Annotated in this window: 39 protein-coding genes and 1 pseudogene (1 of these 40 running past the window's edge); 10 read left to right on the plus strand and 30 right to left on the minus strand. The window is 60.5% G+C overall.

All coding sequences use genetic code 11. The features are described 5' to 3' along the window. Positions 1–245 precede the first annotated feature (245 nt). Positions 246–395, plus strand: a pseudogene (locus tag AO240_RS15030) (LysR family transcriptional regulator); the annotation flags it as partial. 895 nt (positions 396–1,290) lie between these two features. Here the strand turns inward: AO240_RS15030 and AO240_RS15040 are convergent. From AO240_RS15040 to AO240_RS15050, 3 genes are all read right to left on the minus strand, one after another. Beyond that, positions 1,291–1,800 carry a GNAT family N-acetyltransferase gene (locus AO240_RS15040; protein WP_099237133.1) on the minus strand — a complete coding sequence of 170 codons (510 nt, stop codon included), beginning with the start codon at positions 1,798–1,800 and terminating at the stop codon, positions 1,291–1,293. A gap of 19 nt (positions 1,801–1,819) precedes the next feature. Beyond that, the gene (locus AO240_RS15045; protein WP_099237134.1) at positions 1,820–2,233 is read right to left on the minus strand and encodes an NUDIX domain-containing protein; all 414 of its coding nucleotides are present in this window, start codon (positions 2,231–2,233) and stop codon (positions 1,820–1,822) included. A 156-nt stretch (positions 2,234–2,389) separates the two neighbouring features. Further along, positions 2,390–3,715 carry an HD domain-containing phosphohydrolase gene (locus tag AO240_RS15050; RefSeq protein ID WP_099237135.1) on the minus strand — a complete coding sequence of 442 codons (1,326 nt, stop codon included), beginning with the start codon at positions 3,713–3,715 and terminating at the stop codon, positions 2,390–2,392. Positions 3,716–4,127: 412 nt separating this feature from the next. On the opposite strand from AO240_RS15050, the gene AO240_RS15055 reads away from it, so the two are divergent. Then, positions 4,128–5,750: an FMN-binding glutamate synthase family protein gene (locus AO240_RS15055; RefSeq protein WP_099237136.1), complete on the plus strand. Its 1,623-nt coding sequence runs from the start codon at positions 4,128–4,130 to the stop codon at positions 5,748–5,750. 16 nt (positions 5,751–5,766) lie between these two features. Here AO240_RS15055 and AO240_RS15060 read toward each other — a convergent pair whose 3' ends face one another. From AO240_RS15060 to AO240_RS15070, 3 genes are read right to left on the minus strand one after another with little or no spacing between them, the layout of a single operon-like run. Next, a complete protein-coding gene (locus tag AO240_RS15060; RefSeq protein WP_143505383.1) occupies positions 5,767–7,332 on the minus strand; it encodes a glycosyltransferase family 39 protein in 1,566 nt (521 codons plus the stop codon). After that, complete coding sequence (locus tag AO240_RS15065; protein ID WP_099237138.1) at positions 7,313–8,290, minus strand: glycosyltransferase family 2 protein; 978 nt, start codon at positions 8,288–8,290, stop codon at positions 7,313–7,315. The genes AO240_RS15060 and AO240_RS15065 overlap by 20 nt, the downstream gene beginning before the upstream one ends. Further along, positions 8,287–8,661 (minus strand): GtrA family protein, encoded by a 375-nt coding sequence (locus AO240_RS15070; RefSeq protein ID WP_099237139.1) that lies wholly within the window; start codon positions 8,659–8,661, stop codon positions 8,287–8,289. The genes AO240_RS15065 and AO240_RS15070 overlap by 4 nt, the downstream gene beginning before the upstream one ends. Positions 8,662–8,883: 222 nt before the next feature. Between AO240_RS15070 and AO240_RS15075 the strand changes: the two genes are divergently transcribed. Then, entirely contained in the window at positions 8,884–10,008 is a 1,125-nt protein-coding gene (locus AO240_RS15075) for an OpgC family protein (RefSeq protein ID WP_099237140.1), read from the plus strand. 47 nt (positions 10,009–10,055) lie between these two features. On the opposite strand, the gene AO240_RS15080 is transcribed toward AO240_RS15075, so the two are convergent. Further along, entirely contained in the window at positions 10,056–11,468 is a 1,413-nt protein-coding gene (locus AO240_RS15080) for an amino acid permease (RefSeq protein WP_099237141.1), read from the minus strand. Positions 11,469–11,783: 315 nt separating this feature from the next. Between AO240_RS15080 and AO240_RS15085 the strand changes: the two genes are divergently transcribed. Further along, entirely contained in the window at positions 11,784–16,868 is a 5,085-nt protein-coding gene (locus AO240_RS15085; RefSeq protein WP_099237142.1) for a dermonecrotic toxin domain-containing protein, read from the plus strand. Between the two features lie 124 nt (positions 16,869–16,992). Continuing rightward, positions 16,993–21,885 carry a hypothetical protein gene (locus tag AO240_RS15090; protein WP_099237143.1) on the plus strand — a complete coding sequence of 1,631 codons (4,893 nt, stop codon included), beginning with the start codon at positions 16,993–16,995 and terminating at the stop codon, positions 21,883–21,885. A gap of 75 nt (positions 21,886–21,960) precedes the next feature. Here the strand turns inward: AO240_RS15090 and AO240_RS15095 are convergent, their stop codons facing one another. The 15 genes from AO240_RS15095 to AO240_RS15165 form a co-directional block, all read right to left on the minus strand. Beyond that, complete coding sequence (locus AO240_RS15095) at positions 21,961–23,037, minus strand: hypothetical protein (RefSeq protein WP_099237144.1); 1,077 nt, start codon at positions 23,035–23,037, stop codon at positions 21,961–21,963. 229 nt (positions 23,038–23,266) lie between these two features. Next, positions 23,267–23,764, minus strand: coding sequence for a CS1 type fimbrial major subunit (locus tag AO240_RS15100; RefSeq protein WP_256585960.1), 498 nt, complete (start codon positions 23,762–23,764; stop codon positions 23,267–23,269). Then, positions 23,761–24,501, minus strand: coding sequence for a pilus assembly protein (locus tag AO240_RS15105; protein ID WP_099237146.1), 741 nt, complete (start codon positions 24,499–24,501; stop codon positions 23,761–23,763). Before AO240_RS15105 ends, AO240_RS15100 begins: the two co-directional genes overlap by 4 nt. Before the next feature lie 40 nt (positions 24,502–24,541). Next, positions 24,542–25,210, minus strand: a complete 669-nt coding sequence (locus tag AO240_RS29340; protein ID WP_371918633.1) for a hypothetical protein — start codon at positions 25,208–25,210, stop codon at positions 24,542–24,544. 581 nt (positions 25,211–25,791) lie between these two features. Next, positions 25,792–28,311: a CS1-pili formation C-terminal domain-containing protein gene (locus AO240_RS15115; RefSeq protein ID WP_099237148.1), complete on the minus strand. Its 2,520-nt coding sequence runs from the start codon at positions 28,309–28,311 to the stop codon at positions 25,792–25,794. 83 nt (positions 28,312–28,394) lie between these two features. Beyond that, the gene (locus AO240_RS15120; RefSeq protein ID WP_371918634.1) at positions 28,395–28,895 is read right to left on the minus strand and encodes a CS1 type fimbrial major subunit; all 501 of its coding nucleotides are present in this window, start codon (positions 28,893–28,895) and stop codon (positions 28,395–28,397) included. A 276-nt stretch (positions 28,896–29,171) separates the two neighbouring features. Then, positions 29,172–30,128 (minus strand): fimbrial protein, encoded by a 957-nt coding sequence (locus tag AO240_RS15125; RefSeq protein WP_099237149.1) that lies wholly within the window; start codon positions 30,126–30,128, stop codon positions 29,172–29,174. 116 nt (positions 30,129–30,244) lie between these two features. Further along, a complete protein-coding gene (locus tag AO240_RS15130; protein ID WP_099237150.1) occupies positions 30,245–30,793 on the minus strand; it encodes a fimbrial protein in 549 nt (182 codons plus the stop codon). A gap of 11 nt (positions 30,794–30,804) precedes the next feature. Next, a complete protein-coding gene (locus tag AO240_RS15135; protein WP_099237151.1) occupies positions 30,805–31,275 on the minus strand; it encodes a fimbrial protein in 471 nt (156 codons plus the stop codon). Positions 31,276–31,304: 29 nt separating this feature from the next. Continuing rightward, positions 31,305–31,799 carry a fimbrial protein gene (locus tag AO240_RS15140; RefSeq protein WP_099237238.1) on the minus strand — a complete coding sequence of 165 codons (495 nt, stop codon included), beginning with the start codon at positions 31,797–31,799 and terminating at the stop codon, positions 31,305–31,307. A 10-nt stretch (positions 31,800–31,809) separates the two neighbouring features. Then, the gene (locus AO240_RS15145; RefSeq protein WP_099237152.1) at positions 31,810–32,391 is read right to left on the minus strand and encodes a fimbrial protein; all 582 of its coding nucleotides are present in this window, start codon (positions 32,389–32,391) and stop codon (positions 31,810–31,812) included. A 21-nt stretch (positions 32,392–32,412) separates the two neighbouring features. Then, on the minus strand, positions 32,413–33,174 hold the full coding sequence (locus AO240_RS15150; protein ID WP_099237153.1) for a fimbria/pilus periplasmic chaperone: 762 nt from the start codon (positions 33,172–33,174) through the stop codon (positions 32,413–32,415). Beyond that, positions 33,171–35,786, minus strand: a complete 2,616-nt coding sequence (locus AO240_RS15155; protein WP_158231394.1) for an outer membrane usher protein — start codon at positions 35,784–35,786, stop codon at positions 33,171–33,173. Before AO240_RS15155 ends, AO240_RS15150 begins: the two co-directional genes overlap by 4 nt. A gap of 19 nt (positions 35,787–35,805) precedes the next feature. Next, the gene (locus AO240_RS15160) at positions 35,806–36,366 is read right to left on the minus strand and encodes a fimbrial protein (RefSeq protein WP_099237154.1); all 561 of its coding nucleotides are present in this window, start codon (positions 36,364–36,366) and stop codon (positions 35,806–35,808) included. Between the two features lie 53 nt (positions 36,367–36,419). Beyond that, complete coding sequence (locus AO240_RS15165; RefSeq protein ID WP_099237155.1) at positions 36,420–36,935, minus strand: fimbrial protein; 516 nt, start codon at positions 36,933–36,935, stop codon at positions 36,420–36,422. A gap of 494 nt (positions 36,936–37,429) precedes the next feature. Between AO240_RS15165 and AO240_RS15170 the strand changes: the two genes are divergently transcribed. The 3 genes from AO240_RS15170 to AO240_RS15180 all read left to right on the plus strand — a co-directional run bounded on the left by AO240_RS15170 (position 37,430) and on the right by AO240_RS15180 (position 44,524). After that, positions 37,430–37,951 carry a PadR family transcriptional regulator gene (locus AO240_RS15170; protein WP_099237156.1) on the plus strand — a complete coding sequence of 174 codons (522 nt, stop codon included), beginning with the start codon at positions 37,430–37,432 and terminating at the stop codon, positions 37,949–37,951. Beyond that, positions 37,948–38,715, plus strand: coding sequence for a siderophore-interacting protein (locus AO240_RS15175; protein ID WP_099237157.1), 768 nt, complete (start codon positions 37,948–37,950; stop codon positions 38,713–38,715). Before AO240_RS15170 ends, AO240_RS15175 begins: the two co-directional genes overlap by 4 nt. 694 nt (positions 38,716–39,409) lie before the next feature. Continuing rightward, complete coding sequence (locus AO240_RS15180) at positions 39,410–44,524, plus strand: dermonecrotic toxin domain-containing protein (protein ID WP_099237158.1); 5,115 nt, start codon at positions 39,410–39,412, stop codon at positions 44,522–44,524. Positions 44,525–44,578: 54 nt separating this feature from the next. Here AO240_RS15180 and AO240_RS15185 read toward each other — a convergent pair whose 3' ends face one another. Both AO240_RS15185 and AO240_RS15190 read right to left on the minus strand, forming a co-directional pair. Continuing rightward, on the minus strand, positions 44,579–45,202 hold the full coding sequence (locus tag AO240_RS15185; RefSeq protein WP_099237159.1) for a Pr6Pr family membrane protein: 624 nt from the start codon (positions 45,200–45,202) through the stop codon (positions 44,579–44,581). A gap of 4 nt (positions 45,203–45,206) precedes the next feature. Beyond that, complete coding sequence (locus AO240_RS15190) at positions 45,207–45,440, minus strand: VF530 family DNA-binding protein (protein ID WP_048720273.1); 234 nt, start codon at positions 45,438–45,440, stop codon at positions 45,207–45,209. Between the two features lie 214 nt (positions 45,441–45,654). Between AO240_RS15190 and AO240_RS15195 the strand changes: the two genes are divergently transcribed. Further along, on the plus strand, positions 45,655–47,673 hold the full coding sequence (locus tag AO240_RS15195) for a TonB-dependent receptor (RefSeq protein WP_099237160.1): 2,019 nt from the start codon (positions 45,655–45,657) through the stop codon (positions 47,671–47,673). Between the two features lie 560 nt (positions 47,674–48,233). Further along, entirely contained in the window at positions 48,234–50,651 is a 2,418-nt protein-coding gene (locus AO240_RS15200; RefSeq protein ID WP_099237161.1) for a glucose/quinate/shikimate family membrane-bound PQQ-dependent dehydrogenase, read from the plus strand. A 787-nt stretch (positions 50,652–51,438) separates the two neighbouring features. Here AO240_RS15200 and AO240_RS15210 read toward each other — a convergent pair. From AO240_RS15210 to AO240_RS15235, 6 genes are all read right to left on the minus strand, one after another. Then, positions 51,439–51,858 (minus strand): group 1 truncated hemoglobin, encoded by a 420-nt coding sequence (locus AO240_RS15210; RefSeq protein ID WP_099237163.1) that lies wholly within the window; start codon positions 51,856–51,858, stop codon positions 51,439–51,441. Continuing rightward, entirely contained in the window at positions 51,858–52,721 is an 864-nt protein-coding gene (locus AO240_RS15215; protein WP_099237164.1) for a DUF3034 family protein, read from the minus strand. Before AO240_RS15215 ends, AO240_RS15210 begins: the two co-directional genes overlap by 1 nt. Before the next feature lie 5 nt (positions 52,722–52,726). Beyond that, on the minus strand, positions 52,727–55,075 hold the full coding sequence (locus AO240_RS15220; protein WP_099237165.1) for a bifunctional diguanylate cyclase/phosphodiesterase: 2,349 nt from the start codon (positions 55,073–55,075) through the stop codon (positions 52,727–52,729). Further along, positions 55,059–55,742, minus strand: coding sequence for a methylamine utilization protein (locus AO240_RS15225; protein WP_099237166.1), 684 nt, complete (start codon positions 55,740–55,742; stop codon positions 55,059–55,061). Before AO240_RS15225 ends, AO240_RS15220 begins: the two co-directional genes overlap by 17 nt. Before the next feature lie 458 nt (positions 55,743–56,200). Continuing rightward, on the minus strand, positions 56,201–57,379 hold the full coding sequence (locus AO240_RS15230; protein WP_099237167.1) for a PotD/PotF family extracellular solute-binding protein: 1,179 nt from the start codon (positions 57,377–57,379) through the stop codon (positions 56,201–56,203). Then, on the minus strand, positions 57,376–57,671 hold the final stretch of the coding sequence (locus tag AO240_RS15235) for a GTP-binding protein (protein WP_099237168.1). The gene runs 679 nt beyond the window's last position; 296 of the gene's 975 nt are visible here — the last part of the coding sequence; the start codon falls outside the window, past its right edge — the gene reads right to left on this strand; it ends in the stop codon at positions 57,376–57,378. Before AO240_RS15235 ends, AO240_RS15230 begins: the two co-directional genes overlap by 4 nt.

The raw sequence follows: 57,671 nt of genomic DNA on the forward strand, positions 1-57,671 counted from the left end.
GTAGGTCTTTCGTTCTTGCATGGAACCTCCTGATTGGGCGAATCATATCGCCCTTAAGAGGTGTCCGGGATCATTAGGCCAGTTCAGCTTGCTCGCGATTACGGTGTGTCAGATAAATATCTTTCAACTGACACACCGCAATCGGGAGCAAGCCCCCTCCCACAGAAAGCAAAAAAAAGCAGATCTCCTGTGTATGCAAAACCCGCTTTTGATCTGCTTCAACCACTCAGGTCGGCTTTCAGGCCGCCGTGCTCTTGGGTGAGAAAGGCTTGTTTGCGACGCTGTACGCGGGAATTCGTGCCGACATGCTGGACGCGCCGTACATGCGTGATTTTTTGCTGACGGCGATAGACACCTCATTTTCGACACTGGACGGCGTGAGCGCGGTGCGCTGAGGAAGAACCCCAAACCAAACGGGATCAACCTGTGGGAGCGGGCTTGCTCGCGATATTTTCGACACTGGACGGCGTGAGCGCGGTGCGCTGAGGAAGAACCCCAAACCAAACGGGATCAACCTGTGGGAGCGGGCTTGCTCGCGATGGCGGTGTGTCAGTCAATTCATGTATCAACTGTAAAACTGCTATCGGGAGCAAGCCCCCTCCCACAAAAAGCAAAAAAAACAGATCTACNCTGCTATCGGGAGCAAGCCCCCTCCCACAAAAAGCAAAAAAAACAGATCTACTGTGTATGCAAAACCCGCCCTTGATCTGCTTCAGCCACTCAGGTCGGCTTTCAGGCCGCCGTGCTCTTGCTTTTGATCTTGATCTGAGAAGCGCCCCGTTAAACCACGATGGCCGCACGCAGGCTTGAATCCGTGGGTAACCCGGCAGGACGCCGGGTTAGCCGCGCTGGGCCAAGGATGGCCCATCNCCACTCAGGTCGGCTTTCAGGCCGCCGTGCTCTTGCTTTTGATCTTGATCTGAGAAGCGCCCCGTTAAACCACGATGGCCGCACGCAGGCTTGAATCCGTGGGTAACCCGGCAGGACGCCGGGTTAGCCGCGCTGGGCCAAGGATGGCCCATCGCGGCGGCCCACGGATTCAAGCCTGTGGGCGGGCATGCCGAGCCTAAGCGAGGCACCGAGTGGTGGGGCGAGAGCGTTTTGGTTACTTTTGGGCTCTATCAAAAGTGACTCGATGTAAGAGCGAAACCGATACAAGCCATCACCAAAAGAACGGATATGTACGAAAATCCAAAGAACACATCGAACCCGCTTGCTGCGCGACAGCGCCACATCAAAGATGCAGTGGGCCCTCCCACAAAAGCGCTCTTGATCCAACCACTCAAACGCTCAGTCACACCCCCTGAGTTCGCGCCACATATGAACCTTGTCGAAATACTCAACCCCCACCCGCACCGCCAACGGCTCCAGGCCGTACTGGATAAACCCGCAGCGCTGATACAACGCAAAGGCCGCGGCATTGCCCGCAGTAACAGTCAACTGAATCACTTTGAGCCGCGGTTGCTTGCGCGCTTGCGCGACGGCCGCTTCGACCAACTGTCGACCTAAACCGCGCTGCTGATAAACCTCGTTCACGTACATGCCAAACAACGTCACCTTGTGCCGCGCCTTCTCGCGCGACTCATAGGCCAGGCCGACAATGCCGGCCAATACGTGCCCGTCGAAGGCGCCGAGCAGCCGATCAAGCGGGCTGTCCAGGCGCTTTTCCCACCAGCTCAACGGCATCGCCGCACGCTCTGCCACGCTGGAGGTAAACGCTTGCGGGTAAGCGCCGTACGCCTCAAGCATCAAGGCGCGATATGCCTCGGCATCCTGCGGGCCAAGCGCGCGGATTATCATAGGTTGCAGCCCTAGCGAATCAAGCGGAGGTGGTCAGCGATGCGCGATAAAACGGCAGGATCAGGTCGCGTGTCAAGGGTGCCAATTGCAAGCCGCCATCGCCTGCCGGGTCGATCCAGCGCACTTCTTCGATTTCCGCTGCGGGGGTTACGGGCACGTCGATGTGCACCTGGAACAGCTCGGCGTGCACGGTGAAACCCGGCTCGTTGGCGGCTGGGGCCGAGAAGTGGCCCAGGTACACGGCGTCATCAGGGTTGATGCGCAGGTTCAGCTCTTCGTGCAGCTCGCGGGCCAGTGCCTCGGCGGGTTGTTCACCGGCGTCGATCTTGCCGCCCGGTTGCATGAACGCCTGAGTACCGCGCTTGCGCACGAGCAGGGTTTGGCCGTCGCTGCCAATCAGCAGGGCGGCGGCGATGCGGAGAGTAGAAGTCATGAAACGATCACCTGAAACGCAAAGCCGCAAGGATCACACGGCGATGGGCGTACGGCAATCCAGCGGTGGGTCAGCCGCTATGTTCATCCACTGAGACACCGCCATCGCGAGCAAGCCCGGCTCCGACAGTGAGCGCGTTGTGCCAGGTGTATTGATTTAGCAGTTCTTGATGAACACGCTGTAGCGCGCGCCTTCCATGGTTTCAAAAGCAATCAATTTATCCACCAAGGGCAGGTTCAACACTTTGCCGGCATTGAGCAGCAACATGCCATTGTCGGCGTTCAAGTTGCGCGCCAGCACCATGCCCTCCTCCAGCTCGCGGGTGCCGAGGACCTTGACGTTGGGGTCGCCGAGGGTCACGTCGTTAACGTAGGTGGCGCAGACCTGCACAAAGTCTTCGACCATCTGTGGGTCGTAGAGGCGCCCGGCGTATTTGCGGATGTACAGCAGCGCTTCGTCGCTGTTCATCTGGCGTTCCAGGATCAAGCCTTTTTGCAGCTCGATAAAATCCACCGCCAGTTTCAACAGCCGCGAACCCGCCGGGATCGCCTCGCCCTTGAGGTGGTCGGGGAAACCGCTGCCGTCCCAGCGTTCCTGGTGGTGGCGGATCAAACGCGCAGCGTCTTTCATCGGCTCCAGCGTCATCAACAACGATTCGCTTTGCGTGGCATAAGCGCGATAACGCTCACGGTCGCCGCTGTGCAGCATGTCCGAGGGCGAGACCATCATGCTGTCGCTCCAACTCAGCTTGCCGATGTTGTAAAGCGCCGCAGCCATGGTCAGGTCGCGGTTGCTGGCCGAATCCACGCCATGCGCCACGCACCAGGTGCGCACCAGTTCGATGATCTGCCGGTTGGTCTGCTTGGCGCGCGGCAGGCGCAGGTTGGCCAACAGCGAGAACACCTCGGTGCCGGTGGCGTAACTGTGTTTGAGTTCTTCATAAGCCAGGTCGAGCATGTCGGCGGTTTGCTGCAACTCACTGGTGCGCGACGCCACGCGTTTTTCGAGGGTGGCGTTAAGTTGCCTGAGTTCCTCGTTGTGCTGCAGGATCAGTTGCTCCAGCCGCCTGCGTTCGCGCTCGGAATGCTGATGAGCGAGGGATTGGCGCAACGCCAGGAGCAATTCTTCGTCGTTCCAGGGTTTGCTGAGGTAACGGTAGATTTCGCCTTCATTGATGGCTTTGACGATCAGGGTCAGGTCGGTCTCGCCGGTCAGCAGGATGCGCACCGTGTGCGGGAAGTGTTGATGGATATGCGCCAGCAACGAAGCGCCGTCCATGTCCGGCAGGCGCGCGGCACTCATCACCAGGTCGATGGGTTGCCGGGCGAGAATCACCAGGGCATCAGCGGCGCAGGTGGCGCTGTGCAGTTCAAACGGCTCATGCTGCAGCAGTTGCGTGAGGCTGTGCAGCACCTGCGGGTGGGCATCGATCAACAGCACCACGGCACGTTCGGCATCGGTGTAAGTGACTGGCTCGCCCATGGAACGCCTCGCATTGTCAGTGTGCGTTCCCTACGGTGTGGGTTTGCCTTCCTGGCGATTACTCAACAGTTTAGTTGGTTTTGCCTAACGTAATGCCCCGCACTGTCAGTGCATCAAAAAGCCGCCCCAACCTCTGGCGCGGCCTCCAAGGTGACACATAAATCGCTCACGCCTCGGCTTTTTTCGGGCTGGAGCCAAACGGTTGCCGTCACTGTGTTGATGCGCAAAGGTTGCCCCCGCAAGGACATCGCTCGTAAGCTGGAAATCGCCGCTGAAACCGTGAAGCCCATAAGAAAAACCTGCACAGCACGCCAGGGATCAACTCCCGGCTGGCGCTGTTGTTGACCTCTGATCAGGCGCACACCCGCTGATCGAGCCGCGTACCTGATGAGTCCGAACCAAGGAAATCTGCATGAGCCTGTCGTTGCTAAGCCGTTACGCCTTCTTTGCCGTGTGCGTCATTTTCACCCTCGCCAGCCTGCCGTTTATCCACCATGAATGGCTGTGGCCTTTCACCGTGGTCACCGGCCTCCTCAGCCTGATTGGCCTGTTCGACCTGCTGCAAAGCCCGCATGCGGTGCGCCGCAATTACCCGATTCTGGGCAATATCCGTTACTTGGTAGAGGCCATCCGCCCGGAGATCCGCCAGTATTTGCTGGAGTCAGACAGCGACGCCCTGCCCTTCTCGCGCGCGCAACGTTCGCTGGTCTACTCGCGCGCCAAAAACGAAACCGCCGACAAGCCCTTCGGCACCTTGATCGATGTGTACCAATCGGGTTTCGAATTTATCAGCCACTCCATGCGCCCCGCACCGCTCAGCGACCCCAATGCGTTTCGCGTGATCGTCGGCGGCCCACAGTGCACGCAACCGTACTCGGCGTCGGTGTTCAACATCTCGGCCATGAGCTTCGGCTCGCTGAGTGCCAACGCGATTCGCGCGCTCAACCAGGGCGCCAAGCTCGGCAACTTTGCGCATGACACCGGCGAAGGCAGCATCAGCCCGTACCACCGCGAAAACGGCGGCGACCTGACGTGGGAGCTGGGCAGCGGTTACTTCGGCTGCCGCACCAGCGATGGCCGATTCGACCCGGAACGCTTCGCCGTGCAGGCGCAAACCCCGCAAGTGCGGATGATCGAAATCAAGATGAGCCAAGGCGCCAAACCCGGCCATGGCGGCATCCTGCCCAAGCACAAAGTGACCCAGGAAATCGCTGAAACGCGCGGCATTTTGATGGGCGAAGACTGCATCTCGCCGTCACGCCACAGCGCGTTCTCCACGCCCATCGAAATGATGCAGTTCATCGCCCAATTGCGCGAACTGTCCGGCGGCAAACCGGTGGGTTTCAAGTTCTGCCTGGGCCACCCGTGGGAATTCATGGGCATCGCCAAGGCCATGCTCGAAACCGGCATCTTGCCGGACTTTATCGTGGTGGACGGCAAGGAAGGCGGCACCGGCGCCGCGCCTGTGGAGTTCACCGACCACATGGGCGTGCCGCTGCGTGAAGGTTTGTTGTTTGTGCACAACACCCTGGTGGGCCTGAACCTGCGCGACAAGATCAAGCTGGGTGCCAGCGGCAAAATTGTCAGCGCGTTCGACATCGCCAGCGTGCTGGCCATCGGCGCCGACTGGGCCAACTCGGCGCGCGGCTTTATGTTTGCGATTGGCTGCATTCAGTCGCAGAGTTGCCACACCAACAAATGCCCCACCGGCGTCGCCACACAAGACCCGTTGCGCCAGCGCGCGCTGGTAGTGCCGGACAAAGCCCAGCGCGTGTTCAACTTCCACCGCAACACGCTGAAGGCGCTGGCCGAAATGCTCGCCGCAGCGGGCCTCGACCATCCGTCGCAACTGTCGGCCAAGCACTTGGTGCGGCGCATGTCGGCGACCGAGATCAAGCTGTTTTCGCAGTCGCACGTGTTCCTTAAACCGGGCGAATTGCTCACCGGCGAAGTGAGCGGCGAGTTTTATTCGCGCATGTGGCAGATGGCACGCGCGGACAGTTTTGAGCCGCTTGACGTGGATGTGATCAATTGACCGCAACGTGCGTGTGCTAATGATGACTGATGGTTGGCGGCTCCGCAGGCGTTTGCGGCGGCGCGCCCGCTGGTCGGATGGCAATCAGTTCGGCTTTGGAATCGCCCACCGTGATTGTTTGCAACCGCTGCCAGTTATCAGGGTACTTGTGGGTCAAGCTCCCGCCCCCAACCCCGTCGAACAGCCAAAGTCTACCGGAGGCGGTTGCAAGCAGCTCCAGCGTCTCCACGTAGATCTGGTCGGCTTTATCACTGCTGAGCGTCGACATCTGATACCCATCCGAGCGGGTGGATGTTCCATCACTATTGATCGGCACGTAAAACATTGGTGGCGTGTCGTTTCTGAAGTAGTACTTCATGGGTAGATATAGATAAAAGTCCAGTACCAGCACGCCGTCTCCGGCGCGAGAAACTGCAGTCACTTGCCTCGCCAACACATCAAAGGTGTTGAAATCCTGCATGTTTTGAGGCTGCTTACCGTAGACGGTATGCAGCCCGTCCAGTTCTAAAAAAACCATCAAACCCAACACCGTTAAAAAAGCGATCCGGTGTCGCGCCACAAGCATATCAAGCGTGACGGCAATAATCATTGGATAGGCCAGCGTCGCGAACACGAAGTAACGTTCAATAAACATCGGCTTGAATAAAGACACGATAATAATCAACACAATCGGCGACCACGCATACGTCACCAACAACAAAAACTTATCCCTCTGCCCTTCCCCCTTGACGACGATGAAAATAGACATAACAAGCAACGTCAGCGGCAACGCATATAAAACACTCAGAGAGTGCTCTGAACCATCGCTAAAATTCAAGAACTTCCAAACGACTCCGACTATATACTCCCACTTCAACGGTGGTATCCAGTTAAACCCAGAGTACCGTAGTTGCTGTATAAAGCTCGGCAGCCAAGGGATGAACATGATCGCGATGATCAGGTTGGTTACCCACCACGCGGGCCTGAGCAAGTACCGCTTTTCTTCGCCGTGTGTACGCGTCAACAACGTCAAGTACAGCCAGTGCGCGAACGCACACACCACAGTGAAGTAGTGTGTATAAAGCCCGGCGACCATCAGCAAGCAATAAAAAACCAACGGCCATCGGCTACGCGAATTTTTAAGCCAGTAGACCAAAGCGATCGTTGCGCCGAGCATTAACGTCGCATGTAACGCGTACATGCGAACTTCCTGGCTGTAGCGCACCGCGATAGGCAACAGTGCGACCAGCAGGCCGCCCAGCAGCATCGCTCGCCGGCTGCTCAGCAGACGCATCAGCCACATGGCCAACGCCACACTCACAACACCCAACACCGCACTCAGGAAACGCGCAGCGTGAACGCTGTCACCGAACAGCTGTATCCAACCATGCAATATCAAATAGTAGAGGGGCGGGTGAACATCACGTGCTGTGTGGAAGAGTATCTCGGCCGGCGATTTGGCACTGAGTAACAGACTGAACGCTTCGTCCGTCCACGCGCCCGACTTGTCGATAGCGTGAAACCGCACCACGGTGCCGACAATCAATATAAACGCGACGAGAACGCTGGTCATGCGTGCGTTGTTAAACAGAGTGCTCTTCACGCTCCACCCGCCTGAGGCTGTTTTCCCGGTCCAGGTTCATCTCGACTTTGCTGGCGATCACATACCTTGGCCGGTGCTTCGTCTCCATATAAATACGCCCCACATACTCCCCCAGTATGCCAACCCCGATCAGTTGCACGCCGCCCAGAAACAATATCGCAGTCATCAATGACGGGTACCCCGGCACTGCATTGCCGAACAGCACCTTGTCCACCATCAGGTACGCGGCATACACCAACGCGAACAGCGAAATGCACCCGCCGATGTAGCTCCACAAGCGCAGCGGCAAGGTGCTGAACGAGGTGATGCCGTCCAGCGCCAGGTTCCACAGTTTCCAGGCGTTGAACTTGCTTTGGCCGGCTGTGCGCGGGGCACGGTCGTATTCGACAATCGCCACGGTAAACCCGGCCCACGACAACACCCCTTTCATAAATAACTGCTGCTCGGGCAGGGCCTTGATGACGTTCACCACCTTGCGGTCCATCAGCCGGAAGTCGCCGACGTTTTCTTCAATGTGGGTGTAGGCGATGCGGTTGAGCAGTTGATAAAACATCGACGCGCTGTGGCGCTTGAGGTAGCTGTCGCTTGCGCGGTCACGGCGCTTGGCCAGCACCACGTCTGCACCTTTTTGCCATTCGGCGAGTAAGTGCGGGATGACCTCAACCGGGTCTTGCAGGTCGACGTCGATGGGGATCACTGCATCGCCCTGGGCATACTCCAGCCCGGCGAACAGCGCCGCTTCCTTACCAAAGTTACGCGAGAAGTTGATCAGCACCACGTGACGGTCAGCCAAGGCAATCGCGTGGGCGAACTCGGCGGTGCGGTCGGTGCTGCCATCGTTGATAAACACAATATCGACCGTGTGAGCACGCAGCGCAGGCTCTTGCCGAATGGCGTGATAGAACACACCCAGCGTGTTTTCCTCGTTGAACAGCGGCACCACCAGCGAGATCTTCATTGCGCTCGCTCCCGAAAAACCACCCACTTCGATACGAGAAACCCGCACACCAGGCTGATCAGTGAAAACACCACTAACGTGACGATCCCCGGCAGTTGCCAGCGGTCCGCTAACGCACCGACACCGAGGCTCACGCCGCCCATGCAGAGCATGAACAACGCATAGCTCGGCAACGAAGCCGGCGAGGCAAAGGTGTAGAGCGCATTCGCATAGAAGGAAAAGGACGCCGCCGTGCAGAAGGACACAAGATTGCTGGTGGCCTGGCTGACGTCAAACGCGGCGAACAAAACGAAAAACAACTGCCAATGGATCAGCGTATTGGCAACGCCGATCACCGTATAACTGGAAAATCCCTTCCATACTCTGCTCATCGCGGCGTCCTGTTGAGGCTGCGCCCAGCAAGCCACGGCAGCTGAGCGGCGTCTACTGTCAGAATTAACAGGGTCACCGCTGCGCGGTTGAGACATTCAGCAATACCCAGCTTTTGCAATTGCTTACAAATATCGCCAACCTGCCACCGTCAGACGTGTGCACTGCAACACGCCTGACGTTCGTTTGCCATTCCTCAACTACTTGTTCAAGAGCCCGCCGCCATGCTGAACGGACGCGACCCGCGCATCGATTTTTTTCGGGGCCTGGCGTTGATCTTCATTTTCTGGGATCACGTCCCGCACAATCCCCTCGGCCAAATTACCCTGCGCAACATCGGCTTCAGCGATGCGGCCGAAGTGTTTGTGTTTCTTGCCGGCTATGCCTCCGTGCTGGCCTACAGCAAGGTCTTGCAGCGCGAAGGGTATTGGATGGCCTGTTTGAAGATCCTGCGACGCACGTGGGTGTTGTACGTGGTGCACATCTTTCTACTGGCGATGTTGATGGGCATTGTGTTCTTCGCCAACAGCCATGTAGAGACCCGCGATCTGGTCGAAGAGATGGGCCTGACGCATTTCGTCACGAACCCGCAGCAAGCCCTCGTCGATGAATTGCTGCTGCGCTTCAAGCCGAACCTGATGGACCCGCTGCCGCTGTATATCGTGCTGCTGGCCGGTTTGCCGTTAGTGCTGCCGCTGCTGTTGCGCAAGCCGTGGGTGGTGGTCGCGGTGTCGATGGCGGTTTACCTGCTGGCACCGCTGCTGGGTTGGAACCTGGCCGCGATTGCCGACGGTGTGTGGTACTTCAACCCGGTCACCTGGCAGTTCCTGTTTGTACTCGGTGGCGCCGCCGCGATTCACGCGCAACGACCCCGCGTGCAGGCTCAGCGGCCACTGCTGCGCCAGCCGTTGTTTGGCATGGCGGCGGCCTACGTCGTGGCCGCCGGGGTGATCACGATTGCCTGGCGTTGGCCAGAAGTGCATGACGCGTTGCTGCCCTCTGCCGTGAGCGAACGGCTCTACCCGATCAGCAAGACTGACTTGTCGCCGGTGCGCCTGCTGCACTTTCTGGCCCTGGCCTACGTGACCGCCAAACTGTTGCCGGGGCGTGCCTGGACGCAACACTGGCTGGCGCAGCAGACCTGCCGAATGGGGCGTTATTCGTTGGAAGTATTCTGCCTCGGCGTGTTGCTGGCGCCGTTGGCGGATATGGTCAACGCGATGGCCGGCGATGCCTTCGCCATGCAGATTTTTACCGCCTTGATCGGCGCCGCGCTGATGGCCGCGCTGGGGGCCTGGCTGCAGTTCAACCAACGCCTGAGCCAGCCGCCTCGCGCGGCCACCGTCTGAATAACAAAAAGCCCCGTGACCGGGGCTTTTTATCGAGCGCCTGAACCTCAGGCTTGCGCACGCGCCGCAGCATAGGTGGGCTGCAACTTGAACACATAGAACAACACAGTCAGCAGTACCAGGAACACCGGGCCGACGTACAGCGCCACACGCGTGTCGGGGAAGTACGCCATCAAGCCCACCACCAGCACCAGAAACGCCAGCGCCAGGTAGGAACTGACCGGGTACAGCCACATGCGGTACTGCAGGCCATCTTGCTCGGCAGGGCTCAGGCTTTTACGGAATTTGAGCTGGGCCAGCAGGATCATCAGCCAGGTCCAGATCGCACCGAAGGTGGCGATGGAGGTCACCCAGACGAAGACTTTCTCCGGCACCATGTAGTTGAGCAGCACGCCCAGCAACAGCACGAAAATCGACAGCAGCAACGCCTTGCGCGGTACACCATTGCTTGAGGTGGTGCCGAAGGCGGCCGGCGCCTGGCCGTTCTGCGCCAGGCTGTAGAGCATGCGCCCGGTGCTGAAAATGCCGCCGTTGCACGACGACAGCGCGGCGGTGATGACCACGAAGTTGATGATGCCCGCAGCGGTCTTGATGCCGAGGCGTTCAAAGGTCATCACGAACGGGCTGCCCTGGGTGCCGATTTCATTCCAGGGGTAGATCGACAGAATCACGAACAACGCGCCTACGTAGAACAGCAGGATGCGCCAGAACACCGAGCCGATAGCGCTGGGGATGGTCTTTTGCGGGTTCTTCGCTTCGCCGGCGGTGAGGCCGATCATTTCCACACCCAGATAGGCGAACATCACCATTTGCAGGGACATCAACACGCCGCTCACGCCATTCGGCATAAAGCCGCCGTGCGCCCACAGGTTGGACACCCCCAGCGCCACGCCGTCATTGCCGAAGCCGAAGGCGATGATGCCAACGCCGCCGATGACCATGGCAATGATCGTGACGATCTTGATCAGCGCGAACCAGAATTCGAACTCACCGAACGCCTTGACCGCGATCAAGTTGATGCTGCCCATGCTGACCAACGCCGCCAAGGCCCAGATCCAGCGTGGCACATCGGGAAACCAGACGCCCATGTAGACGGCCACTGCGGTTATTTCCGCGACGCAGGTGACCAGCCACAGGAACCAGTAATTCCAGCCGGTAAGAAAGCCGGCCAACGGGCCGAGGTAGTCTTGTGCGTAGCGGCTGAACGAGCCGGCGACCGGGTTGTGCACGGCCATTTCGCCGAGGGCGCGCATGATCACCAGAATCGCCAGGCCACCGATGATGTACGCCAGCATGATCGCCGGGCCGGCCATTTCGATGGCCTTGGCCGAACCCAGGAACAGGCCGACACCAATACAGGCGCCGAGCGCCATCAGGCGAATGTGGCGTTCACCAAGTTCGCGTTTGAGCGGGCCGCGTTGAGCGGTCTCGCCATGGGGCAGTGGGTTGCCAACGGGCATAAGGGTACAACCTCATCTTGTTATTGGAGGGTCCGTTGAGTGCCCAGGCTGCGGGCCGGTGCCTGATGGCCGGCCCGTCTGCCGGGCAAGCTCAGCGGGGCGTGCAGTATAAAAAGCCTGCGGTAGGGTCTTTCACTGTAAAAGTGCTGCAATTTAGGGGAAGACAGGGCCTGAATGCAATTTAACAGGTGTATTTTACCTGCACGGGCATGGCCCAAGTGAGCGGAGTACATGCAGCGTCGATAAACAGTTACTGCCAGAAGAGCCCCTGTGCGGGCCTAGTCTGAGTGCCCACTCAGCACAGAAAACCACACCATGACCACCCTGCCCGCCCCCGCACCAGAAGATAAAGGCCAGCACTACGCACTCATCCGCGATGCTCTGCCCGACTGGGTTAAAACGCTGCCCATGTCACGCGTCAGCGCGTTGAAGGCCAGCCCGAAAAACATTCCGGCCTGGTATAAAAGCGCCTCGTTCGATCAGCACCAACGGCTGAAAACCGCGATCACCGAACACTGGAAAACCCAAAGCCTGATCGACCAGAAACTCGCCCCGGTAACCGACCTCAAGGCGTACGCCGAGCCCTTGTTAAAAGCCGCACTGAAACAGCACTACAACCTCGACGTGGATGTACGCAGCACCTGCTTGCGCCTCTATGCACCGGCCGAGCAGCCGTGGTGGGTGATAGACCTGAGTGGCGGCGTGCGCAGCCGCACGGTCTCGCTGCTGGACGCGGCGTTGCATAACTTTGCGCACACCGAGTCATTCAGCGCCGACTCGCAGTTCATCACGCAGCCCGACGCGTTGGGGCATTTCGACGTGCTGCCGCTGAAAAGCACACTGTCGATCGAGCAGTTCATGACGCTGGTGCGCACCCTCGACATCGGCGCCCAGTACTACAAGCACCTTGAGCTTTACCTGGGCCTCAACCAGCCTGTGGTGCAAGGCGTGCTGCGTGCGCGGGTCAATGCCAACCAGCAAGCGGCCCTCAAAGTCGCAGCGCACATGGCGCTGATGAAGGGTGATATACAGCCTGCGGACCTGCGCCTGATCACTGACCTGATCGCCGGGCGGCAACTGCTGACACTCGACGCCAACCCCGTGCATTGCCATGACCTCAGCCTGATGGACGCGACCTTGACCGGGGTGCTGTTGATCGGCGCCAACCTGGAGCAAAGCCGCCAGGCCGTACCCGTTATCGTCTACCTGCCGGACGACCCGCAGCACCCGCTCAAGCGCTACGCCTCAACCGTCGAGTTCATGCTGGAGCTGACCGGTAAACTGCGCGAGCCTGACTACCAACGGTTCTTCAGCCGGTTTATCGAGCATCAATACCTCGGGCATTTTTTTGGCCAGTTAGGCGCACGCCTCAGCCAGGTGAAGTGGCATCAACACGTGCCCGGCGAGGCGCAACCGAGCTGGCGCGACACAGCGCTCGACACCCCCAACCTGCAGTTCAGCGTGCAGCGCGTGCCGACACCTGTGTGGCAACACCTGTACCAGCGAAAAGTCGACAAAATTCTCAACGATGCGCGCGAGCTGGCCATCGCCACCGCCTACGCCGACCGCATGGCGCGCTGGGCCTGGTGGGACAACCTGCAAAAAGTCTTCGCCGACCTGCTTAACGCAGCACTGCTGGTGGTGACGCCGTTCGTGCCTTTTTTGGGCGAACTGATGCTGGCCTACACCGCTTATCAAATTGCCGACGAGGTGTTCGAAGGCCTGCTCGACTGGGCGCAAGGCCAGGGCATAGAGGCCATTGAACACGTGGTGGCAGTCACCGAGAACCTGCTGCAATTGATCGCGTTCGGCGCCGCCGCGCAACTTGCGCAGGTCAAGCTGTCGCCCTTCGTCGAGGGTTTGCAGCCGGTCACCCGAAGCGACGGCGCCCTGCGTTTATGGCAGGCGGATTTGAGCCCCTACGAACAAAAAACCGTGGTGTTGGCCGCCGAGTCGCAACCCGACACCCACGGTTTTCATCAGCACGCCGGCAAAAAAATCCTGCGCCTGGCGCAAAAGCACTATGAAGTCAGCCAGGACCCCGACACCGGCGCGCACCGCATCGTCCACCCACTGCGCGCCCACGCCTATCGCCCCGAAGTGCTGCTTAACGGGCGTGGTGCGGTGGTGCTGCAGGGCGAGGAACCGAGGGCCTGGGACGACACGCAACTGTTCCAGCGCCTGAGCCCCGCAACGGCGACCTGGCCAGCCGAGCGCCTGCAGCAGTTGCGCGCCATCAGTGGCACCGAACCCGGCGCGCTGCGGCACATGTACAGCGAAAACCAGGCGACGCCACCGCTGCTGGCCGACACCCTCGACCGGTTTGAACTGAGGCAGCACATTGACACGCTCAGCGAGCCGTTCGCCGACACCGAAGAAGCGGTGTATTGGTCGGCCGACATGGTCACGCGGATGCCCGGCTGGCCCAGCGCCAAGGCCATCGAGGTGTTTGAAGCTGCCGACCTCAGCGGCGCGTCGATCCGGCATGGCGCGCTGGAGGCGCCATCGGATCAAACCCTGGCCATTTGCAGTGACGACTTGATGGCCGGCCAACTGGCCCAGCGGCTTGTGGGCTTTCTGGATGAGACCGAACTCGCCGACCTGCTCGGCAAACCCTTGCCGGCCGAGCATGGCGCGCGCACCCAAGCACTGCGTGAGCAACTCAGCGCGTACATCGCCTCACGCAAGGACGAGATCTTCGAGCACCTGTACCGGTTCAAACGTCAATCAAACAGCGCCCATGGGTTGCTGCTGCAACAGCGATTCCCCGACCTGCCCGACAGCCTGGGCCGAGCGATCCTGGCCCAGGCGCGCCCCGCCGAAGTGCACATCATGAACGAGGAGCAACGCGTGCCACTGCGCCTGAGTCATCAGGCCAGAGAATTGCAATTCGAAGCACTCAGCACCCACGCCTACGAAGGGTTCTACCAGGGCGACGCGCCCACGCCCGCTACCGAACGGCTGCTGCTGAATGCCCTGAGACTTCACAGTGACGCCTTCGGCAACCTGCGCATCAGCATTCGCGAGCAACTGCCCACCGGGCAATTACGCTGCCGTGTCGGCCCGGACGCCGCCGCCACCGAGACGCTGCTGATACGCACCGCGCCAGGGCGCTACACACTCCATGGAGCCGGCACCGACAGCACGTTTGATCTGTATGAAGCGGTACTGCACGCCATACCCCGTGACACGCTGGGTTTCGCGCCAGGCCAAGGCGCCGGGTTGCGCGAGTGGCTGCAGCAAACCCTGCAACCGCCTGCCGAACGCCGCACCTTGCTGGCCGAGGGGCCGACCCTGGCCGTCGCCTCCCGGGACACTCAGCAATTGCTGCAAACACCGCTGTTCAGCGCGCTGCGCCGACGGCTGGGGCTGGACAGCCCAAACGTCGAAGAACGGCTAAAGGCGCTGTACCCGAGCCTTTCCGCAGCAGACGTGACAGCGTATGCCGAGGCGCTGGACTCAAGCGCTGGGCAACGCGTGTTGCGCACGCTTGAAACCCAGAAAAAAACCCTGCTGACGGAACTCGACAACTGGCAGAAACTGCCTGCCGCGGGCAGCCACAGACGCAGGCCGGCGCTGCCGGAGCAGCTGTTTCGCAAGCGCCTGATCCAGTTGATACAAGAAGGTTGGGAGCAGTCGGCCCAGGGTTACGAAACCGACGTGGGTACCCGCCAGTTGGGCAGCGAACTGGACTTGCGCGGAGAAACCATCTACGGCTTTTTGCAGCACTTCCCCGCACTCAGCGACCGCTTGCAGCACGTCACCAGCCTGAACCTGGCGGGCACCCAATTCACCCTCGCCGACAGCGCGTTTTTGCATAACTTTCCCAACCTGCGCACCCTCGACATCACCGGCAAGCGCCTGACCGAGTTACCGGGCGCCATCGCCGGCATGCGTCGCCTGACTCAACTGGGGCTGGCGGAAAACCCGATCCGCTGGGCCGCGCACTCACTCGAACAACTCAAACACTTGCAGCACCTGAGGGTGCTGATTCTTTCGCACAACGAATACCTGCTGACGCCGCCAGACATCAGCCGCATGCCTGAACTGCACATACTGATGCTCAACAACACCCCCATCAGCCAATGGCCAGTCGGCCTGGCGGACCTGCCGCGCTCGCCACACTTCAACTTGAGCCTGCTCAATACTGCCATCACCCAAGTGCCCATCGTTGAACCGGGTTCCGCGTCGGCAGAGTTGATCGCACGCACGCGCCTGAACCGCAACAAACTTGAGCCGAATGCCGAAAACCGGCTGGTCAGCTACCGCCGCGCCGCAGGCCTGGACCCTTATCGCACCTACCCCCCCAGAGGCGAACAGGACAGCCAATACTGGCTCGGCCACCTGCCGGCCGAGCAACGCGTGGGGTGGCAGAGTGTGTGGAATGACTTGGAGCGCGAACACGGCTCCCAGGGCTTTTTCGAGGTCATCAAAAGTCAGCAACAACCAGAGTTTCTGGTGGTTCAGGACCCGGCGGATATGTTGCGCTATGGGCGCAACCTGAGCCAATTGCGCATCAATGTGCTGCGCCTGCTGAGGGCCGCCGACTGTGACGAGCCGACCCGCAGCGCATTGTTCAACCTGGCTGCCGCGCCAGCTCAATGCGCCGATGCGGGCGCCCATTTGTTCAACGCCATGGGCATCGAAACCATGAAGCTTGAGGCTTGGCACGAACCCACCCGGCAAACCCGGACCAACGCGCTAGTGCAACTGGCAAAACAAAAAGCCCGGCTGGACAAGCTTAACCAAATTGCCAACCTGGATATTCAGGCGCGCCTGGTCACGCCCACGCGCAATGAGGATGGCAGTGAAGGCCCGCCCCTGCGCCTGACCACCGATATTGTTGGGGGCGTGTCGGGTAGCCTCGATGAAGTGGAGGTGTACAGCGCTTACCAGACCGGCCTCAAGGCGCGACTGGACTTGCCTTGGCTGGCCGACCACATGCTGTATCGCGACAGTGGCGAGGTGGAGGCCGCGCAACTGGTGAGTGCCTACAACCAAGTCATCGAGAGTGAGCAGGGCGACGGGCTGGTAGATCAGATGCTCGAACAGTATTTTTGGAGCGAGTATTTGCGCGAAACGCATCGCGACGAGTATCAAAAAATCAACTGTCAGCATGCACAGGCCAGCGACACTATTGATGACCTGCGCTTGGCCCAGAACGCCTGGGTTACAGATCAACAACTGTCTGACGAACAGCGCGAGCCCACCGCCAGTGCGCAGCTCAGGCAACGTTTAGTCGAGTTGGCCGACCGGTTAAATGTGAACCATGAGCACGTGTTGACCACCGAGCCCATGAGTGAAGAGCTGTACCTGAGCCTGTTTCTCAAAAGTTTTTATGATGAAAAGGAGCTGGGGCGAAGCCTGACCCGTTTAGCCATGATCGAGGCGCAGGTTTGATCGGCGGCGGTTAGCGAAGCGTCCTGAACCGCCGCCTCCAGGCGTGTGGTGGTTATGTATTCCTGCCCTGCTCGCAAGGCTCTTTAGTGTAGCGCTCAAGCCCTTACGACAGGAAATCAAGGCAATGCGTTTACTCCCTGCGCCCTCCCCCCAACAGTTGCTGCGCCAGTTGGCCACCTGCACCACCGGCATCACGCACCTGCTGGATGCCCAACCGGTGTTTGCCACGGTGATTGCCGCCGAGCTGCGTCAGGCCCTGGCACTGCTGCTGCCCGACACCCCACTCAACCCGGATGCGGTGTTCCTCAACGAATACGTTTACGACACCCCCACGCCCGCGGCAGGCGATGCGCCTGCCGCGGTGGCGCGGCTCACCCGCACGCGCAACCTGACGCAGGTGCTGCAAGACGCCATCGCCACTCAAACTGTGCCGACCCAACTGGCCAAAGCGCCGCCAACCGGCAGTGTCACCCAAGCCGTAGGGTTCTATCGAAACGCTCACAGCACGGGCCGCGATGGCGATATTACGGCGCTGCAGGTTGAGCCCTTCAACACGCTGATCGACACGTTGCAAAACGACAGCGCGGCGCTGTACCAGCGCGCACTCGACGACTTCTGGGCGTCGCCGCACTTGAGCACTGGCGCACTCAGCGTGCATGCCGACATGAATCAAAAACAGCGTCGGCTGTTTTGTCTGGAAGCGGACCTGCAATTGGCCGAAACCCGGCAACAGCTCACCGAGGCGCACCTGGCCCTAGAGGAGCGGCCTGCCGACCCTCAAGCGCAAACAGCCGTGGCCACCGCCAAGGCACGCTTGCAGGTGGTGACCGAAGGGCGGCAGTTGATCGAGAACCAGGTGCTGCATGAAACCTCGGGCAACCCCGCACGCATGCTGGCCGCCGGGATAACCCTTTACGCAGGCGAGCAGCCTGAGTGGAGCGCGACGCTCAGCGGCTGTTTTGTGCTCGCCGAACGGTTGCACACGAGTCGGCCGGTGGCGCTCTACACCCCGCAATTGGGGCTTGAGATGTTCGAGCATTTCAACGCCATGGAGAACACCTTGCGCAGGCGCCTTGTCGCTGGCCCCGACAAAGCCCTGCTGCTCGCCAACCTCCCGGCCGGCGAGCGGTCGCGTGCGAGTACCGTGTTAAGCGGTGGGCAACACCTGCGCTATGTCACCCTCAACGGGCCATTGTTCACCCAGTGCCTGCAAACCCAGCGTGACCAGCAAGAAACTGACATTGACCAGGCGTTCAGCACGCCCGCCGCCAGCTTCGAGGCGTTGGCAGACGCACTGGCAAGCGCCCTCGCGCTGCCGCTGAAGGGTTGCCCAAGCCTGATAGCGCGCCTGCCGGACCCCACACAAACGATGCACGGCGCCGCCGTCGCCCATACCCCGCCGCACAGCGAACAGCAAACCCAACTGATACAGCTGTGGAACGCGGTCAACCAGCAATTCGACTATGTGCTGACCGATGACCACCACCCCACGCTGGACCGTGTGCTGACGCCGCTGCTCAAGGAGACCTTCGCACACCTGCCCGACGCCACCTTGCTGGGCGGCTTGTATGTGAATCGCTACCGCACCGACAGCGCCGGGCAGCGCCACTTCGACGCTTCGCGTACCTTGCGCGAGGCGCTTGAGGACTTTTTGCTGTGGGAAAACGTCACGCTGGACGGCGATGATGATGAGGCGCACGCCGCGCAGACAGACGCTGCCGACACCTTCGCTGAAAGCCTCTTCAGCAGCGCCACGGCCTTCGGTGAGGCCGAACAAATCGCCCACTACGACGTGCTGCCAGGCCTGGCCGAAGCCCTGCAAGCCGGGCTGGGCGCGCAGGTCAGGCATTACTGGCGCACCCCCATCGCGCCGCAAATGGTCTGCCCACAGATAAGGCTGGTGCAGGTCTTGCGTCAGGCGTTGGATGTGCAGGCGCGCCTGCGCCATGCCGACAACACCCTGAGCCCGAACGCAAAGCTGTTGATTGATCGCGCGCTGAACTACCCGACCCAGGCCCGGCGTGAGGCTGGGTTCAACCACGGCGCCCGCCCTGGCGTTTATCAGTTGCGCGTCAACACCGGCAGCGCTGACGGTGCGCGCCTGGCCGGCAGCTTCGTGTTGACCCCAAGTGACGGCTCAAGCCCGGTACGCCCGCACTGGCCCTACGGGCACAAAAACCTCAGCACCCATGGCATTGGCGCAAGCATCAGCGAAGGCCCGGTGGTGCTGTTTACCCCGGACCAGGGCCTTGAAACGTTTGCGACTTTGCACGCCCTGCAAGACGCGCTGAAAGCACGCATCAATGCCGGTGAGGACAGCGGCAGGTTGTTCGTCAGCGGCTTGCCGTTGTCGGTGCAACATACCAAAACCGGGCTGTGGAGCAGCGACCTGCACGACACCTTTGCGCCGATCGAAGACGACTTTGTTGTCGACAGCATTCAGGCGTTGCTGAACAAGCAACAGTCCGACATTCAGGCGCTGCTGGGCCTGACCGAGGGTGAAGCGCAGACCGAGCGCAATGGCCGCGAGGCACTGGTGGAACTGTTGGACATGGCCGCAGCCTTCATGGCGCGCAACCAACGGTTGCTTGAGCATTGGCGCCCCGACTGGGAAAAACGCTTGAACCCTGCGGACCAGAAAGCCCTGCTGGACTCGGCGTACGACGCACAATTGAAACAGGACGCGCTGGGCCAGCAATGGAAGGCGCTTATCCCCACGCTGGCCGAGTATGCCCGGCAACAGGTGGTGCTGAAGATACGCGCATTCCTCGCAGAGCAAGGCGCGGACGGCAAGCCCAGGGCCGACTACCCCGCGCAAGGCGTTGACCCGGACCAGACCCTGGTTAGCCGAACCAGCCGAACCCGCATCACCGCTGGTGCGGGTTTTGGCTCACTGCATGAAAACGTCACGCCCACCTCCATGAGCCTGACCAACTTGCTGCTGAAAAACACCCAGCCGTGGGACCGCAGCCTTTCCTGGACGCAAGACGACCAGTTGGAAGCCACGCTGATCACCGCGCAAGGTGGCTGGGTGCCGGACGCTCAGGGCAAAGCCATCACCCTGGATAAAGACCTGCTGGAGGCGTGGGTCAAAGCGCTGAATGTGGGCCACCGGTACACCGAAACTGTGCTCAAAACTCACCTCGCCCCGACGGCCACTACGGCGTCTGCGCAGGCCCTGAAAAGCGCCTGGATCGCGAGCCAGGAGGCGGCGCTGGACTACGCGGCGGTGGCCGCCCGGTTGAGCCCGGATGCCTACACCACGCCAACGGCCAGCGACAACCTGCAAAAAAAAGGCGCAGCCTGGATGGCGGCCGTGCTGGCCGCACCGCACCCCGAGGCACGCCAGCCGGTTGACGGGCACGCAGTGATCGCCAATGCGCTGATGTTCAACCCGGCCAGTGAAGCGCCCGAGGGCCGCGGCGGGCAGACCGTCAACGGGGTTATGCTGCTCTCAACCGCCGCCGATGCGATGTGTGTGTTGTATACACCGCACGCACCCGATGGCTTGCCACTCAGGGAAATCGCCAGCCTTGATGCACTCGTCAAATTGATGCGCAGCCCGGCCTGGCGGGCTTACTTGCGCGAGCGCTTACCGGCCAACACGCGCTTGCTGAACCATCGCCTGGCCGCACACCCAGGCGACCTACTGGCCGCGCTGTACCGGCAGAACTACCTGCACCTGCTGGACCACGCCGACACGCAAAGCGTGACCAACGAGGAATTGAACGACCAGGCCACGTTCAACAAAGTCATGTTCGGCGTGGACGTGGTCAGCACCGTACTGGCCGGCTTCCCTTGGGGCGGGCAACTGGCGGCGTCGGCGTTTGGCTGGGTCGGCAAAGTGGCACGCACCACGGTGCACAGCGTGCGCAGCCTGGGGCAAAGCATTGCCGGCTTGATTGTGCGCCGCGGGGTCGCGGGGCGGGTGCTGTTCGAGGTCGCAACGGCCACCAGCACGGTTGCCGGCGCTGCGCGGTCGGCAAACGTTGGCCTGCAGCCGCTGCACCTGCTGCTCAGGCCGGCAAGGCGCACACCGCTGCCTGACCTTACCGGTTACCAGAAGGCCTTCCTTGAAGAAAGCGCCCACCTGGTGGTTAAAGGCGGTATTCCGGCCGGTTCATCGCTGGCCGAAGGCACGGGTATCTATCGCACGCCCGACGCTGCCAAAACCTTGCTGGTACGCAGCACCAGTGAAGCGGGCAAAGAGCAGGTGTTTCGAATTCAGGACGCGTTCAATCTCTACGATCGCAATGGGTTGGTCGCCCCCGTGCTGACGCCCAGCGGCGGGTTCACGCCGTTCAGGCTGCGCAAGCTGCCGAACACATTCTGGTCATTGGACACGTTGCAACGTGCGCCCGGCGGCGCGCCGAAAGCCGACAGTAAAATCACCCTGGCGCTTAGAGAATGGGAGGCTCATGTGGCCGCCAATGCCCAGTTACCTGACCCGCTCCCGGTACTCGACGCCAGCAGTTTTATCCATGCACGCGCGATTCCGCTGAGTACCTGGAACAAATTTGTAAAACTGACCGGCCAAATAAACGCAACGGGCCAGGCACGCCTTAACCCGCAGGCGCATGCGCAGTTCACAGACCGCCTGTTCATGACCTGGGTTGGCCTGGATGACCCAACCCAGCAAGCGGCGAAGGCCTTCAGGCAAGCCCATAACATTAATCCCTTTGTGTGGACGGCCTACATTTCGAAGAACGGCAAGATGACCGTCAAGGGCCTGGCCAGAGTGATACGGCTACAACGGTTGCGCTCGGGGGTGAGAACGGCGATCACCGACCAGCATTTTCGGGACTGGCATCAGTTGTGGCTTCAACCACAGAACCGGAACCGAAAGGCCGTGGTGAAATTTGCCTTGGACAACAACATTCACACCGACTCCTGGGATAAATACATAACGCCCCAGGGCACTTTCAGGATGAAAATTGCGACCGTTGCAGAGCGGGTTAACCGGCTGGGGCTGTCACAACACCTGCCCATCGCGGGGCCGTCACAACCGGCCGTTTGAACGCACGCTCAAGCACCCGGGCATGACCCGGTGGCAAGCCCGCTTGCCACCGGTGGAGGTGCAGCCGTTTTGGGCTTAAACCTCCGAGTCCCACACCACCGTCACATTACCGCGATACGTGGCCTCGACATCCGGCACCAGCATTTTTTCGACGTCTTCACGCACCACCTCAAAATGCAGGGTGCCGGGGCCGCGGTTCACGTAGTAACTGGGCTGAAACAAGGTGGTTCCCGAGCCGTCCAGCCGCAATGGCCGACGTTTGACGGCCTGGCCACTGTCATCTGTCAAGCCTGCGGGCAGGCTCACCGCAACGTGCAGTGGAACCCGCCTGCCGGTGGTGGTTTCGGCCAAGTCACAGCCTGCACCGTTGCTGTACTCACAGCTCATCTGCATGGTAAAAGGCGACGAACTGGAGATATTAAACGTTTGGTCACGGAACAACCGCGTGGGTTTGCGCCCCTGGTTCAGCCAGGCTTGCCAGCCACCCTGAGGCACCAACTCAATGGCGTTGCCGCCGGGGGGGATTTCCACCCGCAGCTCATGTTGTACGTCGAGGATGAAGTCCAGCGTGACCACCGCATCACTGCTGACGACCATGTTATCGCCAAAGTCAAAATCTGCGCCCATGCCACCGAAGGTGTAACTCGTGCTGCCCACGTATTGCCCCGACAACATGGTCAACGGGTTGGGCGTGACCAATTCATAGGCGTACTCCAGGCTGAAGTAGTCGAACGAGGGAATGTCGACCGAGGGCACACGGCTGCAAGCGCCAGCATCTTGGGGCACGACCCAAAAAAATGAGGCATAGGTGGTCGATGCCGCCAGGTGCCCGGTGCTTACACACGGGCTTGGTGCGAACCGCCACTGGTTATCCCAACCAACCCCGGGTTGCGCCCATGCCGACACACCCGGTGGTCGTGGTAGCCGCCAGAGCGACCCGACACCCGCGATGCGCACCTGCACAATTTCCAACTCCCCGGTTCGGGTGTTGCGTACCTCGACATCTTTGAACGATGACGGCACCTTGAAATAGGCGCCGGCGCGCGGGTCTGCATGGTTGGCCAATACCGGCGCCATGGACCTTGCGCCAAAGCTTTCGAAGCGCAGGCTGAAAATACCCAGTGCCTTGCACTGCGCCGGTATGTGCGCCAAACAAATCGAGCTTTGCGCGGTGGTATTGAGGAATTTATTGTCGCGAGGTTGCGCGGGGTTGGGCTTAAACAGCGCCGTGATTAATTGGGTATCGGCGCTCCCCCCCCCCCCCCCCCCCCCNCCCCCCCCCCCCCCCCCCCCTAGCACACCTATTATTCCTGCCGCAACAACTGTTTTCTTCAATGTTTTCAGGTTCATGTCTACATTTCTCATCGGTCGGGCAGAAGCCTCAAGGCCTCAAGGCATCAAAGATAATTTGCACGCTGCCGTTATAGGCACCGCTCACATAACCGCCTTCGGGCGGCATGGCGGCGATCTCCAGTGGCACACGTTTACCGGCCTTGGCCTCGGCCTCCGGCACCACCAGTGTTTCGATCAGCTCCAGGCGATGGCCGTTGAAGGTGACCGCCAGCGGGATCAGGTCGCGGCCATTGGACAGCACCGGCTCAAAACCCAGGCGTGCATTGATGCCGCCCAGCACGTTTTTCACATCAAAGTATTCACGCAACGTGCTGAGGCGCTCGGTCACCGGGTTGTAGCTCATGACCTGCTCGCGCTCCAGAAACCCCGGGCTGATCGGCAGTACAAAAAAGTCGCTGGTGGGCACCGTGACCGACACCTGAAATACCGCTTCTTCACGGGCCGCGAACGCCTCGACACTGAACGACGCCAGCACGCAAAACACCCGCACTGCAGGCAAGCGCCACGGCAGCATCTGCCGGTTCATCCTTTCACCGCATGGTTTTTCTGAGCCTCGCCTTCGACGAGCTTGAAGGTGTATTCGCGGCCCGCTTGCTTGTCGAAAGAGAACGTGCGCCCCGGCAACACATGGTTTTTGGTGGTGGGGTAGCAGTCATCGATTTTGCCGACCACGCAGTTTTTAAACTCGTCGACCTCGATCACGCTGTTGCCGTTATTGCGCACCCTGTAGTGGGCGGCGCCGTTTTCAACCTGCGTGTCGTAACGGGTGTTTTTTGGCCGCACAAAAAATACCGTGCCGTAGCCGGCCAATATGCTGACCCCGGCCTGCAAGGTGCTTTGGTAGGCCTCGCGTTCTTCTTCGGAAACAGCGAAGGCGTCCTCTTTTTCCGGCACCACCGGTATGTATCGCACGCGGAAATAGCGCTCGCTGCCGCGCTCGCCCAAAAACAACAGGCGTGTGCCCTGCATGCCGTTGGCCGGTACGATCAACCGCGCCGGGCTGGCCATCAGGCCGTCACGCGCGTTGCTGTCGGCCTGGGACTTCAGCGGTACTTCCTTGGCCACGCCCTGCGCGTCATAGAGAATTTCCAGAATCTCGACCTTCACAAATGCGGTGCTGGTGCCACCGTTGAAAATGCGTTTCAGGTAGGTACTTTTGTCGCCGTCGAGGTAGTCGTACACCACCCCGACATTAATGCTTGGACCCGCCTGAGCCGTCAGGGAAACCATCAACATGCCCAACACAACCGCTACGCTTTTCATTGCTTTACACCTCATCGATTATTTACCTGAAACCAACCCGCTAGACTTCTGAATCCCAGATAACCGTGACATTGCCCGAGTACGTCCGCGACTCGCCGACCTTGAGCATCTTCTCGACCTCGTCACGCTCGATCTCGAAATGCAGGGTGCTGGGTTTGCGGTCTACGTACTGGGTGGGCTGGAACAACTCGGTGCCGACGCCGTCGCGGCGCAACGGCCGGCGATTGACCGGGCGCCCAGCCTCGTCGGTGATGCCGTGGGGCAAGGTCACACTGACGTTCACCGGCACCGACTCGCCGGAAACGCTGTCGACGATCCGGCAGGTGTTGTCGGCCTCGGCGTACTGGCAATCGAGCTGCATCTTGAAGCGTGAGGAGGCGAAGACGTTGACGGTTTGGTCCCTGAACAACCGGGTAGGTTTGCGCCCCCGGTTGAGCCAGGCCTGCCAGCCGCCCTGGGGCACCAGCTCGACATTATTGCCGCCGGGCGGAATATCGATTTTGAGGATGTGCACCACGTCCAGCTTAAAGTTGAACACCAGGGTGTTGTCGCTGGGGATCATGATGTCGCCAAAATCGAAATCCTGATTCGGGCCTACCGAATAGGCGATGGAGCCCCGATAAGTGCCGACACCCATGGTCAGCGGGTTGGGGGTTTTCAACTCATAGGCATACTCAAGCTGGAAATAGTCCACAGAGGGCACATCCATCTGGAGCACAAGATTGCAGGCGCCAGCACCCTCAGGCACCAACCAAAACCACAGCACAGATTGGGAGTCGCCTATAAGGTAGTTGGTGCCCAGACAAGGCAGTGGCGCGTAGTTCCAGTTTCTAGGCCCCCACGCCGTCCAGGTTGCAGGACGGCCGACGGTTGCCCCACCACCGATTCCCGCGATGCGTACTTCGACAGTTTCCCTCTCCCCGGTCTCTGACACTACTTCCAGCCTGCGCCACTCGGAGGGCAACTTGTACATCACGCTTCTACGTGGATCTGCCGGGCCAGTGGGGTTGAACAGCATGGGCGCATTCGAGCTAAAGGTGATGTCCCTGGTGCGGATACTGAAAATCCCCAGTTGCTCGCACCTTGCGGGTATGTGCCACGGACAGACGCCACTTTGCTCTGTTTTATTGGTGAACTTGTTATTCAGCGGGTTTTGCGAATCCGGCGCAAACACAGCCCACAGTTCTTGCGTAGCGGCGCTGACCGGCAGCGCCAGACTCCACAACAACGCTGCGCCGACCAGCTTCACGACACGACAGTGTGTGGATCGTCTTTTCAACAACATGGGCATCAACCTGCAGCTTTAGGGGTGAAGGTGGCGTCGGCCAAGGTATCCGGGGTGCAGCGCAGTTCCCCGATCATCAGCACATCGTTCTCGCTGCGCGCCTTGCTCGGGTCGAGGCGGAACTGGCAGAGCAACTCGGTGCCGCGCCTGACTTCCAGGGTCGGCGAACCGGCGTTCATTTCCATCGAGAAAAACCCATCAACCTCGCTCACCCCACGGCTGGCGTGGTTGATGATGTGATGGCCCTTGAGCGGCTGGCCGTCGGGGCCGAGCAAGCGGCCCAGCACGGTGACGGTGCGCATCACGCTGATCTTGCGATAGTCCACGCCGCCCTTGTTCAGGTGGTACGCGGTGCGCGCCGGCTGGATAGTCGCAGCGGGTGGGTGGTTGCCTTCAAAATCGAAGGCCACCGAGCTGCTCTTGTACGCGGTAATCGGCACAAAATTACGCCCCGGCCGCAGCGCCATGCTGCCGCCGCTCATGTCATCGGCGCGCAGGGCGATGCCTTCTACGTCGGTTTCCACATCAATAATCATCCCCGAACCGCTGCCGTGGTACTGGCTGGTCAAGACCATTTTTTGCGCGCCGATGGCGAGGGTGTTGTTGAGGTTGAGGCCACCGGTTAAATCACCGTTGTACGAGGAGCGTTGCGCAAAGGCATCGCCCGACAACGTGTCGGTGGCGAAGCTGGTCATGCTCGACAGGCCCACGCCGTAAACATCGGTCAGCGCGGTGACCGAGACGTTTTGCAGGGCGTGGTCCTTGAGGTCTTTGCGGTAGGTCAGCGAGGCGTTGTTGTCACGCTGGCCTTCGCGCGCGGTGCGCGAACCGATGCTGCCCGACCAGCTTTCGCCGGGGCCGCCGAGGGCCAGGTTAAGGGTCAGGTCGACGCCACGGTTACGCTTGTTGCCGGTGTTGCTGCTGGACGCTCGATCGAACAGCGACAAACGCCAGTTGGCATCGCTGCCGAACAGCGTGTCGTGGCGGGTCCAGCCGAGGTCCAGGCCCACGCCTTCGACATTGCCCTGGCTGTGCGACACGCGGGCGTTGATCGAATTGCGGTTGGCCAGGCGATGGTTGATCGACAGCGACGAGGTGCTGGTCTGGCCGACAAAGGTGTTGCGCTGGCGCAGGCGGGTGCCGTCGGGCAGGGTTTCGTAGGTGTCGCGGGTGTCGAGCCAACTGCGGTTGTGGCTCACGATCACGCTGCCCGGCCCGTAGCTGTACAGCCCTTGCACGTCCAGGCCGGTGCCGTAGTCGCGGGTCTGGTAGACATTGGCATACACACTGGCGCTCTGGGCCAGGGTCCAGTCGATGGAGCTGCCCAACTGCAAACGGTCCTGCACCTGACGGCCCGACAAACCGACGATTACGCGCGGGTGCAACAGGTAGTTGAGCGAGGCGCCGGCGGTCATGTCGCCCTTGTCGCGCTGCTCCCAGTTATTGAGCAAGGTGCTTTCACGCCCGGCAAACAGGTTGTAGCGCCAGCGCTCGTCGTGGTTGCGCCAGTTGTTGGGCTTGTACACCAGCTCCTGGCTGGTGGAGGTGACCTGGCCGTCTTCGATCAGGCGCACTTCCACTTCATAGATGCCACCGGGCAGCGGGCGCGTGTCGAGGGTCTGCAAACCGGCCGGTACTGGCTGGGTGTTGATCAGCAGGCCATTGCGGTAGACCTCGGCCGAGCCTTGGCGGTTGGAGGTCACATAGATCGGGTAGATGCTCGGCTTGGGGTTGTTCATCGCCAGGCTGTCGGAGCTGCCGACCATCACCCCGACGGCGACGTCGGGCGCTGCGCCGAACGAACGCGGCAGGCGGTTCAGGCCTTCGGAATTGGGCGTGAAATACCCGAGGCGCAAAAACTGGCCCTCGAACTCGCGCTGTGCATAGGCCGAATACAGCGCGTGGTACAGCTGGGTGTCCGGCCCGCCGAGGCGTGCCAGTTGAAAATTCAGGGTGTGGCTCCAGTTGCCCAGGCTGCTGCTGGTTTCGACGCCGAAACGCCCCCCCAGGTCCTGGTTCTGCCCGCCATTGAGGTTCAGTTGGTTATTGATGATCAGCCCGGTGCTGCCGTCGTCGGGTTGGGTGTAGAACTGCTGAGGCGTGGTGTCGCGCTCGGCGTTCTCGGTGAGAATCGAGACCAGTGAGTTTGCCAGGTTGTAATGCACCGCCAACAGTTGCTCGGGGCAGCGAGTGGTGCACGTTCCCAGTGGAATACCGGCCTTGAGATAACTCTCCCACGTATCACGTTCGGTGCCCGTGACCTTGCTGTCGCTGTAGTCGGTGAATTCAAGCAGCGTGAGCCGGTCATCCCGGGTCAACACAATCATCGCCTCACCCACGAACTGTTGATCGCGTTCGACCCGCACAGCCAATGGCACATCGAAAAAGTGTTCTTCGAAATCGCTAGGCAAACCTTTGGCCTGGGCCAGCAAACTGCGCGGCGTATAGGTGTTATCAGGCGCGGCCATAACGACCGAACAGGTGGCCAGCGCTATCGCCGTCACGAGGGGTCTTAAAGGGAACATGAACTCGATACTCTATTGGCGAACCACACACGGGTTGAAAGCCGGCCACAGGCTGCGGCCGGCGATTTCAATAAGGCAGGGCCTTAGTTGCTGAGTGCCTTGGGCACGTTATCGAAGATCACGGTGGCCACTGTGGTGTAGAGGCCGGTTTGCGTTGTAGTCGGTTTGGCGGCCTTGATCAGCATGGTTTTTTGCAGGCCGGGATCGGACTCGGCCTCGCCAGCCACTTCCTGAGCGGTGCCGGTCAACGTCACATTGCCCAACGAGATGGTCAGAGGAATGGAGTCGCTGCCGTTGCTCAGCGACGCGGGGCCATCCTGCAGGTAGGCGGCAATCGAACCTGCGTTGTTTTTCAGGCTGTACACGGTCGACAGCTGGCTCAACTGTTCGGTTATGGTGTTGTAGTTCATGACCTCGTCGCGACCGAAGTTGGGGTCCAGCGGCTGAGCGTGGAACTGCTTGGTCGGGATGTCGGCGCGGATGTTGATAATGGTGCTGGCATCATTGGCGGCCATCACTGCCGAAGAGCCCAGCGCTGCAACAGCCAAAGGGAGTAAAACTGCGAACTTCTTGAACATGGTCATTACCTGTTTCCGTTATCAAAAAATGGGCACCTGAACCTGTTGCACCACATGTTGCACAGCAGGAGCCCGTTCGACGCCAGGTAAGTGTCTCGTTAAATCGCATGCCAGTAAGCCGTCTAATTCGCTTATTGATGTAGCCGTGTAACACCAAGATACATAGGAAGAGTATGGCAATTTGCCAGAACTTTAAATATAACTGTAAGAGATAGACTACTTGCGCACTCAGCAGAATAATTTAATTAATAGCGCGGTCTGTAAGAACAAACTTACAGCCCCTCATGGCACCCCCATCACAAGCACACCACTGCCGCTTATAGCGCCCGTCGCCGGCAGCGACCCCGCACGCCGAACAAGCGCAAACGTCACGTCATCGCTGCCCACACTGTTGGTAATGTTCGTGAGGAATGAGCGGCCGACTTGTACCGCAGCGCCGCCACGCAGCATCGCCGTGCCCACGTCCGGATTGGTCATCACCAGCAAGCGCGGGTCGAACGACGACGGGCTGCCTTTGTAGGTGATGGTGATCGGCGTGTTGATCCCGCCGTCCGGGCAGGCGTAGTTAAGCCGTTGGTTTCTGGTGATGGTGGTGGTCAGCGGGTCGCTGCCGATTGCCCTTTGGTGCACTTCACGGAAGTCTATCTCGATGGGATTGTTGTTATTGATCGCGCAGGTGGATGGCGAGACGGTGAAGTTGTTGGCGGCGGTGTACGTGACGGTAAGTTGCGGCCGGGTGCCATCGTAGTTGTTCGAACTGGTCATGCGTAACAGGCCGAGGTTATCGCCTATTCGAACGTCGAACGGATTAGCCGGGTAGTTACGAATCAGAATGTAGGGGGTGACGTTGATCGGATAAAACACGCCGTTGTTGGGTATGGTGATCACGCGTATACCCGATGCAACCGGCGTATTTTGGAACGACCCATTGATGCGCAAACCGGTCTGTTCGCCGCTGAACTTGGGGCCAGGGGTCCAGGGAGTGCCTGCTGCACTACCGGTTGCCCAATAGTCTTCGCGCGACGGTGGGCCACCATCCGGGGTAAACCGGCACTCCAACCTCGCTCCTTCGAGCATGATGCGAGTGCGGTCTGCGGTCAGGGTGACCGTAACCGGTACCTGCAGGTTGGGATTGCCTTGTTGCCACGGCCCTCCATTGACCCGGCAATCGACGGCCTGCGCGGTCGTCGTAACGCCCATCAAGGCAAGAAGCACAATGGCGCCATAGAGTCGTTTCATTTTATCTCTCACTGCTTCTCTACTCAGGCACCCCACAACGAGCATTCAGCCCGTCACGTACAGCCGCCCAGCAGAGATTCGAGGTTTGCTTGAGGCCGTTTTCGGCCAATGGGTGCTTACGGATAATCCAGCGTAAACGTCGAGGTCACTGTGTACGCACCATGCCCGATGGTCTGATCCCTGATGGCCTGCGGTTCACCCTGCACATAGGCTTTAAGCTCGATAACATTGCTGCCATTACTCAACACCTGCTCGTCGCTGACCGCGTTCAAGGGCAACGGTTTGTTGCTCAGTGTCTCCAGGCCCACGCCGATACCTGACGCCACACTGGCACCGTCCAGCGCCAACAAGCCGGGGAGCGCGATGTTTTCGGTGCCGCCAAAGGTGATGGTGACCGTGTTGCCAATCGTGGTGTCGCAGTCTTCCAGATGCAGCTTGAAATCCTTACCCACCGAGCGCGTGTTGATGTAGAGGTGCTTGCTGGTAAGGTCCCAAAGTTCCAGGGTGATGGCCTCGTCGCCGGGCCGGATAGTGCAGGCCTCTTCAACCAGGTTGCCCTTAAAACGCAGGTTATCCGCCGCCTGCGCGGTCGGCGCCAGGCCAACCGCAAGCAGCAATGCCAGCCCGGCACATGCTCCACCCTGATGAACCCTTGCATGTCGCATAGACGTCACTCCTACTCGTATTCGGCCAACAGCGTGGCCACCGCCGAAAAGCTTGCGGGGGCCAGGGTTGCGCCTGGCTGTTTAACCGGCACCGCTTCCAGTGTCGGCGGTGACGACAGGCTTATGTCCAGAGGCGTATTCAGTGGAAACGGCAGGTTGTTCTGAAAAATCCGAATGCCCAGTGCCGGCACGTTGGTCTGCACCGCTGAGCTGTCGAAGGTGGTTGGCGTACCGTTAATACTCAATTTCAATAACCACGGAAGCGTGTCGGCGCCGCAACTGATGAGGTAACCGACGCCCTGCCGGTATTTCTCGCCATCGACGCGCTTGACCCCGACATCACCAAAATCCACTTCAATGGTGTTTCCAGCATCGATCGTGCAAGGCGGCGGCTCGTTGAGCGTGCCGCTGAAGGTGAGGTTGGCCCAGGCACCCCCGCAAAGGCTGAGGGAACACACCGCTTGCGGCTGCCAAAATCTCATGAGGGGCTTCTCTTTATGAGTGATCGGCTTCATTGGTAATCAATCACGAGGGTCGCAGCGGCATCAAATGCCCCTGCGGTCAGCGTGCTGCCCGCGCGCTTGACGGGCACCGCATGCACCACCGGGAAGTTCGGATGGGTAAAGTTCACGGGCGTATTCAGCGGCCAGTCGGCATCGTTCACGAACAGCTTGACCCCAAGGTCCGCCTTGCGGGTCACCAGTACACGGCCGTCAAACGCGGCGCCGGTGCCCTTGAGTTCGAGCTTCATCGCGTTGTTGAAAGGCGAATCACAGGTGACGGTATACGGCACGTCGCGACGGTAGTTAACGCCGTCAATGCGTGTGGTCAGAAGGTCGTTGCCGAACGGCACATCCAGCGTGCTGCCGGCGTTAATCACGCACGGCGGCGGCGCGATGATGACCGCACGAATGGTGAGGCTGGTCTCGGCCTGCACGTCCTGGCTGACGGCCCACAACAGCGCGCCCGCGATAAGCAGGCCGCGCGAGCCGGTTGACTTAATCATCGTTGCGCCCTCACTCATAATTCAGCCTGAAACCCACCACGGCCCGAAATGCGCCGCTGGTCAACGGTGCAGCGGTGCGCGTGGGCTGAACCTTCCACACCTGGGTGCTGCCGCCTATGGGCAACACCAGCGGTTCGCCGCGTGCGCCCAGCTGTACGTCGCGCCCCAGCGCATCGGTCAAGCGCAGGCCCATGCCGGTGATGCCTTGTACTTTGACCAGGCGCGGATCATCGGCATCGGCGGGGGCAAAAAACGCCACCGAGAGCACCGGTTGAAAAGCACTCCATGTCAGGTTCCCGGTGCGCTCACTGCGAATGCTGCCAGCGGTGCGGTGGCAATCCTCAAACCGCAGTTGAAAGGGCACCGCAGTTGCCTGATCGCCGGGCCGCTGCAACTGGCTGGTGGTCACGGCGCCCAGATCAACTGTCTGGTTCAGGGATGTCATCTGCAGGCTGCACGGGGTTTCATGCATGGAACCGGTGATGTTGAGCATCCCGTTCATGCCCTCGATATCCCAGCCATCCTCGGCGTGCACACCCCACGCCACCGCCAGCAGCAGGCTGCCCAGGACCTTCACGTTGTGCGACTTCATGCTGTTCTCCCGCAGCCGGCGCTACTCATTTGGCGGTGACACTTGCGCATTCACTGTGCAGGTCGCGCCGTTGCAGGTGAACGCCAGCAATGGGCGGCCGCCGTAATCATTCACGTAAGACAAATACGGCGTAGTGCCGAGGTCTTTGGCACTCGGGCTCAGCAGGTGCGAGCCTTTGGGCGCGACCATCAGAGGCTCAAAGCCCGCCACGGTTTTGCCGCCCTTGCTGCTGCGCGCATCCACCAGCGTCACGTAGTAAGGCGTCGGGTTGTGCACCCGGTAGTGGTCGCCCTCGCGGGTCAGGGTGAGTTTTTCTTGCCACGGGTTGGACAGGTCTTGCTGGCTGGGCGCAATGGCTTGCGGTCGGTAGAACAACTTGATCCGCGTTTGCAGGGCAATTTGCAGGGTGTTGGACTTGTCGCTGCGCGGCGGAATCTCGCGCAGGTTGAAGTAGTAGACCGTCTCCCGGTCCTGCGGCAACAGCTTGGCCGCAGGCAGCGCCTGCACTTTCACCTGGCTTTGTTTGCCGGGCTCCAGGCGTTGAACCGGCGGTAATACGATCAGCGGCGTGGTGATTTTTGTGCCCGCTTCATCCTCGATCCAGCCCTGCGCCAAATACGGCAACTGCGTATTGTTATTGGTGATGTTGACGCTGGTGGCGTCTTTGCCGCCATCAAAAATCACGCGGGTACGGTCCAGGCCAATCGCGGCGTTGGCACTTTGGCTCAAGCCTAAAGCCAGCAGCGCAAAGGCGTGGCGTGTGAGGCGTGTGTTCAGCTTCATGAGGCTGTGTTCTCCGTTTCGATAAGCCTGCCGGTCAACGTTGCAGACGCAGGTAAGGGTGGGTCAGCGGCGACCTTGTGGCAGCTCAGTTGCAGGGCGTCGGTCAAACCATCCGCCGGCAACACCTTCGGCAGCGTGACGCTGCAGCGCTCGGCCCCGCCCCAACTGACGACCATCTGCCCGCCAGCCTGAATACCGCTGAGGTAAACATTGCCGTCGTCATTCACGATCCCGGTGGCCTGCTGTTTCAGGTTTTTCACGGTGGCGCCGAAGGGCGGTGAGCTGCCATCGAGCAGGCGCAGAACCGCCATGGCCTTCTCTCCGGCAATCACTTCCAGCGAGCGGTAGCCGATAGCCCCTTCGGTGAGGGTTAGTTGTGTGACCGATTGCGTGGCTTCGACATTGCTCGGCAAATTCTCCAGGTCGACACTGGCCGCCGTACGCTGATAGCTGCTGATGTCGGAGATAACCGCCTTGCCGAAGACATTGCTGCGCGTCGGTGTGCCGTAACCGCGCACCGGTACATCGGGCACGCCCGTGGTATCGACCATCAAGCGGGTGCCGCCGATGCCGTTGGTACGGTGCAGTGCGGCGCCGTAGGGCGTGAGCGTGCCACCGCCGCGAACAGACGCACCAAGGCTTCGGCTACCGCCTTGTTGTGTGCCGGCGCTGAGGTTGAAATCGGCCCGGTCACCGATATGGCTCAGGTAACCACTGGCGGCGTTACTGCCGGCACTCAGCTGGTAGCTGTTGCGTTCATCCAGGCGATCACTGTAGCGCGTTGAAAACCCATTTTTGCCGGCGGCTCTGTTCGCATCCACCGACAATGTGCCGGTGCGCCCCAGCGGCAGGCTGACCGTCAGCGCCATGCCGTTGTCCTTGTAGTTATATTCCTGGGCGCGGTACAGGTTCAGCGACAGGCTCAGGTTTTTCACGGTGCCCACTTTGAAGTAGCGCGACAGCGCCAGGTTCAGGCGTTGCGTGTCTGGCCGGTCCCAATACGTTTGTTTGTTGTAGCTTGCGTAGACGGTCGCCCCCAGGTCACGAAACTGCTTGTTGACCGTGACCGTGTACAGCGCCTTGCTGCCGCCAATCGGCCGCCAGTCTTCGCTGTATTCACCGTTTTCGTTGTAGCGCCCGCGCCCGCCAAGTTCGCCGTTCAACCCGTAATGACGCGCGTCCAGGTACTCACCCATACTCAAGAAGTTTTTGTCGGAAAACCGGTAACCGGCGAAGGTCACCTGGCTGTCGTACTGTTCAAAGTTTTTTGAGTATTGAAGCCGGTACGATTTACCCGAGAGGGTCTCGTTCCACACGCTGGCGTGCGACTGGGTAACGTCCACCGACACGGCCCCGAACGCGAGCAAGTCACGGCCGGCGCCAACGGCGAGCGCGCGATAGTTGTTATCGGCGATACCGCCGCCAAACAACGACCAGCCATTGCTCACGCCCCAGGAGAATTCGCCGCTGCCGAACACGTCGCCGTCAGCGCCGTATTGAAGATTGGACGGTTGCCCCGTCGCCAGCTTGTAACGCACCTGCCCTGGACGCGTCAGGTAGGGAACGCCGGCTGTGTCCATCTTGAAGCTGTGAACCGAACCGTCCTGTTCTTCGACCCGTACATCAAGGGTGCCGGTGACGGCGTCATTAAGGTCTTGAATCCGAAACGGGCCTGCTGCAACCAGCGTTTCATAGAGCACACGGCCCTGTTGGCTGATAACCACCCGCGCATTGGTCTTGGCCACCCCGACAACTTCCGGGGCGTAACCGCGCAGGTTGGGCGGCAGTTGGCTTTGATCCGAATTGAGCGCGGCACCGGTAAAACGGAAGCTGTCGAACAGGTCCGAATACAGGTAGTCCTCGCCAACCACCAAACGCGCCTTCAGCGCAGGAATGGCGCGGTAGGCGTAGTAGCGACTCCACTCCAGTTTTTGCTGGCGGGCACCGCCACCGTTGCGGCCTTTTTCGGCACGCCCCTGCCAATCGCCGCGCAGGCGCCACGCGCCAGCATTCGCGCCGAGTGTGCCGTTACCACTGAGGTTATTTCGCGTGCCGTCGTTTTTTCGGTAGCTCGACAGCGCCGTCAGGTTGTAGTCAATCAGCAGCCCCGGCACCCCTTCGTCCCAACGCGACGGCGGGTCCCAGTTAATGGCGCTGTATTCAAGGTAGGCGTGTGGCAGGCTGATGTTCAGCGTGGCAGTGGCCAGGTCGCCACTGACTTCCATGCCCGGCAAACTGTGCAGGTCCAGGCACTGCCCGGCTTTCCACCACGTAAGTTCGGCCACCGCGGAGTCCTTGACGCCCAACTGTTCCACCAGTTCGGGCGATACACACGCCTGACTGCCTTTGGGGTCATCATCGGGCGGGTAAAACCCCACCGACTGCTCAGACATCGGCTGGTTATTGATCTGCACCACCATCGAATAGGTGCCCGGCAGAATAAAACCGCTGCGCGCAAACTGAGACAAATCAATATTGCTGCGATCACTCAGATCAAGAACGTCAGTATTAAACTCGATATCCCCGGCACCCAGTGCAGTTCCTGCCAGTGACATCAACCCGCCAAACAGGCTGGGGCGGACTGTATTTTTGACCATCGACGTATTCAACATGAACGCAACCCATCACTGTTCAAAAGTATTCCAACTTGAACCGCACTGCGGCACTGTGCGGCCCAACCATCATCGGCAGGCCGTTGCCGACCAAACGAAGCGTGTAGTGCAGTGTCATGTCGCCCTCGGCCAACGGGCGCAGCGCCATTGGCTCACCCGGAACGCTCTCCTCACCCGCCGAATCGACGATGTGCAGGGCAACCCCCTGCGAGCCGCCAAACAGCGCAAAGGAGCGCCCGCCTCTATCGCTGGGGCCGTCAAACGTCACGCGTAGATGCTGCCAGTCCGGCAGGTTCACATCGGGGCGCGACGGGTCGGGGCGCGTTAAAGTGCAATTGACCAGACGCAACTGGAACGGCTGCGTGATTCCGCGCGCATGCCGCAAAAGCCGGCCGATGGGTTCGGGGGGCATCTCAATGGTTTGATCGACCGTGGCCGCTTCCAGCCCGCAGGCGGAGTCAATAACCTCCCCTCCCAGCGTGACGGTGCCTTCGCCCTGGGCCGGCGCTTGCGCGAAAACCCAAGGGTTGATGAGCAGCGTCAATGAAGAGGCGACAGCCAGACTTATGATTGTTTTCACCTGTATCTCCCGCCAGCTTCCCCCCCGCCGCACTGAGGCGGCGGGGGGAAAACTCACTGATACGCCAAGGTGAAATTGGTGACCGCGCTGAAATCACCCGGCGTGACATCACCCGTGGCAACGGGCGCGCCTTTCACGTAAGCACCGAACTCCAGCGTGTTATCACCGACGGCGATGGCCTGCGGGGTCGTTGCGACACCCAGCTCAATCAGTTTGCTGCCATGCGTCATCATGATGCCCACATTGCCCGCGCTGCCGACGGTGCCGATGGCGCCCGTCACAACGCTGGACGGCGCACCGGTGAAGGTGGTGGTCACGGTGTTGTCAGCGAGGCCGGTCAAATCGCAGCCTTCAAGTTCTATCAGCACACGCCGGGCTTCAGACTGGCCACCGTTTTGCAGTTGATGTTTTGCGATGGCGCCCAGTTGAATGGTCTGATCGACAGAGTCAGGCTTGATAGAGCAAGCACCCGAGTGCACCGAGCCCTTAAACGTAACTGTCCCATCCGCCGCATTCGCGACAGAAACCGAACCGATCAACAGCCCGACAGACAACAGCGCAACGTTCATTTTAGTTTTCATTCGCTAGTACTCGCACATTGATAAATGTCATAAAAACCCTGCAGCCGTAGTGCGCAGGATTTATCAAGCAAGCGATGAGCGGGGTGTCGCTGAAGTTATTTTTCCAACTATTTGTATTGCACATCAGCAACCCGTTCAACGCCAGGCAAGTGTCTAGTTCATTGTTGAAGAAGTAAGCCGTCTGTTTCGCTTAATTGCGTAGCCTTGTCACACCAAGACACATAGGAAAATTATGGCACTTTGCCAAAACTTTAAAACTGGCTGTAAGAGATAGACTACATTCGGTTTAATGCGAATAATTCAACACTCACCGCGTCTGTAAGAAGAGGACTACCGGCGCTCATAAGTAACAGTGTTTATTGGGTTGAATCAACTAACGATTTAAACAGGGCCGCCGCGGCGCGCGACCGTCCGTCAGGAGCGCTTGCGTAAGCCTTAAGATATATCTTACGTTATATCTAGCACACACAGAGGCTCCCACCATGCGAGACCACCCTCACCAACGCGACGGTTTTGACCCGCGCGCCGGCCGCGGTCGCGGCCCCCGGGTATTTGCACCCGGCGATTTGAAACTGCTGCTGCCAGCCTTGATCGCCGAACAGGCATGCCACGGCTATGACCTGATTCGCCGCATCGAAAGCCTGTTCGACGGCGCCTACAGCCCCAGCCCCGGCGTGATCTACCCCACGCTGACCTTCCTGGAAGAGAGCGATTTGATCCAGGGCGACGCCGACGGCGGAAAAAAACGCTACACAATCACCGATGCCGGTCGTCTGTTCTTAAGCGAACAAGTGGTTGCCCTGAACGGCGTGCGCATGCGCATCGATGTCAGCAAGCGCTCGCTGCGCGGCCAGGACCGCCCGCCAGAGATTCATGAGGCGGTGCACAACGTGCGCCATGCCTTGCATTCGCACCACGGGCGCTGGAGCCCGGAAGAAATCGTACGTGTCGCGGCGCTGCTCAACGGCACCGCTCAAGCCATTGCCGACGGGAAAGACCAATGAATACGCAGGCTATCCACCGCGTTACCCACGAAATCAAACGTCGCCGCCTGCAGGTGCTGCGCGTAGTCGACCTCACCCCGCGCATGCGCCGCATCACCCTGGGCGGGCCTGAGCTGGCGGGGTTTGTCAGCCTGGGCAGCGACGACCACATCAAGCTGCTGTTCGCGCAGAACGCCGCCGAACAGGCTGCGCTGGAAAGCCCGACTTTCAGCATCAAGGGCGACGGCCCGCAACCGGCGATGCGTGACTACACGCCACGGCGCTTCGACCTGAGCCTCGGTGAGCTGGACATCGACTTTGTGTTGCACGGCGATGGCCCTGCCTCCACCTGGGCCGAGCAGGCGCAAGTCGGCCAGCACCTGCACATCGGCGGGCCGCGCGGTTCGATGATCGTGCCGGATATTTTCGACAGCTACTGGCTGATCGGCGATGAAACCGCCCTGCCCGCCATCGCCCGCCGCCTGGAAGAATTACCCACGGGCCGCAAGGTGCTGGCGGTGATTGAAATTGCGAATGCAGCGGAACAGCAGGTGCTGCAGAGTGCAGCGGATGTGCAGGTGATTTGGGTGATACGCGGGCAGGACGACCTGGTCGAGACTGTACGCCAACTGACGCCGCCGGATGGTTCGCTGTATACCTTTGTGGCCACCGAGACCAAGCTGTCGCGCCAGGTGCGGCGCGTGTTGCTGGACACGCATCAGGTTAATGAAGCGTTTCTCAAGGCCGTGGGTTACTGGCGCGCACAGGGCAGCGAAGAGGAGTAAGCCGAGCGCAAATCTACGCTGGGGGGATACCGATAACCTGCGGCCTTTAGTTGGGCGCAACTGCATTATTTGGGTGATGGCTTATATCGGTTTTGCTTTTACAGCGAGTCACGTTTGGAAAGACCCAATCGCCCACGCTGAATGCGGTCCAATGTGGGAGATTCCATGGCTGAAAAAGCCGGACGCAGAGCCTACGCAGCGGCATTACCACGCAGAGCGTGGGAACGATCATCCAAGCAGGCGGCCCGAAAGCCGACCCAATCCCCCAAGCAAAATGCATTCAAACTGTGGGAGGGGGCTTGCTCCCGATAGCGGTGGGTCAGTCAATTCATGTATCAACTGTAAAACTGCTATCGGGAGCAAGCCCCCTCCCACAAAAAGCAAAAAAAGCGGATCTGCTGTGTATGCAAAACCCGCACTTGATCTGCTTCTGATCTGCTTCAACCACTCAGGTCGGCTTTCAGGCCGCCGTGCTTTTGCTTTTGATCTGCTCTTGATCTGAGAAGCGCCCCGTTAAACCACGATGGCCGCACGCAACCCACCTGCCAGTGCTGTAACCGGCTATTTTTCAGTCCCGAAAAACCCGCTTGAACCCCAACTTTTACCCGCCCATACACCCGAATTTCGCGCTTTTAATCGCACCGCTCATGCACATAATCAAAGGCTCGAATTTCACTTGTAAGGTCCACCGAGCATGTCCACGCGTGCGTTACCCTCCACCATTCCGGTCGCCGACAATGTCGGCATTCACTACCCCTTCATCAAACAAAAAATACCCACCTGGTTAAGCGAAACCACCCTGCCGCGCATCACTGCACTGACCTCGTCCCAGCGCCAGCCGCCAACTGGCGATGAGCACACCGGCAACCCAACGCAGCGCGCAGCCCTGGCGCAAGCGATCGGCGCGCACTGGGCCGCGCAAAACACGATCGATCAAAAACTCGCGCACTTGAACGACATCGGCGCGTTCGCCGAGCCACTGCTGAAAAACGCACTGATGGCGTATGGCGACATCGATGTAAAGCAGACCTTTATCCGCCTCTACACGTCCACCGGCGCGATAAAACCCGCGCTGAAAAGCCGTACCCTCTCCCTGCTCAACGCCGCCCTGCACAACTTCGCGGCGTCAGAAACATTCGAAGACTTCGCGTTTCTGTCCACTGCCGACGAGCGTGGGCAGCAAGCGCTATTGACGCTCACCCACAAGGCAACCCGGCAGGCACTCACCGCCACTGGCTTCAAGCACCTTTGTAGAGCCCTGGACATTGGCGCCCGCTACCAACAGCACATTCGCACCACACTGGATTTGGGCAAGGCTGCGGAGTCCGAGGCGCTGCGCGGCCAGTTGATGACCCAGCATAAAGCTGCCCTCAACAGCGCCGCTCACTTGGCGTTGGCGAATAAACACATTGCGCCGGACGCCTACGCACTGGTGCAGGCGCTGTTGCGCGGCGAGTCACGGTTGCAGTTGGACGGCCGCGACGTGCAGTTTCATACCCTCGACCTGCTGGCGACCAGGCTCACCGGGGTGCTGGTGATCGGCCCGCGCGATTTGACCCCGTTCGGCATCGAACGCGTCATCGTGTACATCCCCGAAGACCCGCACCATCCACTCAAGGAGTACCGCACCTTTTCGGCCTTCGGCAACGAGTTCGCGCAACGCCTGCGCGGCCAGCCGGCGCTGGCCGACACGTTCCCCATGGGCTACCCACAGTTCATCAGCCAGTTCATTGCCCATCAACAACGCGGCAGCTTCTTCGCCGTGCTCAAGCAACGCTTGTATGAATGGCAGCGCGACCCCAAACCCGCCGTGGAAGGCCCGGTGTGGACAGAAGAAGCGATTGGCCGCCCCAACCTGCAATGGCAACTGCAAGCCGTGCAAGACGATACGCAAAACCGCGCGTGCACCGAGAGGTGTGACGACATCTGGCAATACGTGTACAGCGTCAAATTGAACAAGGTCATCAATGATGCCAATGAAGTCGCTGTCTCCACCGCGTACGCCGACCGCATGGCGCGCGAGGCCTGGTGGGACAACCTGGAAAAAATCGCCTCGGATATTTTCAATCTGGCGCTGTTGGTGGTCACCCCGTTCATCCCGTTTTTGGGCGAACTGATGCTCGCCTACACCGCCTATCAGCTGGCCGACGACGTCTTCGAAGGCCTTTTCGATTGGGCACAAGGCCAACGTATCGAGGCCACCGAACACCTGTTGTCGGCGGTGCAGAACGTTGTGCAGGGCTTGATATTCGAGCGCGCCGGGAAAATTCTGGAGGTTGCACGGGTAAAACTTTCGCCGTTTGTAGACGGCCTGAAACCGGTGCTGCTGGCCAATGGCGAAAGCCGCCTGTGGAACCCGGACACCACGCCTTATCAGCACAAGAACTTGAGCTTGCCGGCTGACATCATCCCTGACGAAGCAGGCCGCCACGCCTATAAGGGCAAACAGATCGTGCGGGTCGATGATCAGCATTATCAGGTGCGGCAAGACCCGATCACCGATGACCATCACCTCGTCCACCCGGTGCGCCCGGACGCCTACCGCCCACTGGCCAGGCTCAACGGCAGCGGCACCTGTGTACTGGAAAACGAAGCGCCACGCGGCTGGAGCGATGCCCAGTTGCTAAGGCGCCTGGGGCCACAGACCCAGGGCTTGAGTGACGGCGAGCTGGAACAGGTACGCGCCATCAGCGGGGTCGATCACGCTGCCGTGCGCCACATGTACGTCAATAACGAACCGACCCCGCCGCTGTTGACCGACACCTTGAAACGCTTCACCAGTGCCAAACGTTTCACCGCCACTGTGGCTAACCTGCGCAGCGGCGAGCCGCTCGACCCTTCAGCCTATTGGTTCGAACAAATGGTCAGCGAACTCAAGGGCTGGCCGAAGAACAAAGCCCTGCATGTCTATCAGCGTTCCGACTACATCGGCATGGCTCATCAGTACGGCGACCCGGCAGCTCAGGGAAGCAACGTGTTGACGCTCAGCACCGCTGAGGTAATGGCCGGCAAGCTCCCGGAAAAGGTCCTGGCCTTTCTCGATCAAGCGCAAACAGACACGTTGCTGGGCGAAACGCTGCCTCCCGAACAGCAGTTGCAGGCGCTGCGCGAACAACTGGCCAGCTACGTTGAACGCAACACTGAATCGGTGATCCAGAATATTTACTGGCCAATGGAGGTATCAACCGACCCCGATGTGCAGTTGCTGCGCACGCAGTACCCCGAGTTGCCGCTGAGTATTGCCCGGCAACTGCTGCGCCATACCCGCAGGCGTCAGCTTAAGGTGATGCAGGAGGAGCATCGCTTGGCGCTGGACACCAAGAACCAACTGCACGAGCTGAATTTTGAGGTTGCCTCTACGCGCCTGTTCGAGCAGTTGCAACAACGCCAACCGTTATCGCCAAAGGCCGAAAGCCTGATACTCAACACCTTGCTGTTTTACAGCGATGCCATGGCAGGCCTGCGCCTGGAAGTGCGTGAAGGGAGTGTGTTCGAGACCATTCGCAGCGCGACCGGAGTGTCTTACGCGCCGGTGGCGCGGGTGCTGGTACGCGACCAAAAAGGACGCTACCGGGTCTTCGATCTCAGCGGCAAAAAACTCCACGGGCCAGCGGATTTTTACACGGCGACTCAGCGCAGCCTGGTCTCACCCGCACCGTTTGCCGACGGTGAAAGCCTCAGGCGCTGGGTGCTCGAAAAAACCCTTGAGCCTGCGATACGCCGCCAGGTGCTGGCCGACCCGCCGTTTGCCAAAGAGGCCAGCCGCGAGACCCTCACCCTGCTCAAGGGTGGTGGCACCAGCCGATTAAGTGCCGCCCAGGCACCTGAAAGTGGCCTCGAAAGCTTGCTGCGACGGATCAAAACCGTGTTGCCCAACCTGTCCGAGAAGGGCGTAAAACACTTCGCCAACGCATCGAACGTTGGTGAGGGGAGAAAGGTGCTGGAGGCCATCGAAGCAGAAAGCAAAGAGGTTATCGAAGCGCTGCGAGCTTACATACAGGCGGGCACACAATGGCCTTCAGGCAGTCGCAGCGAGTTACTCACAAAAAGAAACAGAAAAAGTTATGGCGACAAACTGCTGGAAGCCTGGCGCGAAGGTTATGCACGCGAGGTTGAGCCTCAAGGCGCCTCGGGCAGGGAGGTGGTGCTGGACCTGTCCGAGCTGCCAAAACCGGACTCGCTTCCCACACTGCCGGCGTTAAAGCACGTGACCCATTTGTACATGGGCGAGTGTGAGTTCTCTTCGGACAGAGCAAGCTTCCTCGAACACTTTCCCAACCTGCAAACGCTGAACCTGCAAGGGAACCTGCTGGAAACACTGCCGGCGCCTGTCGCACAGATGCGTTTACTGGAGGAGTTGAACCTGGGCACCAACCGCATCGTGCTGGATGCGCAAGCGGTCAGTCAGTTGCGCAAGATGTCGCGCCTGCGCCGGCTCAACCTTGCCGACAACCCGCTGGGCGCCGCGCCGGACATCAGCCTGATGCCCGACCTGAACGTACTGCAGTTGGGCAACACCAAAATCGAGGAATGGCCCATCGGCCTGTTCGCCCAGCCACGCAGCGAATCCTTCATTCTGGAGCTGCACGGCAACCCAATCACCACGCTCCCCAGCGCCGCAGTGGGCTCTGAAGAAGCGCTGGTGATCGCGCTGACACGCCTGGACCGCACCCGCCTGAGCGTCGACTACCAAGACCTCTTCGAATCCTATCGTGAATCTGTCGGCCTCGACCCCCAACGCACCTACGAGGCGTTGGGAGACAGCGAGTTCTGGCTGGAGGGCTTGGGCGCAGAAGCCGCCGCGGTCTATCAAACCGAATGGGACGACCTGGAAAGCGAGCCTGGCTCGCAGGGTTTTTTCGAGGTAATCAAGGCGCTGGAACCGCCGGAATTCTTTCAAGACTCTGACGATGAGGCCGTTTATGAACGCAATATTCCCCACCTGCGTTCACAGGTCGCAAAGATGCTGTCGACCGCGCTGAGAGACACCGAACTTCGCGAGAAACTGTTCAAGATGTCCAACTTTCCCGGCCTGTGCCCGGATGCGGGCAGGCAGATTTTCAACGAAATGGGCATCGAAGTAGAGGCAACCCGCGCCAAACGCTTCAGCAAAACCCCGGCCGAGCAAGAAGTTAACCTGCGCAAACTGGCCAGGGGCGCCGCGCGCCTCAAACTGCTGAACAACGTTGCGCGCGCCGACATCGCTTACCGACTCAAACCCATTGAAAACGGTGGGCTGGGCCTGCGTTTTACCTCGCAGGTGGTCGACGGCCAGCCTGGCACCGTCGATGAAGTTGAGGTTTACCTGGCTTACCAGACGCGCCTGGCACGACGGCTCGACCTGCCCTGGATCAGTGAGCAGATGCTTTACCGCCAGACGGCCAATGTGCAAGAAAGCGCTATCAACCAGGCGTATGCCGCCGTGATGGCGTTGAGCGAAGGTGATGGGCTGGTAGACCAGATGCTGCTCGAACCCTATTGGGAAGAATTTCTGGTGAAACAGTACGCCGCTGAATACAACTACAACCAGAGCGAAATCAACCTGCAGTTCGAACGCCTTGATCAACTGCACGACGAAATGCAGCACTACACTGAATCCGCAGACCTCGACGAGGCGGAGCAGGCGAAAAAACGCGAGTCACTCACGGTCCTCGCCCGCCAGTTGAACCTGCTACCGGAGCAAGTAACCATGGGCCAGCCACTGAGCGACGCGTTGTACAGCCAGGTGCTGAATGACCTGGGGAACCAGCGCAAACAGTGGCTGCGAGAAAAAACCCACGAGTCTTTGAGCGCGCTTGACACGGAGTGACCCAACCGGCCTTGCAACCCCTGTAGCGCTCGCTACAGGGGTTGCGCCCAGAGGTTACGCCGCGTGTTTGAGGCGTCGATCCAGCGCCAGCACCACACATGCAATCAGTACGAACCCCGCCAGAATACCCGCGGCGTTCACAAACACTTGTGGGTAGCCGAGGGAGTCGACGTTAATAAACGGGTACTGATATTGCCCCAGCAAATGCCCGCGCAGCAGCACATAGGCGAAGTACACCACTGGGTAAACCACCCAGGCGGCAATGTGTTTGAGGCGCAAAAAACCCTTGGGCACATACCGCCACCAGTACACGGCAAACAGCACCGGCATCACGTCGTGCAGCAATTCGTCGGCGATAAACTGAAAGCCTGTAGGGCTCCATAAATGCCGCAGCAGCAGGTTGTAGGCCAGGCTCACCACGATGATGCTGGCGGCAATTGCGCTACTGACCGGGGGCGCCAAAAAAAACCGCTTGGCGCTTGAATCCCGATTCACCAGCGCATAGCTCAACACCACCACTACCAGGGTGTTGGTGAGCACGGTGAAAAAGCTGAAAAAGTTGATCAACCCGCCGAGCAGGCTGGCGTCCGTTTGCCAGCGTGAATAAAAAATCAGGTATTGCTGAATCGCCAATCCCACCCAACCAGCCAACGCCGCAACCGCGACAAAGCGCTTCACGGGTTCAGTCCAACGGACGCTTGGTACGCATCAGCTTCACGTACAACCCTTCGACTTTTTCGCGCGCCCACGGGGTTTTGCGCAGGAAAGTCAGGCTCGACTTGATGCTCGGGTCGCTTTTAAAACAGCGCACATCAATGCGCTCGGCCAGACCTGCCCATTCGTAGTGCTCAACCAGGGTGGTGAGCACGTGCTGCAGGGTCACACCGTGCAGCGGGTCGTTGCTTGTCGCGGTCATGCCGGGCCTTTTGCAATAAGAGGAAATACAGCCGCGCACCTTAGCCGACGGGGCGCACAGGTGGAAGCACTGCATTGAATATAGCCCTTGGGAAAAAGTTCCTCTTTTCAGTCAAAAAAGAGATGTTATATTGTAACGATACTTTTCAAAAGTAACCGATTCAATCGCGTTTCAGCCTTCTCTTTTTTGTGCCGTTTTGCCAAGGAATGTCCCGATGTATCTCTCTTCTCTGTGGCGTCTGACCCCTCTCGCCGCCGCCTTGCTGATCTGCTCCGAAGCGCATGCCCTTGAGCTGCAACCCCAAGTCATCACCGCCAACCCGTTGGGCAGCGAACAACTCGCCTCGCCGACCACCGTGCTGGACGGCGATGAACTGACCCTGCAACAAAAAGGCAGCCTGGGCGAAACCCTGAACAAGCAGCCGGGTGTGTCGTCTTCGTACTTCGGCCCAGGCGCCAGCCGGCCGATTATTCGCGGGCAGGATGGCGACCGCATTCGCATCCTGCGTAACGGCGTGGGCGCGCTGGATGCATCATCGCTGTCCTACGACCACGCGGTGCCACTGGACCCGGTGAATGTCGAGAAAATTGAAATCGTGCGCGGCCCGGCCGCCCTGTTGTACGGCGGCAGCGCCATCGGCGGCGTGGTCAACACTTTCGATAACCGCATCCCCACCGAAGCCATCGAAGGCATCCATGGGGCCGGTGAATTGCGCTACGGCGGCGCCGACACAACCCGCAGCAGCGCGGGCAAGCTGGAGGCTGGCAACGGCACGTTCGCCTTGCACCTGGACGCGAATGCGCGGGAGTTTAATGACCTTAAAATCCCCGGCCAGGCACGCAGCCGCCATGCACCAGAGACCGACGACGCACCCGGCAAAAACGGCCGCTTGGGCAACAGCGACGGCCGCCAGGACGGCGGCGCGGTGGGCGCTTCGTATACGTGGGATGACGGTTACGCCGGGCTGTCCTACAGCAACTACGACAGCAACTACGGCTCGCCCGCCGAGCAGGATGTGCGTATTCGCATGCAGCAGGATCACTACGCGTTTGCGTCCGAGATCCGCAACCTGCAAGGCCCGTTTACCTCGGTAAAACTCGACGCGGGTTACACCGATTACGAACACCGCGAGATCGAAGGCGGCGAAACCGGGACGATCTTCAAAAACAAGGGTTATGAAGCACGGGTAGAAGCCCGCCACCAGCCGATTGGCCCGCTCGACGGCGTGGTCGGCGCACAAGTGACGCGCAACGAGTTCTCGGCGCTTGGCGAAGAAGCCTTCGTGCCGCAGACCGACACCAATGCCGGCGCGCTGTTTATTCTCGAAGAGATGCAGGCCACCGAGCGCCTGAAACTCAGCCTCGGCGGGCGCCTGGAACACACCAGCGTCGACCCGGACGCCAAGGGCAACGCGCGCTTCGCGGCGGCCGATAAAACCAACGATTTCACCGCCGGCAGCCTGTCGTCCGGCGCGGTGTACACGCTCACGCCGGTTTGGTCGCTGGCCGCGACCTTGGGCTACACCGAGCGCGCGCCGACGTTTTACGAGCTGTACGCCAACGGTGCGCACGTCGCCACCGGCACTTACGAGCTGGGCGATGCCAACCTGAAGAAAGAAAAAGCCGTGTCCAGCGACCTTGCGCTGCGTTTCGACAATGGCACCCACAAGGGCAGTTTTGGCGTGTTCTACAGCCGCTTCTCCAACTACATCGGCTTGTTGGGCACGGGGCGCACCTTGAACGATGAAGGTGAAGAGGACGCGAGCGGTATCCCTGAGTACACCTATTCCGGCGTGCGTGCGCGGTTCGCCGGCTTCGAAGCGCAGGATCACTGGAAACTCGGTGAGGGCGCCTACGGCAAGTTCGCGCTGGAACTGTCGGGCGACTACACCCGCGCCACCAACCTGGACACCGGCGAAGCCTTGCCGCGCATTGCACCGCTGCGCTTGAACAGCGGCTTGCTGTGGGAACTCGACCGCTGGCAGGCGCGCATCGACGTCGAGCATGCCGCTGGCCAGGGCCGTGTGCCGGACAACGAAAGTGGCACCGACGGCTACACCACCCTTGGCGCGAGCGCGGGCTACCACTTCAACCTCGGTGGCAGCCAATGGCTGGCGTTTGTGAACGGCGAAAACCTGACCAACCAGACCGTGCGTTATGCCAGCTCGATCCTGCGCGACATCGCCCCCGCACCGGGGCGCAGCGTGCAGTTTGGTGTGCGCACTACGTTCTAGGGGCTTGCGCCCGTTGTGGCGAGCGGGCACTTGTGGCGAGCGGGCTTGCTCGCGTTGGGGTGCGAAGCGCCCCCAGAAGCCTCACCACCATTTACCAGATGAGGTGCGGCCCCAAGTTTTGGGGCCGCTTCGCAGCCCAACGCGAGCAAGCCCGCTCGCCACACAAGCCCGCTCGCCACAAGAGCCGCACTGCCAGCACAAAGCCACTACCCAAAAACGCCCTTCTCACGCCCCTTTCAGCAGCGACATTCTGTCACTGTTACCAAATCTGAAATGATGCATCTTGCGATTTGCCCTTTCTCTCCGCGCGTCAGCACTTTATCCTTGCGGCAATAACTTGAAACGCTTCACCCTGCGGTCGACCCATCTTGACGAACTCCCTTGTACGCCTGGACAGCGCTGTCTTACACCGACCTGCGCGCAGGGATAAATCGCCCGCCTGTGGATAACCCGGTTATCCCCATAAAAACCCTAGATAACGCTGAACCAAGCCCGCGCCGAATCGTCATCTACAGTGAAGCACGCGGTTACATAATTCCAACGTGACGGAGAAACACACTATGAGCACTGATGGTGCTTCGAGCTCAAGCCGCCTGCTGCCCAGGTTGCTAGGCGTCTTGCTGCTGATCATGGGCCTTGCCTTGCTGGCCGGCGGCGTCAAGCTGAGCATGCTCGGCGGATCGCTGTACTACCTGCTGGCCGGTATCGGCATCGCCCTCACCGGCGTCCTGCTGCTGGCCAACCGCCGCGCAGCGCTGGGCCTGTACGCACTGGTGCTGTTCGCCAGTACCGTGTGGGCATTGTGGGAAGTCGGCCTGGATTGGTGGCAGTTGGTGCCTCGCCTGGCCCTGCTGTTCGCCTTGGGCATCGTCTTGCTGCTGCCGTGGTTTCGCCGTCCGTTGCTACGTGGCCAACCGGCGCCGCTGGGCACTGGCGCGCTGAGCGTGGCCGTGGTGCTGGCGGGTGCTACCGCGCTTGCCAGCCAGTTCACCAACCCCGGTGAGATGGTCAAAACCGGCCAACTCGACCGCGACGCCGTGCCGGGCATGGCCAGCGCCGCGCCGACTCAGGCCGATGGCGATTGGAACTCGTATGGCCGCTCGGCCTTCGGTGATCGCTACTCGCCACTGGCGCAGATCACCCCGGCCAACGCGCACAAACTGGTGCCGGCCTGGACCTTCCGTACCGGCGACATCCCTGGTGCCGGCGACCCTGGTGAAACCACCGCAGAAAACACCCCGCTGAAAGTCAACGGCATGCTCTACGTGTGCACGCCGCACAGCCAGGTGATTGCACTCGACCCGGACACCGGCAAGGAAATCTGGCGTTTCGACCCGAAGATCACCACCCAGGGTGCGCAGAACTTCAAGGGTTGGGCCCACATGACCTGCCGTGGCGTGTCGTATCACGATGACGCCGCCTACGCTTCCGAGCAGAGCCCTACCGGCAGCGCCAGCCCGGCTGTTGCACCGAATGCCTGCCCGAAACGCATCTTCGTGCCGACCGCCGACACCCGTTTGATCGCGCTGAACGCCGACACCGGCAAGATGTGCGAAGACTTCGGTGACAAAGGCCAGGTCGACCTGCGTGCCAACATCGGCAGCTTCGCCCCCGGCGGTTACTACTCCACGTCGCCACCTGCGGTGACCAAAAACCTGGTGGTGATCGGCGGTCACGTGACCGATAACGTCTCCACCGACGAGCCTAGCGGCGTGATCCGCGCGTTCGACGTGCACACCGGCAAGCTGGTGTGGAACTGGGACAGCGGCAACCCGGACGACACTACCCCGTTGGCCGAGGGCAAAACCTACACGCGCAACTCGCCGAACATGTGGTCCATGTTCAGCGTTGATGAAAAACTCGGCATGCTGTACCTGCCGATGGGCAACCAGATGCCCGACCAATACGGCGGCGACCGTACCGAAGACTCGGAAAAATACAGCGCCGGCCTGACTGCGCTGGACATTGATACCGGCCATGTGAAATGGACCTTCCAGTTCACTCACCATGACCTGTGGGACATGGACGTCGGCGGCCAGCCGTCGCTGATCGACATCAAAACCGCTGACGGCGTGAAGCAAGCGGTGATGGCGTCGACCAAGCAAGGCAGCATTTACGTGCTCGACCGCAGCACCGGTCAGCCGGTGGTGCCGATCAATGAAATCCCTGTACCGCAAGGTGCAGTGGCCGGTGATCGCACCTCGCCAACGCAACCCAAGTCCGACCTGAACTTCATGCCGCCGCCGTTGAAAGAACGCGACATGTGGGGCGTCACGCCGTTCGACCAGATGCTGTGCCGGATCGACTTCAAATCCATGCGCTACGACGGCCCGTTCACGCCGCCATCGCTGCAGGGTTCGATCGTCTACCCAGGTAACTTCGGTGTGTTCGACTGGGGCGGTATCTCCGTCGACCCGGTGCGCCAGATCGCCTTCGTGAACCCGAGCTACATGGCGTTCAAATCGAAGTTGATCCCGGCTGCCGAGATTGCCAAGCAAGGCCCGCGTGTCAGCGAAACCGAAGGCGTACAGCCGAACAAAGGCGCGCCATACGGCGTGATCCTCGAAGCGCTGCTGTCGCCGCTGGGCCTGCCGTGCCAGGCACCGGCGTGGGGTTATGTGGCAGCGGTCGACCTGACCAACCATCAAACCATCTGGATGCACAAAAACGGCACCGTGCGCGACAGCTCGCCGGTTCCAGTGCCCCTGACCATGGGCGTGCCTAGCCTGGGCGGTACGTTCACCACTGCGGGTGGCGTGGCGTTCTTAAGCGGCACCCTCGACCAGTACCTGCGTGCTTATGACGTGAAAAACGGCAAGCAACTGTGGGAAGGCCGCCTGCCTGCAGGCGCGCAAACCACACCGATGACCTACACCGGCAAGGACGGCAAGCAATACGTGCTGGTCATGGCCGGCGGTCACGGCTCGCTGGGCACCAAGCAAGGTGACTACGTGATGGCGTTCAAACTGCCGGATTAAGCTGCATCGGCAGTAAACAAAAGGCGGCTCCCCTGACCAGGTAGCCGCCTTTTTTAATGTGGGAAGGCGCTTGAGCTGCCAACTGTGGGAGGGGGCTTGCTCCCGATGGCATCAACGCGGTGTAACTGATGGTCCGAGGCGCCTGCATCGCGAGCAAGCCCGCACACTTGGATCAGGGCCCGATCACTTCACCGCGCAGCGCCGCCAACTGTGGGAGGGGGCTTGCTCCCGATGGCATCGACGCGGTGTAACTGATGGTCCGAGGTGCCTGCATCGCGAGCAAGCCCGCTCCCACATTTTGATTGCATGCTGCTTGGGGGATTGAAAGTGGGGTGGAGCAATCCCCCTGCCACCGCGCAGTGCTGCCAACTGTGGGAGGGGGCTTGCTCCCGATGGCATCGACGCGGTGTAACTGATGGTCCGAGGTGCCTGCATCGCGAGCAAGCCCGCTCCCACATTTTGAATGCAGTCTGCTTGGGGGATTGAATGTGGGAGGTGAGCAAGCCCCCTGCCACCGCGCAGCGCTGCCAACTGTGGGAGGGGGCTTGCTCCCGATGGCATCGACGCGGTGTAACTGATGGACCGAGGTGCCTGCATCGCGAGCAAGCCCGCTCCCACATTTTGAATACATTCTGCTTGGGGGATTGAAAGTGGGAGGGGGGCAAGCCCCCTGCCACCGCGCAGTGCTGCCAACTGTGGGAGGGGGCTTGCTCCCGATGGCATCGACGCGGTGTAACTGATGGTCCGAGGTGCCTGCATCGCGAGCAAGCCCCCTGCCACACTGGGATCAGTGTTCGATCACTTCACCGCGCAGCGCTGCCAGCCGCGCTATTAACCGATTCTGCACGGGCACTGCGATCCCTTCGCTGTCCATCGCCTTGATCAAGTCCTCCACCAAGGCATTAAAATCACTGCGACTGACCTTCTGGCCCTTATGCACCTCAGCCATACCGTCTCCGGTATACGTACACGGCCCGCCCGCCTCTACACAAAACTTCTCGATCAACTTGTTACGCAAACGCTGTATATCAACCCGGCGAAAGTGCTCAACAATGCGCCCATCGCGCGCGACGTTAAGCAGCATGCCTTCAACAATTCGGGTGATCCCGGGCAGCGCTCCAAGGTCGCGGTACAAGCTGTCATCCTTAACCGGTTGCTGAGCGCATGCGCCGATCAACAGCATCATGAAAAACGCCAGAAAACGCATCAGAAACTCCCCTGCACCGACAAATACGTGCCGTTCTGGTTATCCAGCGTGGCGATCTCCCCAAGCCGCGCATAGGCCAATACAAACGACACATGCTTGTTGGGGAAATATCCGACAAACACATCCGCCCAGTCACTTTCACCGGCAAACGACAGGTTGTCGGGCTTCTCGCGATACTCCACGCCCACCGCCCAGCGCGGGTTGAACAGCAGCGCCAGCGAACCTTCCTTGAGCAGGCTGCGGCTGTCGCGGCGGTCACCGCCAAAACCGAGCAAGCCGGTTTCATTCGCCCGGCTGTAACGCAGGCTGCCGTTAACCAACACGTTGTAGCCAAAGGCTGCGCCCATGAACAACCGGCTGGCGGCCAGGTAGCCTTCGACGTCACTGTCGCGTTTGGCGCCGACCAGGCTGGGTATCTCGAAAGCGTTCTGGTGCTTGTATTCCAGGCCGAGGGAAACCTGCGGCAGGCGGTCGTAAATCACATCCCCAAACAGCCGCACCTTGAGGCCCAACACGTCTTGGCCGAGGTGGTCATCCGGCAAATTCAGCCGGTGCACCAAGGTGCCGAGGTCGAAGCGCTGACGCGCGAAAGACACCTCGACGCGGTTGTCATACGCCAGCGCCAGCCCGGCCACATCCAAGCGGTAGTCCGGCAGATTAACCGTGGTGGCGAACGCCGTCGCGCCCCATTCGCCCTGTTCGCCGTAACCGGCCAACACCGCCCACGGCGTGATGCCGCCGCCCGCCGCGCCCTCAAGGCTGCTGGCGCCGCCAGTGGCGAGCAGACGGCCGTTATCGGCCACCGCCGTTTGCAGGGTTAACGCGCTGAGGCAGCCTATCAATAGATAAAAACGCACCGTCATGTCACTCAATGAACCAAGCTAGTGTGCACGCTGAGCGGCTGGGCCACCCACGCTTCAAAGGCGTCGGCGGTCAATGGCCGACTGATCAGGTAACCCTGCGCCGTGTCGCACTGCCAACGCTCCAACAGGCGCAGGCTGTGGGCGTATTCGACGCCCTCGGCGACCACTTTAAGGCCAAGGTTGTGGCTCATCTCGATGGTCGAACGCACGATCACTGCGTCTTCACTGGTTTCATCGAGGTTGCGAACGAAGGATTGGTCGATCTTCAATTCCTGCACCGGCAGGCGCTTGAGGTGCGCCAGCGACGAATAGCCCGTGCCGAAATCGTCCACCGACAGGCCGATACCACAGTCGCGCAGCAGGTGCAGCACGTGCAGGGCTTTTTCCGGCTCACGCATGACCGCGCTTTCGGTGATCTCGAACAACAGTTGTTCGGCGGGCAGGTTATAGCGGCGCAGCAGCGCCGAGACCCGATGGGCCAACTCGTCGCCGAGCAAATCGTCGGCCGAGATGTTCAGCGACAGTTGCAGGTACAACCCGCGCCGGTTCCAGTCGCACAACTGGCGAATGCCCTCCTCGATCACCCAATGGGTCAGCAACCGAATGCTGCCCGAGCGCTCGGCCAACGGGATAAATTCTGCCGGCGAGACCATGCCGAACTGCGGGTGCTGCCAGCGCAACAAGGCTTCGGCCTGGCGCACGTGGCCCTGGCGAATGTCCAGCTTGGGCTGGTAATGCAACAGCAATTGGCCTTGGCTCGGCGCGTGGCGCAAATCGCGAATCAAGGTGATCTGGCGACGGTGTGCGAGGTCGCTGCCGTGTTCGTACACCTGCAAGCGGCCAGGCATTTGTGCGGCGTCTTTCATCGCAATCGCCGCGCGCTCCAGCAAGGTCTGGGGGCTTTCGCCATCGGCCGGGTACGCGGCGATGCCCAAGCGGCAATCCAGCGCCAGGTCATGGCCATTGATGCGTTGGGGGCGCAGCAGCAACTGTTGAAGTTTGTCGGCCAGGCCCACGGCTTCCTGGCTGCCCGCGCCTTCCAGCAGCAGCAGGAATTCGTCGGCAATCAAATGCGCCAGGGTATCGCCAGGGCGTAACGCCACCTGCAGGCGGCGGCTGACCTCTAGCAGCACGTGATCCACCGCGTCCGGCCCGGCGGTTTCGCTGGCGGCGCGCAAGTTATCAATGCCCAGGTAAATCAGCGCCATCGGCCGCTGGGTGGCAATCGCACTGCCGAGGCGCTCCATCGCCAGCGCGCGGTTGGGCAAACCGGTGAGGCGATCATGCAGCGCGTTGTGCGCCAGTTGTTGTTCGCGTTCGGCAATGCCGTTTTGCATCAAATTGAGCGTATGCGCCAACCGCCCGAGTTCGTCGCTGCGGTCCAGCGCCACAGGCGTCTGGTAATCACCCTGGCCAATCCGCTCGGCCGCCAGCGCCAGCGCCTGCACCGGTCGCGACACGCCACGCGCCAGCAGCAAGGCGCCGGTCAGCGAGGCCATCAGCGCGATCAAGGCAATCACCAGAATTTTTTCATCGAGCGGCACAAAAGCCTGCATCGCCATGTCCAGCGGGCTTTGCAGCAACGCGAGTACCTGGCCGTCGTTGTCGCTGGCCAACACCAGCGTCTGGCTGAGAAAACTGTGTTCCATGTGTTCGGTGGTGGACACCCCATTGCGCGTGGCAGTGCCCAACATCAGGCTGACGATGCTGTCGCGCAATACCTGCGGCTGGGTGCTGACCAGTTCGCCGGGTTGTTGGCGATCAATGGTCAGGAATGACACCTCCAGATTGCTCAGCGAGCGCAGCTCATCGGCAAACGCGCTGTCCATGCTGAAGCCCATCACCACCCGGGCAATCGGCAACGGCGCCAGCACCGGTGCTTCCACCAACAGGTGCGGCTTGCCTTGCAGCGGCACCATCAGCGTGGTTTGGCGGTTGCGTCGGGCTTCGCGCAGGGCCATGTCGTAGCGAAAGGCCGAGCCCTCAGGCACATCAGCCAGAGTGCTGGCGAGGACTGTGCCGTCCATGCCGAGCAAAATCATGTCGCTGGCGTTGATGCGTTTGCCATGGTTGAGCAGCACCGAACGCAGGGTCGCCGAATCACCGCTGGCCACCGCATCGCGAAAACCGAAGTCCGCCGCCAGCAGTTGCACGCCGTCCGCCAGGCGCCGACCGCGCACGTCCAGCAAGCGTTCGAACACCCGCGACCCCACCTCCAATTGCATCATGGCCTGGCCGCGCACGGCGGAACTGGTCGCGGCTTTTACGCTGAAATACAGCGCACCGATCACCACCAGCAATAGCAGGATCAGCACACTGGCGACACGCGCCTGGAAGCTACTGCGCAGTTTCACGGGCAGCTCGATTGAAGGCGTCGCCAAAAACCGTCGGCGCAGGTGTTGGCGGCACGTCCGCTGAGACAGGCTCCAGGCTCAAGACGACGTTATGGCTGAGGCCTGCGGCGGGAATGCGCAAGGTGCCGCCATCCAGCGGTTGCATGTCCGCCAGTTGCGGGTGCCACAGGGTGACGTGGTAATCACCGACCGGCAGTTGTTCCAGACGCACCCGGCCCTGAGCATCGCTGACACCGAAACGTGGGTCGTCGGTGACGTAAATATAGCCAAGCATCCAGTCATGAATATTGCAGCCGAGCACCACTACACCGGGTTTATCGAACAGCAATGGCGCAGCCGGCGTGCCTTCGTACAGGCGCAGCTCAAAGCGTTTCGCGGCAGAAAAGGAATAGACCTGATGGCGGATGTTGTCGCTGTTGGGGAAGCGCACTTGCGTGCCGGTGTGCACCGCCAGTACATGCGGCGCGAACTGCTGGCCGCGCTGGTCCATGTCGGCTTTGAGGGTGCCAGCCGGTGCACCGATGGGCCCTTGCAGTGTCACCACCGCATCACCGACCGAGGCGCCATCCGCTTGATGCACCATCACCTCAAGCGTCGCCGCAGCGGCCAATGCGTGGGCCGAGAGCAAGAGGATGACTAGGGATAACTGCTGAAATAACCTGGCCATTCGGGGTCCACGTGAAAGAAAAAAAGTGGCGGCCAGCCTTGGCATAAAAACGCTGCAACGGGCGTTAGGGCTTAGATGATGCCGCAAACAAGGCCAATAGCCACTACTGAATATGCGACAAGCGCTCACCGCTGGTCGGTAAAACCTGTGCAACGGGTCAGGCTCTGTAGAAGTTATCGACCATAGTCGAAAAAGCTGTAGCCCACCGGTAAGCCAGCCCACGCCTTCATTTTCAGAAAAAATCGGATTTCAGGAGATTAGCCGGGAGTTGGGATAAGTACACCCAGCCAAACGGGGAATTTGGCCATCACGATCGTTCCCACGCTCTGCGTGGGCATGCAGCCCATAACGCTCCGCGTCACCTTGCGCAAGGCGTGAGCACCTCGCAGGCCGCAGGACGCAGAGCGTCCAGAGCCGCATTACCACGCGGAGCGTGGGAACGATCAATACGCTCTCGGCTAAGCGCCCAAGCGAGCGCGCATGAAATCGCCCCATCGGCGCACCAGGTAGTTGTGCTCATCCATCACTGAGTTCCACACGGCGATGTGCCCCATGCGTTGCTCATAGGAGCCGCCATCGCGCACCTCGCCGACGTCGATCAGCGGCAAGCCGTCACTGCCCAACAACTGCTCCCGGGCAGGCAAACCGGCATACCAGTAATCCCACTCGGCACTGCTCAAATGGTCGCGCGTGCGCGCCGGGTTGCCGATGTAATAGCCCTGGCGCGCCATCACCGCCCCAGGCCAGCCGGACAACCACCAATTCAGATAAGCGTACGCCGCATCCAGCACCGGGCCCTGGGCATGGCGTGACAACGACAGCCCGCCAAACCAGGCGCGATAACCTTCGCGGGGCACCGCCAGCCGGTATTTCACCCCGGCACGGTGCAAGCGCATCAAGGTCGGCGACCACAGGCTCTGGATATCGATGCTGGGGCTGAGCATCAACTGCGCCGCCTCTTCGTCGTCCGACCAGAACGCCGCAAAGTGCCCCTCCTTCTGCTTGCGCACCAGAATGTCAGCCAGCACATCGATCTCTTCGATGCTCATATTGCCGATGTCCTTGAAGTGCGCCAGCCCCGCGCCCTGCACGGCCAGCGCGGCGTCCAGCGCGCCAATCGCGGCGTCACTTTGCAACGCTGTACGCGCGCTCCAGGCCGGGTCGAGCAGCCAGCCCCAGCTTTCGTTGCCATGGCTGAAGCCTTCGGGCAAACGTTCGGGGCGGTAGGCAAAACTGTCGGCGTTGTGCGTCAGCGGCAACATGCTGATGCGCTCGGTCACGGTGCTGCCGAGGCTGCCATCGTGCTGCACAAACAGGCGTTCACTGGGCACGCTGCCGCTGCCCAGCCGGTCGCTGGCCGACAAGCGACCGCGCTTGGGCAGGTCGTTGATCTCGTGCCACAGCGCGATGCGTCGCGTGTCGATGGGCTGGATCGCCCGTGCAGGCCACACAAAGTCGACGTTGTGAAACCACTGGTCGTACAGGTCGTAGCTGTCGGGCTGCATCACCGCAATGCGCTGGGCCTGTTCAACATCGTGCACCTGGTACACCAGGCGAATGCCCAGCTCTTGCTCGGCACGCACGCGCAGGCATTCCAGCAAAGTGACGGACGTACCGAGCACGCGAAGTGTGATCATGCGGCAAACCGCCGGGAGAACACGTCAAACGAGCGCCGTAACAGCGCCGGGTCGAGGCCACGCAGGATAAATACCAGGCGCGATTGCCGGTCGGTGCCTGGCCATGCAGGCAAATGCACCGGGGCATGCAGGCAGTGCTGCACGCCATGAATGACGATAGGGGCCGAGCTTGCGTTCACGTTGAGCAGTCCTTTGACGCGAAGGATTCGTTCGCCGTGGCATCTTAACAGCATCGACAACCACACCCCGAACCCCACCCAGTCCAGCGGCTGGTCGAAGGTCAGGCAGCAGA

It is taken from the genome of Pseudomonas sp. ICMP 460 (assembly GCF_002723595.1).
Classification (GTDB): domain Bacteria; phylum Pseudomonadota; class Gammaproteobacteria; order Pseudomonadales; family Pseudomonadaceae; genus Aquipseudomonas; species Aquipseudomonas kitaguniensis.

Excerpts from the sequence above, each read along its gene's own strand:
- AO240_RS15040 (WP_099237133.1), bottom strand. The coding sequence starts at position 1,800 with ATGATAATCCGCGCGCTTGGCCCGCAGGATGCCGAGGCATATCGCGCC.
- AO240_RS15045 (WP_099237134.1), bottom strand. The coding sequence starts at position 2,233 with ATGACTTCTACTCTCCGCATCGCCGCCGCCCTGCTGATTGGCAGCGAC.
- AO240_RS15050 (WP_099237135.1), bottom strand. The coding sequence starts at position 3,715 with ATGGGCGAGCCAGTCACTTACACCGATGCCGAACGTGCCGTGGTGCTG.
- AO240_RS15055 (WP_099237136.1), top strand. The coding sequence starts at position 4,128 with ATGAGCCTGTCGTTGCTAAGCCGTTACGCCTTCTTTGCCGTGTGCGTC.
- AO240_RS15065 (WP_099237138.1), bottom strand. The coding sequence starts at position 8,290 with ATGAAGATCTCGCTGGTGGTGCCGCTGTTCAACGAGGAAAACACGCTG.
- AO240_RS15070 (WP_099237139.1), bottom strand. The coding sequence starts at position 8,661 with ATGAGCAGAGTATGGAAGGGATTTTCCAGTTATACGGTGATCGGCGTT.
- AO240_RS15075 (WP_099237140.1), top strand. The coding sequence starts at position 8,884 with ATGCTGAACGGACGCGACCCGCGCATCGATTTTTTTCGGGGCCTGGCG.
- AO240_RS15080 (WP_099237141.1), bottom strand. The coding sequence starts at position 11,468 with ATGCCCGTTGGCAACCCACTGCCCCATGGCGAGACCGCTCAACGCGGC.
- AO240_RS15085 (WP_099237142.1), top strand. The coding sequence starts at position 11,784 with ATGACCACCCTGCCCGCCCCCGCACCAGAAGATAAAGGCCAGCACTAC.
- AO240_RS15090 (WP_099237143.1), top strand. The coding sequence starts at position 16,993 with ATGCGTTTACTCCCTGCGCCCTCCCCCCAACAGTTGCTGCGCCAGTTG.
- AO240_RS15100 (WP_256585960.1), bottom strand. The coding sequence starts at position 23,764 with ATGAACCGGCAGATGCTGCCGTGGCGCTTGCCTGCAGTGCGGGTGTTT.
- AO240_RS15105 (WP_099237146.1), bottom strand. The coding sequence starts at position 24,501 with ATGAAAAGCGTAGCGGTTGTGTTGGGCATGTTGATGGTTTCCCTGACG.
- AO240_RS29340 (WP_371918633.1), bottom strand. The coding sequence starts at position 25,210 with ATGGATGTGCCCTCTGTGGACTATTTCCAGCTTGAGTATGCCTATGAG.
- AO240_RS15115 (WP_099237148.1), bottom strand. The coding sequence starts at position 28,311 with ATGTTCCCTTTAAGACCCCTCGTGACGGCGATAGCGCTGGCCACCTGT.
- AO240_RS15120 (WP_371918634.1), bottom strand. The coding sequence starts at position 28,895 with ATGACCATGTTCAAGAAGTTCGCAGTTTTACTCCCTTTGGCTGTTGCA.
- AO240_RS15125 (WP_099237149.1), bottom strand. The coding sequence starts at position 30,128 with ATGAAACGACTCTATGGCGCCATTGTGCTTCTTGCCTTGATGGGCGTT.
- AO240_RS15130 (WP_099237150.1), bottom strand. The coding sequence starts at position 30,793 with ATGCGACATGCAAGGGTTCATCAGGGTGGAGCATGTGCCGGGCTGGCA.
- AO240_RS15135 (WP_099237151.1), bottom strand. The coding sequence starts at position 31,275 with ATGAGATTTTGGCAGCCGCAAGCGGTGTGTTCCCTCAGCCTTTGCGGG.
- AO240_RS15140 (WP_099237238.1), bottom strand. The coding sequence starts at position 31,799 with ATGATTAAGTCAACCGGCTCGCGCGGCCTGCTTATCGCGGGCGCGCTG.
- AO240_RS15145 (WP_099237152.1), bottom strand. The coding sequence starts at position 32,391 with ATGAAGTCGCACAACGTGAAGGTCCTGGGCAGCCTGCTGCTGGCGGTG.
- AO240_RS15150 (WP_099237153.1), bottom strand. The coding sequence starts at position 33,174 with ATGAAGCTGAACACACGCCTCACACGCCACGCCTTTGCGCTGCTGGCT.
- AO240_RS15155 (WP_158231394.1), bottom strand. The coding sequence starts at position 35,786 with ATGTTGAATACGTCGATGGTCAAAAATACAGTCCGCCCCAGCCTGTTT.
- AO240_RS15165 (WP_099237155.1), bottom strand. The coding sequence starts at position 36,935 with ATGAACGTTGCGCTGTTGTCTGTCGGGCTGTTGATCGGTTCGGTTTCT.
- AO240_RS15170 (WP_099237156.1), top strand. The coding sequence starts at position 37,430 with ATGCGAGACCACCCTCACCAACGCGACGGTTTTGACCCGCGCGCCGGC.
- AO240_RS15175 (WP_099237157.1), top strand. The coding sequence starts at position 37,948 with ATGAATACGCAGGCTATCCACCGCGTTACCCACGAAATCAAACGTCGC.
- AO240_RS15180 (WP_099237158.1), top strand. The coding sequence starts at position 39,410 with ATGTCCACGCGTGCGTTACCCTCCACCATTCCGGTCGCCGACAATGTC.
- AO240_RS15190 (WP_048720273.1), bottom strand. The coding sequence starts at position 45,440 with ATGACCGCGACAAGCAACGACCCGCTGCACGGTGTGACCCTGCAGCAC.
- AO240_RS15195 (WP_099237160.1), top strand. The coding sequence starts at position 45,655 with ATGTATCTCTCTTCTCTGTGGCGTCTGACCCCTCTCGCCGCCGCCTTG.
- AO240_RS15200 (WP_099237161.1), top strand. The coding sequence starts at position 48,234 with ATGAGCACTGATGGTGCTTCGAGCTCAAGCCGCCTGCTGCCCAGGTTG.
- AO240_RS15210 (WP_099237163.1), bottom strand. The coding sequence starts at position 51,858 with ATGCGTTTTCTGGCGTTTTTCATGATGCTGTTGATCGGCGCATGCGCT.
- AO240_RS15215 (WP_099237164.1), bottom strand. The coding sequence starts at position 52,721 with ATGACGGTGCGTTTTTATCTATTGATAGGCTGCCTCAGCGCGTTAACC.
- AO240_RS15225 (WP_099237166.1), bottom strand. The coding sequence starts at position 55,742 with ATGGCCAGGTTATTTCAGCAGTTATCCCTAGTCATCCTCTTGCTCTCG.
- AO240_RS15230 (WP_099237167.1), bottom strand. The coding sequence starts at position 57,379 with ATGATCACACTTCGCGTGCTCGGTACGTCCGTCACTTTGCTGGAATGC.